At 67.9% G+C, this 56,216-nt stretch carries 46 protein-coding genes and 1 pseudogene (1 of these 47 running past the window's edge); 10 read left to right on the top strand and 37 right to left on the bottom strand.

Annotation, left to right across the window (positions count from 1 at the left end):
* From AC6LJ2_RS18190 to AC6LJ2_RS18210, 5 genes and pseudogenes are all read right to left on the bottom strand, one after another.
* Positions 1-307, bottom strand: a pseudogene (locus AC6LJ2_RS18190) (amino acid ABC transporter permease); the annotation flags it as partial.
* A 13-nt stretch (positions 308-320) separates the two neighbouring features.
* Positions 321-1,508: an amino acid ABC transporter permease gene (locus AC6LJ2_RS18195; protein ID WP_498151863.1), complete on the bottom strand. Its 1,188-nt coding sequence runs from the start codon at positions 1,506-1,508 to the stop codon at positions 321-323.
* A gap of 3 nt (positions 1,509-1,511) precedes the next feature.
* A complete protein-coding gene (locus AC6LJ2_RS18200) occupies positions 1,512-2,720 on the bottom strand; it encodes an aminotransferase class I/II-fold pyridoxal phosphate-dependent enzyme (RefSeq protein ID WP_498151864.1) in 1,209 nt (402 codons plus the stop codon).
* A gap of 144 nt (positions 2,721-2,864) precedes the next feature.
* Entirely contained in the window at positions 2,865-3,881 is a 1,017-nt protein-coding gene (locus AC6LJ2_RS18205; protein WP_263914634.1) for an amino acid ABC transporter substrate-binding protein, read from the bottom strand.
* Positions 3,882-4,326: 445 nt separating this feature from the next.
* Positions 4,327-5,049, bottom strand: a complete 723-nt coding sequence (locus tag AC6LJ2_RS18210) for a FadR/GntR family transcriptional regulator (RefSeq protein WP_263914633.1) — start codon at positions 5,047-5,049, stop codon at positions 4,327-4,329.
* A gap of 142 nt (positions 5,050-5,191) precedes the next feature.
* Between AC6LJ2_RS18210 and AC6LJ2_RS18215 the strand changes: the two genes are divergently transcribed.
* Entirely contained in the window at positions 5,192-5,740 is a 549-nt protein-coding gene (locus AC6LJ2_RS18215; RefSeq protein ID WP_498151865.1) for a MolR family transcriptional regulator, read from the top strand.
* 161 nt (positions 5,741-5,901) lie between these two features.
* Here the strand turns inward: AC6LJ2_RS18215 and kdgD (AC6LJ2_RS18220) are convergent, their stop codons facing one another.
* The 3 genes from kdgD (AC6LJ2_RS18220) to kdgD (AC6LJ2_RS18230) form a co-directional block, all read right to left on the bottom strand.
* Positions 5,902-6,816: a 5-dehydro-4-deoxyglucarate dehydratase gene (kdgD, locus tag AC6LJ2_RS18220; protein ID WP_175195113.1), complete on the bottom strand. Its 915-nt coding sequence runs from the start codon at positions 6,814-6,816 to the stop codon at positions 5,902-5,904.
* 363 nt (positions 6,817-7,179) lie between these two features.
* Positions 7,180-8,760, bottom strand: a complete 1,581-nt coding sequence (locus AC6LJ2_RS18225) for an aldehyde dehydrogenase (NADP(+)) (RefSeq protein ID WP_498151866.1) — start codon at positions 8,758-8,760, stop codon at positions 7,180-7,182.
* 64 nt (positions 8,761-8,824) lie between these two features.
* Entirely contained in the window at positions 8,825-9,739 is a 915-nt protein-coding gene (gene kdgD / locus AC6LJ2_RS18230; protein ID WP_263914628.1) for a 5-dehydro-4-deoxyglucarate dehydratase, read from the bottom strand.
* Positions 9,740-9,985: 246 nt separating this feature from the next.
* Between kdgD (AC6LJ2_RS18230) and garD the strand changes: the two genes are divergently transcribed.
* From garD to AC6LJ2_RS18245, 3 genes are all read left to right on the top strand, one after another.
* Positions 9,986-11,560: a galactarate dehydratase gene (garD, locus tag AC6LJ2_RS18235; RefSeq protein WP_263914627.1), complete on the top strand. Its 1,575-nt coding sequence runs from the start codon at positions 9,986-9,988 to the stop codon at positions 11,558-11,560.
* 151 nt (positions 11,561-11,711) lie between these two features.
* Complete coding sequence (locus AC6LJ2_RS18240) at positions 11,712-12,689, top strand: Bug family tripartite tricarboxylate transporter substrate binding protein (RefSeq protein WP_445659085.1); 978 nt, start codon at positions 11,712-11,714, stop codon at positions 12,687-12,689.
* A 128-nt stretch (positions 12,690-12,817) separates the two neighbouring features.
* Positions 12,818-13,603 carry a hypothetical protein gene (locus AC6LJ2_RS18245; protein WP_498151867.1) on the top strand — a complete coding sequence of 262 codons (786 nt, stop codon included), beginning with the start codon at positions 12,818-12,820 and terminating at the stop codon, positions 13,601-13,603.
* Between the two features lie 126 nt (positions 13,604-13,729).
* Here the strand turns inward: AC6LJ2_RS18245 and AC6LJ2_RS18250 are convergent, their stop codons facing one another.
* Positions 13,730-14,530 (bottom strand): ProQ/FinO family protein, encoded by an 801-nt coding sequence (locus tag AC6LJ2_RS18250; protein WP_498151868.1) that lies wholly within the window; start codon positions 14,528-14,530, stop codon positions 13,730-13,732.
* Between the two features lie 106 nt (positions 14,531-14,636).
* Between AC6LJ2_RS18250 and AC6LJ2_RS18255 the strand changes: the two genes are divergently transcribed.
* The 3 genes from AC6LJ2_RS18255 (at position 14,637) to copD (ending at position 16,563) form a co-directional block, all read left to right on the top strand.
* The gene (locus AC6LJ2_RS18255) at positions 14,637-15,098 is read left to right on the top strand and encodes a DUF2946 family protein (protein ID WP_498151869.1); all 462 of its coding nucleotides are present in this window, start codon (positions 14,637-14,639) and stop codon (positions 15,096-15,098) included.
* Between the two features lie 213 nt (positions 15,099-15,311).
* Complete coding sequence (gene copC / locus AC6LJ2_RS18260) at positions 15,312-15,674, top strand: copper homeostasis periplasmic binding protein CopC (RefSeq protein WP_498151870.1); 363 nt, start codon at positions 15,312-15,314, stop codon at positions 15,672-15,674.
* A 1-nt stretch (position 15,675) separates the two neighbouring features.
* Positions 15,676-16,563, top strand: coding sequence for a copper homeostasis membrane protein CopD (gene copD, locus AC6LJ2_RS18265; protein ID WP_498151871.1), 888 nt, complete (start codon positions 15,676-15,678; stop codon positions 16,561-16,563).
* 68 nt (positions 16,564-16,631) lie between these two features.
* Here the strand turns inward: copD and AC6LJ2_RS18270 are convergent, their stop codons facing one another.
* The 14 genes from AC6LJ2_RS18270 to AC6LJ2_RS18335 form a co-directional block, all read right to left on the bottom strand.
* On the bottom strand, positions 16,632-18,182 hold the full coding sequence (locus AC6LJ2_RS18270; protein WP_498151872.1) for a hypothetical protein: 1,551 nt from the start codon (positions 18,180-18,182) through the stop codon (positions 16,632-16,634).
* A gap of 79 nt (positions 18,183-18,261) precedes the next feature.
* On the bottom strand, positions 18,262-18,981 hold the full coding sequence (locus tag AC6LJ2_RS18275; RefSeq protein ID WP_445659079.1) for a glutamine amidotransferase: 720 nt from the start codon (positions 18,979-18,981) through the stop codon (positions 18,262-18,264).
* Positions 18,982-19,172: 191 nt separating this feature from the next.
* On the bottom strand, positions 19,173-21,833 hold the full coding sequence (locus tag AC6LJ2_RS18280; protein ID WP_498151873.1) for a TonB-dependent receptor: 2,661 nt from the start codon (positions 21,831-21,833) through the stop codon (positions 19,173-19,175).
* 86 nt (positions 21,834-21,919) lie between these two features.
* On the bottom strand, positions 21,920-22,858 hold the full coding sequence (locus tag AC6LJ2_RS18285) for a FecR family protein (protein WP_445659077.1): 939 nt from the start codon (positions 22,856-22,858) through the stop codon (positions 21,920-21,922).
* 1 nt (position 22,859) lies between these two features.
* Entirely contained in the window at positions 22,860-23,354 is a 495-nt protein-coding gene (locus AC6LJ2_RS18290; RefSeq protein WP_445659076.1) for an RNA polymerase sigma factor, read from the bottom strand.
* Positions 23,355-23,564: 210 nt separating this feature from the next.
* Positions 23,565-26,336, bottom strand: a complete 2,772-nt coding sequence (locus tag AC6LJ2_RS18295; protein WP_498151874.1) for an autotransporter family protein — start codon at positions 26,334-26,336, stop codon at positions 23,565-23,567.
* Between the two features lie 211 nt (positions 26,337-26,547).
* Entirely contained in the window at positions 26,548-27,936 is a 1,389-nt protein-coding gene (locus tag AC6LJ2_RS18300; RefSeq protein WP_498151875.1) for an LLM class flavin-dependent oxidoreductase, read from the bottom strand.
* A 159-nt stretch (positions 27,937-28,095) separates the two neighbouring features.
* Positions 28,096-28,962 (bottom strand): ABC transporter ATP-binding protein, encoded by an 867-nt coding sequence (locus AC6LJ2_RS18305; RefSeq protein WP_263914616.1) that lies wholly within the window; start codon positions 28,960-28,962, stop codon positions 28,096-28,098.
* A gap of 19 nt (positions 28,963-28,981) precedes the next feature.
* Complete coding sequence (locus AC6LJ2_RS18310) at positions 28,982-29,812, bottom strand: ABC transporter permease (protein ID WP_498151876.1); 831 nt, start codon at positions 29,810-29,812, stop codon at positions 28,982-28,984.
* Positions 29,809-30,654, bottom strand: a complete 846-nt coding sequence (locus tag AC6LJ2_RS18315; protein ID WP_498151877.1) for an ABC transporter permease — start codon at positions 30,652-30,654, stop codon at positions 29,809-29,811. Before AC6LJ2_RS18315 ends, AC6LJ2_RS18310 begins: the two co-directional genes overlap by 4 nt.
* 14 nt (positions 30,655-30,668) lie before the next feature.
* A complete protein-coding gene (locus AC6LJ2_RS18320; RefSeq protein ID WP_498151878.1) occupies positions 30,669-31,874 on the bottom strand; it encodes an ABC transporter substrate-binding protein in 1,206 nt (401 codons plus the stop codon).
* Between the two features lie 28 nt (positions 31,875-31,902).
* Positions 31,903-33,423, bottom strand: coding sequence for an amidohydrolase family protein (locus tag AC6LJ2_RS18325; RefSeq protein ID WP_498151879.1), 1,521 nt, complete (start codon positions 33,421-33,423; stop codon positions 31,903-31,905).
* Positions 33,424-33,573: 150 nt separating this feature from the next.
* Positions 33,574-34,539, bottom strand: coding sequence for a tripartite tricarboxylate transporter substrate binding protein (locus AC6LJ2_RS18330; protein WP_498151880.1), 966 nt, complete (start codon positions 34,537-34,539; stop codon positions 33,574-33,576).
* A gap of 44 nt (positions 34,540-34,583) precedes the next feature.
* The gene (locus AC6LJ2_RS18335; RefSeq protein WP_498151881.1) at positions 34,584-35,915 is read right to left on the bottom strand and encodes an arylsulfatase; all 1,332 of its coding nucleotides are present in this window, start codon (positions 35,913-35,915) and stop codon (positions 34,584-34,586) included.
* Positions 35,916-36,018: 103 nt separating this feature from the next.
* On the opposite strand from AC6LJ2_RS18335, the gene AC6LJ2_RS18340 reads away from it, so the two are divergent.
* Positions 36,019-36,915, top strand: a complete 897-nt coding sequence (locus tag AC6LJ2_RS18340) for a LysR family transcriptional regulator (protein ID WP_498151882.1) — start codon at positions 36,019-36,021, stop codon at positions 36,913-36,915.
* A 69-nt stretch (positions 36,916-36,984) separates the two neighbouring features.
* On the opposite strand, the gene AC6LJ2_RS18345 is transcribed toward AC6LJ2_RS18340, so the two are convergent.
* The 9 genes from AC6LJ2_RS18345 to AC6LJ2_RS18385 all read right to left on the bottom strand — a co-directional run bounded on the left by AC6LJ2_RS18345 (position 36,985) and on the right by AC6LJ2_RS18385 (position 48,646).
* Positions 36,985-37,416, bottom strand: coding sequence for a tetratricopeptide repeat protein (locus tag AC6LJ2_RS18345; protein ID WP_263914610.1), 432 nt, complete (start codon positions 37,414-37,416; stop codon positions 36,985-36,987).
* Positions 37,417-37,657: 241 nt separating this feature from the next.
* The gene (locus AC6LJ2_RS18350) at positions 37,658-39,823 is read right to left on the bottom strand and encodes a laminin G domain-containing metallophosphoesterase family protein (RefSeq protein WP_498151883.1); all 2,166 of its coding nucleotides are present in this window, start codon (positions 39,821-39,823) and stop codon (positions 37,658-37,660) included.
* Positions 39,824-39,964: 141 nt separating this feature from the next.
* The gene (locus AC6LJ2_RS18355; protein WP_498151884.1) at positions 39,965-41,401 is read right to left on the bottom strand and encodes an amidase; all 1,437 of its coding nucleotides are present in this window, start codon (positions 41,399-41,401) and stop codon (positions 39,965-39,967) included.
* Positions 41,402-41,550: 149 nt separating this feature from the next.
* Positions 41,551-43,101: an ABC transporter substrate-binding protein gene (locus tag AC6LJ2_RS18360; protein ID WP_498151885.1), complete on the bottom strand. Its 1,551-nt coding sequence runs from the start codon at positions 43,099-43,101 to the stop codon at positions 41,551-41,553.
* Between the two features lie 38 nt (positions 43,102-43,139).
* Positions 43,140-43,994 (bottom strand): alpha/beta hydrolase family protein, encoded by an 855-nt coding sequence (locus AC6LJ2_RS18365; protein ID WP_263914606.1) that lies wholly within the window; start codon positions 43,992-43,994, stop codon positions 43,140-43,142.
* Complete coding sequence (locus tag AC6LJ2_RS18370) at positions 43,991-45,721, bottom strand: dipeptide ABC transporter ATP-binding protein (RefSeq protein WP_498151886.1); 1,731 nt, start codon at positions 45,719-45,721, stop codon at positions 43,991-43,993. Before AC6LJ2_RS18370 ends, AC6LJ2_RS18365 begins: the two co-directional genes overlap by 4 nt.
* The gene (locus AC6LJ2_RS18375) at positions 45,718-46,536 is read right to left on the bottom strand and encodes an ABC transporter permease (protein WP_498151887.1); all 819 of its coding nucleotides are present in this window, start codon (positions 46,534-46,536) and stop codon (positions 45,718-45,720) included. The genes AC6LJ2_RS18370 and AC6LJ2_RS18375 overlap by 4 nt, the downstream gene beginning before the upstream one ends.
* Entirely contained in the window at positions 46,533-47,477 is a 945-nt protein-coding gene (locus AC6LJ2_RS18380) for an ABC transporter permease (protein WP_263914603.1), read from the bottom strand. Before AC6LJ2_RS18380 ends, AC6LJ2_RS18375 begins: the two co-directional genes overlap by 4 nt.
* Before the next feature lie 5 nt (positions 47,478-47,482).
* On the bottom strand, positions 47,483-48,646 hold the full coding sequence (locus tag AC6LJ2_RS18385) for a C45 family autoproteolytic acyltransferase/hydrolase (RefSeq protein ID WP_498151888.1): 1,164 nt from the start codon (positions 48,644-48,646) through the stop codon (positions 47,483-47,485).
* A gap of 179 nt (positions 48,647-48,825) precedes the next feature.
* Between AC6LJ2_RS18385 and AC6LJ2_RS18390 the strand changes: the two genes are divergently transcribed.
* Positions 48,826-49,731: a GntR family transcriptional regulator gene (locus AC6LJ2_RS18390; protein ID WP_263914601.1), complete on the top strand. Its 906-nt coding sequence runs from the start codon at positions 48,826-48,828 to the stop codon at positions 49,729-49,731.
* 58 nt (positions 49,732-49,789) lie between these two features.
* On the opposite strand, the gene AC6LJ2_RS18395 is transcribed toward AC6LJ2_RS18390, so the two are convergent.
* Positions 49,790-50,647 carry an IucA/IucC family C-terminal-domain containing protein gene (locus tag AC6LJ2_RS18395; protein ID WP_498151889.1) on the bottom strand — a complete coding sequence of 286 codons (858 nt, stop codon included), beginning with the start codon at positions 50,645-50,647 and terminating at the stop codon, positions 49,790-49,792.
* Positions 50,648-50,800: 153 nt separating this feature from the next.
* On the opposite strand from AC6LJ2_RS18395, the gene AC6LJ2_RS18400 reads away from it, so the two are divergent.
* A complete protein-coding gene (locus tag AC6LJ2_RS18400) occupies positions 50,801-52,126 on the top strand; it encodes an LLM class flavin-dependent oxidoreductase (protein ID WP_263914599.1) in 1,326 nt (441 codons plus the stop codon).
* Positions 52,127-52,149: 23 nt separating this feature from the next.
* Here AC6LJ2_RS18400 and cysW read toward each other — a convergent pair whose 3' ends face one another.
* The 4 genes from cysW to AC6LJ2_RS18420 form a co-directional block, all read right to left on the bottom strand.
* Positions 52,150-52,959 (bottom strand): sulfate ABC transporter permease subunit CysW, encoded by an 810-nt coding sequence (gene cysW / locus AC6LJ2_RS18405; RefSeq protein WP_498151890.1) that lies wholly within the window; start codon positions 52,957-52,959, stop codon positions 52,150-52,152.
* A gap of 3 nt (positions 52,960-52,962) precedes the next feature.
* Complete coding sequence (gene cysT, locus AC6LJ2_RS18410; protein ID WP_498151891.1) at positions 52,963-53,805, bottom strand: sulfate ABC transporter permease subunit CysT; 843 nt, start codon at positions 53,803-53,805, stop codon at positions 52,963-52,965.
* A 74-nt stretch (positions 53,806-53,879) separates the two neighbouring features.
* Complete coding sequence (gene cysP / locus AC6LJ2_RS18415) at positions 53,880-54,896, bottom strand: thiosulfate ABC transporter substrate-binding protein CysP (protein WP_498151892.1); 1,017 nt, start codon at positions 54,894-54,896, stop codon at positions 53,880-53,882.
* Between the two features lie 102 nt (positions 54,897-54,998).
* Positions 54,999-56,216, bottom strand: the 3' portion of a protein-coding gene (locus AC6LJ2_RS18420) for an MFS transporter (protein WP_498151893.1). It continues 147 nt past the right edge of the window; 1,218 of the gene's 1,365 nt are visible here — the last part of the coding sequence; its start codon lies beyond the right edge, outside the window; its stop codon occupies positions 54,999-55,001.

Here is a 56,216-nt window from a genome sequence, read left to right on the forward strand (position 1 = left end):
GACGCCATTGTTCGTCGTACGGATACGTGCCGAACAGGATCAGGCGGTGCTTCTCGATGATGAAGGCCCAGCAGGCGCCGCCGACGGACGCGCGGCATTCCTGCGCGTTGGCGGCGGTGTAGTTGGCTTTAATGAAAGCCCATTCCACCAGCGCCGGCACCGACATCAACAGGAACCAGGCCACCAGCACGGTGATCAGGATGTTCAGCGGCGAGGAAAACAGGCGCTCGCGCACCCAGGCCCACGCACCGACGTGGGTCTTGGGCGGCGGCAGCCCTTCGGTGGGGATAGGCGTGGCGTGGCTCATATGATTGCTCATATCAACGCTCCACCAGCGCGATGCGCTTGTTGTACCAGTTCATGAATATCGAGATCGACAGGCTGACCGTCAGGTAGGCGCCCATGATGATGAGAATGCCCTCGATGGCCTGGCCGGTCTGGTTCAGCGTGGTGTTCACCACCGACACGATGTCCGGATAGCCGATGGCGACCGCCAGGGAACTGTTCTTCAACAGATTCAGGTATTGGCTGGTCATGGGCGGGATGATGACGCGCAGCGCTTGCGGCAACACCACCAGGCGCAGCGCCAGGGGCCGGCGCAGGCCCAGCGCGCCCGCGGCTTCCCATTGGCCGTTGCCGACCGCCTGGATGCCCGAGCGCACCACTTCGGCGATGAAGGCGGCGGTGTAGATCACCAGGCCCAGCAGCAGGGCGGCGAATTCCGGCGTCAGGGTCAGCCCGCCGGTGAAGTTGAAGCCCTTCAGTTCGGGCATGTCCAGCGTCAGCGAGGCGCCGCTGGCCAGCCAGCCCGCGAGCGGCAGGCCTAGCAGCAGGCCGATGGCGAAGCGCCCCAGCGGAAACGGCCGGCCGGTGGCTTCCTGGCGCTGTTTGCCCCAGTGGCCCAGGAACAGGATGGCGACAATCGCCAGGCCCAGTCCGCCCAGCACCCAATCCAGCGAGGCGCCTTCCAGCCCTGGCACCTTCAGGCCGCGGTTGGAAATGAACACGCCCGGCAGCGGGTGGTGCGCTTGGCGCGGGCCGGGCATGTTCTCGGTGATGAGCGCGTACCAGAAGAACAGCTGCAACAGCAGCGGCACGTTGCGCATGACCTCGACGTAGATCGAGGCCAGGCGGGCCACCAGCCAGTTCCTGGACAGGCGGCCCACGCCGATCAGCACGCCCAGCACGGTGGCCGCGACCAGGGCGATCAGGCCGACGCGCAGCGTGTTCAGGATGCCGACGGCGATGGCGCGGCCGTAGGTGTCGGCCGGGCCGTAGGCGATGGGCGATTCGCCGATGGCAAAGCCCGCTTCGCGCGTCAGGAAGCCAAAGCCGGTGGCGATGTTGCGCAGCGCCAGGTTTTGCAGGGTGTTGTGGACCAGGAACCAGATGGCCGACCCCGCCAGGGCCAGCGCCAGGGCCTGGTAGGCCAGGGCGCGGGTGGCGGGGTCGCTCCAGGACCAGCGGCGCGGCGCGCGCCGCGTGGTGGCGGAACTTGCTTTACCCACGGTTCAGCCCGCCATCAGCGCGTTGACCGCGGCGGCCAGGCGGTCCATGCCTTGTTCGATCACCTCGGTGGCGGTGGCGAACGAGAAGCGCACGTAGGGCGACAGGCCGTACGAGCCGCCGTCGATCACGGCCACGCCGGCCTGGCGCAGGAAGAACAGGCTGACGTCCAGGTCGGTCTTCAGTTCGCCGTCGGGGCCGGTGCGGCCGATCAGGCCGCTGACGTTGGCGTAGACGTAGAAGGCGCCGTCGGGCGTGGCGCACGAGATGCCGGGGATGGCGTTCAGGCGGCGCACGATCAGGTCGCGGCGGGCCTTGAAGATGGCGACCATGTCGGTGACGCTGGTCTGGTCGCCTTCCAGGGCGGCCTGGGCGGCGGCTTGCGAAATGGCGCTGGGGCAGCTGGTGCTTTGCGACATCACGGTGCTCATGGCCTTGATCAGGTCGGCCGGGCCGGCGCCGTAGCCCACGCGCCAGCCGGTCATGGCGTACGACTTGGACATGCCGTTGACGATCAGCGTGCGGTCGGCCAGTTGCGGTTCCACCTGCACGGGCGACACGTGCGGCGCATTGCCATAGCAGAAGGGCGCGTAGATCTCGTCGCTGAGAATCCAGACGCGCGGATGGCGCAGCAGCACGTCGGTCAGGGCGCGCATTTCGGCGCGGCTGTAGACGGCGCCGCTGGGGTTGCTGGGTGAATTCAGGATCAGCCAGCGGGTGCGCGGCGTGATGGCGGCTTCCAGGGTGGCGGCGTCCAGCTTGAAGCCTTGCGATTCCGGGCCGGCCGCGACGACGGGCTTGCCTTCGTTGAGCAGCACCATGTCCGGGTACGAGACCCAGTACGGGGCGCACACGATGACTTCGTCGCCGGGTTCCAGGCTGGCGGTGAGCGCCGCGCTGATGATCTGCTTGGCGCCGGCGCCCACGGTGATCTGGTCCAGGCCGTACTTGGCGCCCAGCGTCAGTTCCAGGCTGTTGGCGATGGCGCGGCGCAGGCCCGGGGTGCCATTGGGGCTGGTGTAGCGGATGTCGCCGCCGGCAATGGCGGCCTGCCCGGCGCGCGCGATGTGGGCGGGCGTGGGCATGTCGGGCTCGCCCAGGGTGAAGTCGGCGATCTCGCGGCCGGCGCGGCGCAGTTCGTCGACGACGATCTTGGCGGCCATGCTGGGGGAAGGTTTGATCTGCTTGAGGCGGGCGTTGACGATGCTGTTCATGGTGACTGCTTCTGAAAAAAGGCGGTGGCCGGCACACCCGCCGGCCCCGCGAAAATCAAGGAAAACGTGTGGGGCGGCCAGGCGGGCGGATCCGGCCTGGCCGCGGGGCGGCTCGCCTGCCGGAAGGCAAGGCGAGCCTGGGCATCAACGCACCGGCCAGCCGTACATCAGGCCGCCTTGCGTCCACAGCTTGTTCAGGCCGCGCTCCAGCTTCAGGGGGCTTTCCTTGCCCATGGCGCGGTCGTAGCTTTCGCCGTAGTTGCCGACCTGCTTGATGATGTTGTAGGCCCACTTGTCGTCCAGGCCCAGGTTCTTGCCCATGCCGGGCGTCACGCCCAGGATGCGCTGCACATTGGGGTTGGTGCTCTTGAGCATGTCATCGACGTTCTTGGACGTGATGCCGTATTCCTCGGCTTCCAGCATGGCGTTGAGCGACCAGCGCACCACGTTGAACCACTGTTCGTCGCCCTGGCGCACCATGGGGCCGAGCGGTTCCTTGGACAGGTTTTCCGGCAGGATTTCCCAGTCGTCGGGCTTGGCCAGGCGCGTGCGCATGTTGGCGGCGGTGTTGGACTTGTCGTTGGTGTAGGCGTCGCAGCGGCCCGATTCCAGCAGGCGGAAGTTTTCGTCGTAGTTCTCGACCAGCACCGGCTTGAAGGTGATGCCGCGGGCGCGGAAGTAGTCGGCCAGGTTCAGTTCGGTGGTGGTGCCGGGCTGCACGCAGACGGTGGCGCCGTCCAGTTCCTTGACCGTCTTCACGTTCATGGACTTCTTCACGATCAGGCCCTGGGCGTCATAGAAGTTCACGCCCACGCCGATCAGGCCCAGGGTGGTGTCGCGTGTCAGGGTCTGGGTGGTGTTGCGCGACAGCATGTCGATTTCACCGGACTGCAGGGCGGTGAACTTGGCCTGGGCGGTCAGCACGTTGCCCTTGACCTTGGACGCGTCACCGAACATCGCGGCGGCCACGGCGCGGCACATGTCCACGTCCAGGCCGGTCCATTCGCCCTTGCTGTCCAGCACCGAGAAACCGGGAATGCCGGCAAAGCCGCATTGCAGGAAGCCTTTTTTCTTGACGGCTTCGAAGGTAACGCCGGCTTGGGCGCCGGACGCCACGCACAGCAGGGTCGCCGCGACGGCGGTGGTCAGGAACTTGCGCATGAGAGTGTTCTCCAGGGGAGGGGGTAGGACGAAGCGAAGGGCAAAGACCGGACGCGCGACAACGCGCCCCGCACCTGTCAGGCAGAGGCGGCGGTGTGTGCGGATACGGACGGGGAAGGGAAAGCGAGGGATGCGGCGAGGTCGCGGCAGCGGCTTTCCAGACGGGCGGCTACCGGTGGATACGGGTGGCGTAGCGTTGGAAGGTCGGGCGCAGGGCAGGCAACGTGGTCATCGGCGGCACTTGGACGGCAGGTCTTGCGTAACTGATCCCGCGTGGCGGCTGTCACGGACGGGCTTTACGAACTCATGAGACGTATGATGGCAGCCATCATACAAGTGAGCAAGTAAGGGGATTCCCGTAATGTGGGGAATGCCGGGGGTTATATGGCGCCTGCGGGGCGCCGGACGTATTCAGGGCCGATGCCTGGGGCGTGGCCGCCCGCGATCAGGCGGGCGGGTGCGACAGCAGCTTGCGGTAGCGGGCGATGCTGTCGCCCAGGTGGCGGGCCATGGCAGCGCGGGCGGCGCCGGGGTCGCGGCGCATGATGGCCGTCAGGATGGCCTCGTGTTCCTGCACGTTGCGGGTTTCGTAGGTTTCAAGTTCTTCGGGCGTCTTGCCGCCGTGCTTGATGTTCAGATCGAGCATGACGTCGCGCACCGCGGCCTGCAGCAGCGCGGGAAAGTGCGGATTGTTCGACGCGCGGGCGATGGACAGGTGGAATTCGTAGTCGGCCTTGACGGCGGCTTCCATGTCGCGGGTGGCGCGGTTGAAGGCGTCGAAGGCTTCGACGATGCCGCTCAGGTCGGCGGCGCTGCGGCGCTCTGCCGCCAGCCCACAGGCTTCGACCTCGAGCCCGGCGCGCAATTCCATGATGTGCAGGGCCCAGCGCGGGTCGCCTGCCGGCGCCACGACGAAGTCGATGGGCTTTTCGCGGTCTTCGGTGACGAACACGCCGATGCCGGCCTTGCTGACCAGCCGGCCGCTCAGGCGCATCGAGGCCACGGCTTCGCGGATGACGGTGCGGCTGACGTCGAACTCGGCGCACAGCGCGTGCTCTGACGGCAGCTTGTCGCCGGGGCGGTACTGCCGGGCGTCCAGGCGCTTGGTCAGTTCGTCGATCACGACGTCGGTCAAGCGCGAACGCGGGCGGGGCCGGGGAGTTTCCATTGTCTCTTTTTGGGGTGTGGTGCCGGGGGACGAAGGCCTAATGATAAACGGCTGGGGCCGTATGACAGCATACAGGAGAGGAATTGGGGGACTGGCTTATCATGCCCCTTCCGACACACACACAAAATGGAACCCACGCACGATGCCGAAAAACGATCTGTACCTTGACGATGAAGACGAAGGCCTGGCTCGGGAAACCAGCCACCCCAACTTCGTGGCGCTGGCCGGCGATGACTTCTATTACGACTGCGCCGACGATTTCAGCCCGTTTGGCAGCGATGACGGCAATGATGCGTTGCGCGGCCTGCAGGACTGGTACGGCGAGAACAAGAGCGGCCGCGGCATCGTCAAGTTCATGAATGAGTTTCTGGCCGACTGGGGGTTGGACGTGCCCTGGGACCGCATTCGCCATGACCTGGATGCCAGGACGCAGTGGCTGGATGAAGACGACATGAACGAGCGCTTTTTCCAGGGCGAATGCCGGGCGATCGTGGCGACGGCGTTCGGACAACTGAAGATTGCCGGCCGTATCGATGCCGAATTGCTGGGCCTGGCCAAGGCGGCCATTGCGGATCAGCTATGGCTGAATGCGCGGGCGCGCACCAAGTATCCGAACTGGGAATACGCCGACCAGGAACAGGCGCGCCTGGAACAGATGTTGGCGGTGTTGAACCAGCCGTCGGTGGGGTGATGGCGCGATGCTTGGGGTGATGCGTCAAGCGTCACCCCCGTGATCGCCTCGCAATAGCTAAGGGCCGCATTTTTGCGGCCCTTAGCTATTTCTGTGGCTTGACCCGCTCAATCAGCGCAGCCGGTACATCTGCCGGCTGTGCCTGATTGACGTGTCGGCCCTTACTGCGGACCCAGCTTCTTGATCAGCGCATTGAGCATTTCCAGCTCGTCGGGCTTCAGGTCCGTCAGCGGGGCGCGCACAGGACCCGCATCGTGGCCGACCAGTTTGGCGCCGGCCTTGACGATGCTGACGGCATAGCCGGCGCAGCGGTTGCGGATTTCCAGGTAGGGCAGGAAGAACTCGTCGAGCAGGCGGTTCGTCGTGTCGTGGTCGTGCGCGGCGACGGCGCGGTAGAAGTCCATCGCGGTCTTGGGCACGAAGTTGAAGACGGCGGACGAGTACACCGGCACGCCCAGCGCCTTGTAGGCGGCGGCGTAGACCTCGGCGGTGGGCAGGCCGCCCAGGTACGAAAAGCGGTCGCCCAGCTTGCGGCGGATGCGGACCATGGCTTCGATGTCGCCGATGCCGTCTTTGAAGCCGACCAGGTTGGGGCAGCGGTCGGCCAGCACGGCCAGGCTGTCGGCCGACAGGCGCGACTGGGCGCGGTTGTAGACGATGACGCCGATCTTGACCGATTTGCAGACCTGTTCGACGTGGTCGAGGATGCCTTGTTGCGAGGCTTCGGTCAGGTAGTGGGGCAACAGCAGCACGCCCTTGGCGCCCAGGCGTTCGGCTTCTTGTGCATAGGCGATGGCGACGCGGGTGGGGCCGCCCGCGCCGGCCAGGATCGGCACTTTGCCAGCGCAAGTGTTCACGGCGGTGCGGATGACATCGGAATATTCGGAGGGGGCCAGCGAAAAGAACTCACCCGTGCCGCCGGCCGCGAACAGGGCGGTGGCGCCGTAGGGGGCCAGCCATTCCAGGCGCTGGGCGTAGGTCTTGGCGTTGAAGTCGCCGTTCTGGTCGAAGTCGGTAACGGGGAAGGAGAGCAAGCCTTCCGAGACGATCGCCTTGAGTTCCTGGGGAGTGGTCATACCTGAGTCCGTGATTGCTTGAAGGGAAGCCGCCGATGTCTGAACAGGGCGGCAGGGATGAAAATTCAATAGATGTATGTCATCGTACAACATACAAGATGACTGGGCAACGAGATAGGGACCCGGGCTGATGTTGTCGTACAACATAAAGATGCGCGACAGGAATGAGACACCGAAGGGGCGTGACGGCGAGCGAAATTGAAGCGGGAGACGGGCAGCACCTAAGTCCAGCCGGCGCCAACCAGCGCTGCAGGAAACGGGTCGGGCCTAAGGTGGGATCGGTTCATGCCTCCCTTTGCCCTGACATTCCCCAAAAAAAAAGGGCGGCATATCGCCGCCCGTCCTGGCTGAACGCGAGACGCGTCAGACGGCCATGACGCCGTCCGTCATGCGCGGCAGGCCCAGCGGGTTGGCCCGCTTGATGCCGTCGGGCAGCAGCGCGTCGGGCAGGTCCTGGTAGCAGACCGGGCGCAGGAAGCGGCGGATGGCGGTGGCGCCGACCGAGGTCGAGGCGGGGTTGGACGTGGCCGGGAAGGGGCCGCCGTGCACCATGGCATGGCTGACTTCGACGCCGGTGGGGTAGCCGTTGGCCAGGATGCGGCCGGCCTTGCGTTCCAGCACGGGCAGCAGCGCGCGCGCCGCGTCGGTGTCGGCGTCGTCGATGAACAGCGTGGCGGTCAGCTGGCCTTCCAGGTGTTCGGCCACGGCGCGCATCTCGGCGGCGTCGCGGCAGGCCACGACCAGCGATGCCGGGCCAAAGACTTCGGCTTCGAGTTCGGGCGATGCCAGGAAACGCGCGGCATCGGTGCCGAAGACGGCGGGGCCGGCGGCGTTGGCGGCGGGCTTGGAGGCTTCACCGCGGCTCAGGGTGGCGACGCTGGCGTGGCCGGCCAGGGCCTGTTCGCCTTGCGTGTAGGCCGAGAAGATGCCGGGCGTCAGCATGGTGGCTGCGCCCTTGGCCTCGACGGCTTGGGCGGCGGCCTGGCGGAAGCGTTCCAGCGCCGGGCCTTCGATGCCGATGACCAGGCCCGGGTTGGTGCAGAACTGGCCCACGCCCATCACCAGCGAGTCGACAAAGCCCTTGGCGATGGCCTCGGCGCGTGTTTCCAGGGCCGCCGGCAGCAGGAATACCGGGTTGATGCTGGACATCTCGGCGTACACGGGAATCGGCACGGGGCGGGCGTTGGCGGCGGCGACCAGCGCCAGGCCGCCGCGGCGCGAGCCGGTGAAGCCGACCGCGGTGATGGCCGGGTGGGTGGCCAGCGCGGTGCCAATTTCATTGCCGGCGCCAAAGAGCAGCGAGAACGTGCCTTCGGGCAGGCCGTGCTTGGCAACGGCCTGCTGGATCACGCGGCCGACCATTTCCGAGGTGCCGGGGTGGGCGTTGTGGGCCTTGACGATGACAGGGCAGCCGGCCGCCAGGGCCGAGGCGGTGTCGCCGCCTGCCACCGAGAAGGCCAGCGGGAAGTTGCTGGCGCCGAACACGGCGACCGGGCCCAGCGGCACGTTGGCCAGGCGCAGGTCGGCGCGCGGCAGGGGTTGGCGGTCGGGCTGGGCGGGGTCGATGGTGGCGTCCAGGAAGTAGCCGTCGCGCACCACGCGGGCAAACAGGCGCAGCTGGCCGACGGTGCGGCCGCGTTCGCCTTGCAGGCGAGCCAGCGGCAGGCCGGTTTCGAGATGCGTGCGCTCGATCAGCGCGTCGCCCAGTTGCAGGATGCCGTCGGCAATGCTTTCCAGGAACTGCGCGCGGGTTTCCAGGGGCGCGGCGCGGTAGGTGTCGAAGGCGGCCCGGGCCAGCTCGGCGGCGCGGGCGACGTCTTGCGCGGTGCCGGCGGGAAAGCCGGGTTCCAGGGCCTGGCCGTTGGCGGGGTTGATGGCGTGCTGCGGGGCGCCGGTGCCCGGGATGGCGCTGGCGCCGATCAACATGTTGCCGGTCAAAGTCATGGGTGATTCTCCGAATGAAAACGCCCCCAGGCTGGGGGCGGGCAGGCGTGGCTGCAAGGCGGGGTTATTGGGGGCCGAGCTTCTTGATCAGGGCGTTGAGCGCTTCCAGCTCGTCGGGCTTCAGGTCCGTCAGCGGGGCGCGCACAGGACCCGCATCGTGGCCAACCAGCTTGGCGCCGGCCTTGACGATGCTGACGGCGTAGCCGGCGCAGCGGTTGCGGATTTCCAGGTAGGGCAGGAAGAATTCGTCGAGCAGGCGGTTGGTGGTGTCGTGGTCGTGCGCGGCAATGGCGCGATAGAAGTCCATCGCGGTCTTGGGCACGAAGTTGAAGACGGCCGACGAATACACCGGTACGCCCAGCGCTTTGTAGGCGGCGGCGTAGACCTCGGCGGTGGGCAGGCCGCCCAGGTACGAGAAGCGGTCGCCCATCTTGCGGCGGATGCGCACCATGGCTTCGATGTCGCCGATACCGTCCTTGAAACCCACCAGGTTGGGGCAGCGGTCGGCCAGCACGGCCAGGCTGTCGGCCGACAGGCGCGATTGCGCGCGGTTGTAGACGATGACGCCGATCTTGACGGATTTGCAGACCTGTTCGACGTGGTCCGCAATGCCTTGCTGCGAGGCTTCGGTGAGGTAGTGCGGCAACAGCAGCACGCCCTTGGCGCCCAAGCGTTCGGCTTCTTGCGCATAGGCGATGGCGACGCGGGTGGGGCCGCCGGCGCCGGCCAGGATCGGCACCTTGCCAGCGCAGGTGTTCACGGCGGTGCGGATGACATCGGAGTATTCGGAGGGGGCCAGCGAGAAGAACTCACCCGTGCCGCCGGCCGCGAACAGGGCTGTGGCGCCGTAGGGCGCCAGCCATTCCAGGCGTTGGGCATAGGTCTTGGCGTTGAAATCGCCATTCTGGTCGAAATCGGTGACGGGGAAGGACAGCAAGCCTTCCGAGACGATTTCCTTGAGTTCCTGCGGCGTGGTCATGGGCGGGGTTCCCTGTGAGGCGGGCGACGCGCCGGCGGAAGGTCTGCCGAGTCGGTCGCGATGAATAGGTACGTCATCGTACAACATGATTTTTCAGGGTTCAAGCCGAGTTCCCCTATGAGGCGCCCGATCGCCTTGGGGAAATCCGCAATTCATCGACGCCATCGGCAGCAATTATTCTCTTGGTTGTACGATAACGTATGGCATGCCGCGTTCGACGGCGCCGATCACCCCCAGGAGACCCGAATGCAGCTCGCGGCAGGCCAAGCGCCCGTGCTTATCCAGATCCACCCCCAGGACAACGTCGCCATTGTCGCCAACGACGGCGGCTTGCCGGCGGGCACCGCGCTGCCGGACGGCCTGGTGCTGGCCGAAGCGGTGCCGCAGGGGCACAAGGTGGCGTTGCAGGACCTGGCCGAGGGCGAGGCGGTGCGGCGCTACAACGTGGTGGTGGGCTATGCGGCCAAGGCGCTGCCGCGCGGCAGCTGGGTCAACGAGCGCGTCACGACGATGCCGGCCGCCCGCAGCTTGCAGGACCTGCCGGTGGGCACGCGCCGCACGGCGCCGCTACCGCCGCTGGAGGGCTATACCTTTCAGGGTTACCGCAACGCCGACGGCACGGTGGGCACGCGCAACATCCTGGCCATCAGCACCACGGTGCAATGCGTGCAGGGCGTGGTGGAACACGCGGTGGCGCGCATCCGGCGCGAGCTGCTGCCGCGCTATCCGAATGTGGACGAGGTGGTGGGGCTGGAACACACCTACGGCTGCGGCGTGGCGATCGATGCGCCGGGCGCGGCGATTCCGGTGCGCACGCTGCACAACATTGCGCGCAACCCGAATTTTGGCGGCACCACCATGGTGGTCAGCCTGGGCTGCGAAAAGCTGCAACCCGAACGCCTGTTGGCGCCCGACGCCATTCCGATCCGCGCGGGCCAGGGCATGGCGGGCGAGGGCGGGGTGGATACCATCGTGCTGCAGGACGACGAGCACGTGGGCTTCGAATCCATGATCGACAACATCATGCGCACGGCCGAACGGCACCTGGAAAAACTGAACCAGCGGCGGCGCGAGACCTGCCCGGCGTCGGACCTGGTGGTGGGCGTGCAGTGCGGCGGCAGCGACGCGTTTTCGGGGGTGACGGCCAACCCGGCGGTGGGCTTTGCGGCCGACCTGCTGGTGCGCGCGGGCGCCACGGTGATGTTCTCCGAGAACACGGAAGTGCGCGACGGCATCGATCAACTGACCGCGCGCGCCGCCACGCCGGAGGTGGCCGAGGCCTTGGTGCGCGAGATGGCCTGGTACGACGATTACCTGCAACGCGGCCGCGCCGACCGCAGCGCCAACACCAGCCCGGGCAACAAGAAGGGCGGGCTGTCCAACATCGTCGAAAAGGCGATGGGCTCGATCGTGAAATCCGGCTCGTCGAACATCGACGGCGTGCTGTCGCCGGGCGACCGGCTGACGCGCAAGGGCCTGATCTTCGCGGCCACGCCGGCCAGCGATTTCATCTGCGGCACGCTGCAACTGGCGGCCGGGATGAACCTGCACATCTTCACCACCGGCCGCGGCACGCCTTACGGGCTGGCGCAAGTGCCGGTCATCAAGGTGGCCACCCGCAGCGACCTGGCGCGGCGCTGGCACGACCTGATGGACGTGGACGCGGGCCGCATCGCGACCGGCCAGGCCCGCATCGAAGACGTGGGCTGGGAGCTGTTTCGCCTGATGCTGGACGTGGCCAGCGGCCGCCGCCAGACCTGTGCGGAAAAGCTCAAGCTGCACAACGCGCTGGCGCTGTTCAACCCGGGGCCGGTGACGTGATGCGCTGGCGCTGCGGGCGTTGCGGCATGCGCTCGGGACGCGTGCATGCCTGACCCATTCGGTTTCAACGGGCTTGCCGTGGGGCAGGCCTGACACCACCTGGCACCGGCCCGATGAGGCGCGGGCCGTCCTTTACAACAACGGAGACAACATGGATTCAAACAGAAGGCATCTGCTGGCCGGCGCCGCCGCGCTGGGTCTGGCGCGCATCACCCCGGCGTGGGCCCAGGCCGACGCCTGGCCGACCCGGCCCGTGCGCATCGTGGTGCCGTACCCGCCCGGCGGCTCGTCGGACATCATCGCGCGGATCATCGCGCCGCGGCTGGCCGAGGCGCTCAAGCAAACCGTGGTGGTCGAGAACAAGCCCGGCGCCAACGGCAACCTGGGCGCGGGCATCGTGGTGCAGTCGGCGCAGGAAGGCCACACCGTGCTGCTGTGCGACGTGGGCGCGCTGGCGATCAGCCCGTCGGTCTATACCAAGCTGTCGTTCGATCCGTCCAAGGACCTGCGGTCGGTCGGCATGCTGGCGTATTCGCCGCACGTGCTGGCGGTGCACCCCGACGTGCCGGCCAAGACCGTGCCTGAACTGGTGGCGCTGTCGAAGAAGCAGCGGCTGAACTTTGCGGTCACCGCCATTGGCAGCGCGCCGCACCTGGCGGCGGTGGCCGTGCAGCAGGCCACCGGCGCGCAGTGGGAATACGTGCCGTACAAGGGCGGTTCGCAGGCGGTGACGGACACGATCGGCGGGCAGACGCAGGTGATCATGAACGGCCTGCTGGCGACGCTGCCGCACATCAAGGGCGGCAAGCTGCGCGCGATTGCGATTTCCAAGAAGGAACGCATGCAGCTGGTGGCTGATATTCCGACGATTTCCGAGCAGGGCGTGGCGGGGTTCGAATCCGGCACCTGGCAAGGCGTGATGGCGCCCGTTTCGGCCTCGGACAAGACCGCGAACCTGCTGGCCACACTGATGGGGCAGATCGTCAACCAGCCCGACGTGAAGTCGCAGCTGAACGAGCAGGGGGCCGAGATCGTGGTGCGCAATCCCGCGGAATTGGCGCAGTTCTTCAGCAGCGAGCGGGCGCGTTGGGCCAAGGTGGTGGCTAGCGCGGATATCAGACTGGATTAACCTGCGCCCGCGCGGCCCAGCCGTCGATTTATTAAGTTTTGTTGCATACTGTCGTTGTTTGTATGGACCCTTCGCGCCGCGGCGCGAAGGCATTTCGGCGTTGAGCCGAACAAGCAACGGAGCAATGTGTGCAGCAAAAACTTCCGCTATTCCGGGTGATCCGGCAAATCTTCGACACGCTGGGCGATCACGGCGGGCAGATGCTTGCGCAGGCGCCGCAACTGGTGGCGATCCTGCTTGCCGGCTCGTGCCTGGCGATGTACATGGGTCAGTTGGCTGTGATCCAGCACAGCATCCTGCTGGAGGTGGCCAGCTGGTTGGTATTGGTGGCCGCGCCGGTGCTGGCGGCGGTGGCCTGGCATCGCCTCATCTTGCTCAACGAAGCCCCGCGTGCCGGGCTGGTGGCCGGCAAGCCCGAACGCATGTACTTTCTGCTGGGCGCTGCCGGTTCGCTCGCATTGTTCGTGTTGGCGACGCTGAGGTTGTTTGTCTATGTGTGGACGACCGGCCCTGACGGCACGAATGCGCTGGGCAATCTGTTGACGTCGGTACTTTGGCTGGCGCCGTTGTATTTCACCGGTCACCTGTTTCTGGCGTTGCCGGAAGCCGCACTGACGGGCAAGGTCAACCTGCGCCATATCCACGCCTTGACCCGGGGCAACAAGTTGCGCTTCGTGGCAGTGGCGCTATTGCCGATCCCGATACTGTTGCTCTTGGAGCTGGTCAGGGTGTTCCTCTTGCAGATGCCACGCATGCCCAGCCCTGGCTTTTACGTCTACAACGCGGTTTCCATGTTGGCAGGCAGCCTGGTCACCGTGACCAGCATGTCGGTGTGCTATCGCGTCCTGGTGCTGCAACCGCAAACGCAGGCACGGGAAGCCGCGCTCGCCGCAGCGGTGTCGAACGAGGGGTAGCGCACGGCCTGGGCCACCCGGGGCGGCCTTGGCCGCCGGCCATGAAAAACCGCGGACCGTTCAGTGCCTTGGCAGGCGCTGCGCGGTCCGCGGTTTTTTTTCAAGCCGGCTTTTTTCAAGCAGGAATCAGTCTTTGGCTTGCGTATCGGCCGGTGCTTGATCAGGCGTTTGCTCGGGCGCTTGGGCAACCGAGGCCTCGGTCGCTACTTGCACCGGCGCGGCGGCCGACGTTTTCACGTGGTCGTCGGCGGCCGGAGCGGCAGTGTCAGCCGATGCCGGGGTTGCGGCGACGTCCTGGGCGGCATCCGTTGCGGGTGCGCCATCGGCTTGCGGCTTGGCCTTGTTGGCGTTGCCCTTGCCGCGAGCGGCGGCGCCCTTGGCATGGCGACGCGAGGCCATGCGCTTGGCGTGCTGCGCTTCGTTGGCGGTGACGGCGCCGGCGGGTTCGCCGTTCAGGTCGACGCGCGGGGCGGCTTCGACCATGCTGTCCCAGTAGCGACGGCCGTCGCACCAGGTCTTGACGGCCACCTTGATTTCTTCGGCGGTGAGCTGCAAGGCCTTGGCATGCTGTTGCAGGTCTTCCAGCACGCCCAGCTTGAGCGGGACCTTGGCGGCCGGCTTCTTGGGGAATGCCTTGGGAAACTGGCGTTGCAGTCGCGAAATGGCGATCAGGACGGGGTCGACGTCGGTCTCGCGCTTTTCGCGCGGCGCCTGGCGTTGACCTGCCTGCTGTTGGCCGGCCTGTTGGGGGGCGCGCTGTCCTTCACGCTTGCCGTTCCGGTTGCCGCCGCGCTTGTCGTCGCGCTTTTCACCACGCGTGCCGTCGCCTTTGGCGGCGGCGGGTCGCGCGGGTTTGGTGGAAGCCGTTTCTTCGGGAGCCTGCTTGAAAAGCAGTCCTCGGATGGCGGCGAGCTGTTCTAGACCCATAGTGTGTGCTGCACGTTCTGATGTTGAAAGCAGGGAGCATAACAGTTGTGACGCTTCAGATTGAAGTTGCGGGGCCCCGGGCGGGCGTCGTAAGCTCCCTGGCACCATGAGCCAGCACCCGTCTGTTACGTTTTTGCGCCTGTCCGCCGCCGCCCGGCGCGGGGTGGCGTGGCTGGCGGTGGCGCTGCTGGTTTTCCAGTCTTTGGTGGCGTCCGCGGCGTTTGGCGCCCCGGCGCCGGTGGCGCGCGGGCAGGGCGCTAGCGTCATTCTCTGCACGGCCAGCGGGCCGCGGGTGGTGGCGCTGGATGCGGCGCCGCCCGGCCCGCAGGCCGACATTTCTGCTCATGCGCATGGCGGGTGGGACGGCGGCGGCACGCTGCCGCATTGCTGCGCGTCGACCTGCGCGATGCTGGGCGGGGCTTGCCCGCCAGCACTGGCTGGCGTGGCCTGGCGTTTGCCGGACCTGGGGCCGACGGCGCCGCTGGCGTCCGAGGATGGCGCACCGCGTTGGCGCAATGCGCCGGCCTGGCGGCCGCAGCAGTCCCGCGCCCCTCCGCGGGTGGGCTGATTGCCTGGCGGGAATACGGGCTGAAATTCGTCGGCCTGGTTCCGTGAGTCGAATTTCCCGCCTGAATCTCTGGCCGGGTTCACCATTTTTCCTGCTTGCAGTGTGCGCCCTTGCAGCCTGGCCATGGCCGGCCGGTTGCCGTATTGCGCTCAATCTTCGTTATGCCATGACCCTTTGGCGGCGATGCGCCGCCGATTCATCAGGAGCACCACCATGATCAAACCGACCCTTATCGCTGCCGCCGTGCTGGCCATCGCCCCGCAATGGGCCTGGGCCCACGCGCACTTGAAAACCGCCACGCCCGCCGACAAGGCCGTGGTGGCCGCCGCGCCGGCTACCGTGACGGCCAGCTTTTCCGAAGGCCTGGAGCCCGCATTCTCGTCGCTGACGCTGCTGGACGCCGCCGGCAAGCCGGCCGCCAGCGCCAAGGCCGCGCCCGCCCCGGGCGACGACAAGACGCTGGTGCTGCCCGTGCCCAAGGACCTGCCGACCGGCGCCTATACGGTGAAGTGGCAGGCGCTGTCCAAGGACGGCCACAAGACCGACGGCGCCTGGACCTTTACGGTCAAGCCTTGAGATGAGCCTGCTGTTTGCCGCGTTTGCGCTGTGCCGGGCCGTGAGCGTGGCGGCCGCGGCGTTGCTGTTCGGGGCCGCCGCGATGCTGGCCCTGGGCGGCGCGCCGCGCCTGGGACGGGACGCCGAAGTCGCGTTGCGGCGCACGCTGCGCGCGGCGGCGGCGATCGGGCTGCTGGCCGCGCTGTGCCTGCTGCCGTTGCAGGCCGCCAGCATCGCGGGCGACTGGGGCGCGCTACGGGATCCGGACATGCTGGCCACGGTGGCGCTGCAAACCCGCTATGGTCAAGCCTGGATGCCGCGCGTGTTCGGCGCCGTGCTGGCGCTGGCCGTGGCGTTGTGGGTGCGGCCCGGGCGGCCCTGGGTGCTGGCCTGGGTGGCGGCACTGGGGTTGGGGCCGCTGAGCCTGAGCGGCCATGCGGCGATGCACGAAGGTTGGCTGGGCGCGGCGCATGCGGTCAATGACGCGCTGCATGGCCTGTCCGCCGCGTTCTGGCTGGGGTCGCTGCCGGTATTCCTGTCGTGGCTGGCGGCCTGGCAGCGTCCGGGCCATCGGGCCGAGGCAACGCGCGCCTTGCTGCGGTTTTCAACTTGCGGGCACGTCGCCGTGGCGGTGCTGCTGCTTAGCGGCATCGGCAATGCGGTCTTGATCCTGGGGGCTGGTGGGGTGGACCCAGCGTCGGATTATCAACGCTTGTTGTGGGTGAAAATCGTGCTGGCGCTGGTGATGACGGGGCTGGCGCTGGTCAATCGCTACCGCTGGATTGCGCGCATTCGCACGCAACGGGCGATGGCGCTGTACGCGATTCGTCGCAATACGATCGTGGAGCTGGCGCTGGGCGCGGTGGTGCTGGTTGCGGTGGGCTTTCTAGGGCTGATGTCGCCGCTGTAGGTGTGCGGCGAGGGATTCCCGCTAGCACGTCGCCGCCCGCTGCCACCGGCCGGTGCGGTGTCGGCCGGTTATCCCGCCAACACCAGCAGCAAGGCCAACGCCAGCAAGATCGCAAACGCCGCCACGGCAAACGGCAGCAGCTGCGCATAGACTGCGCGTTCCTGGCCACGACCTTGCGCGAGACCCGCGGCGATAGACATGCGCACCGGCGAAAAGAACCCCATCGACGTGCCGGACACGTGCAACAGCGCAGCCGCCGCCGGCACGCTCAGGCCGGCGTGCAGCGCCAGCGACAGTTGCGACGGCATGAACAGGCTGTTGGGCGCATTGCCGCTGTTGGCCAGGATGCCGAAGGCGCCGGCCAGAAGCGGCGTCATCAGCAGGGTCCAGTCCTGCATGGTGCGGAACAGGCCATCGGCAAAGGCCTGCGAGATGCCAGCGCCGGCCAGCACTTCGGCCATCATGGCGAACAGGAAGACCGACAGCACCGCATGCTTGCCGGTGGTCCAGGCGTGGCGGGCGTTGGTGGACAGCAGGCCGGGTTGGCGGCGAATCGCGGCCATCAGCAGGGCGCCGGCGATCAGCCAGCTGCCCGCGTGCAGGAAAGGCGTCCAGCTGGGCAGGTCGGCGTAGGGGCTGAAGCGGGCCAGGCCGGCCAGACCCTGGTTCAGGGCGGGCGCCAGGCGCGTGGCGACCAGGCAGGCGATCAATACGATGTACGGCAGGGCGCCCAGCGCGGCGTCTTGCAACTGGGCCCGGCCGGGCCGGCGGTCCAGCGCGAAGCGCAGCACGATCAGCGGGCCGTAGGCGGCCAGCAGCGCGGTTTCGGGACCGAGCAGGGCGGTGGCGGCGGTCAGCAACCCCAGGCTGGCCAGCATCCACACGGCTTCGCGAGCCTGTTCCATTCGGGTGGTGGACAGGCCGGCGCGGCGCGCGGTGAGCCAGAACAGCGCCATCCAGACGATCATCAGCAAGGCGACCGGCACCATGGCGTACAGGGCCAATTGCGATGCCGACACGCGGGCATAGGCGGACGCCAGCAGCGTGCCGCTGCCCATGGCGCCCCACGGGATCAGCGTCTGGCTGAGCAGGGCAAACACCATCAGTTCGCGCGGCTTGAAGCCCAGCGGGCGCAACAGCAGCACCGTGCCCAGCATGCCCACGCCAAAGCCGGTGGCCGCTTCGGCGAAGGGGCCGACCAGGAAGCAGGCAAAGAACAGCAGGCGGCGACGGGCCAGCAGGTCGGTAGGGGAAATGGCGTCTGCGATGGGCGCGAGCTCAGCCGTTGGCGTGACGTGAGGACCGGAGGGCGCGGCCGTTGGCGTCGACGGTGAACCTGCCGACGTGGCGGCGGGCCTGCGCCCACGGTCGGCGCGCGAGGCCATCTGCCAGAACAGCAGGCCGCCCAGGATGTAGGGCGTGATGATGGCGCCGATCCATAGCCCGCGAGCCAGGGCATGGCCCAGCGGTCCACCCCCGAAAGCGCCGGGCGCCGCGAACAGCGCGACCGGGATGGCGGTGAGCAGGCCGAGCACGGCGGCCAGGGTGGTGTTGAGCCGGCCGCTGGCGATGGCGCCGATGACGACCAGGGCAGGCAGGGACCACAGCAGGTACGTCATGGCGTGATTCGACGTTCACGCGTCGACCGCAAGCAGGAAGCCGGGCAGGGGCGATGGGAAGTGCCGCGCGTGGGTATCGTCATCCCGCACAGGCCACGGCAAAGCCGCGCAGGATCTGCAACGCATGGGGCGTGGGCGCCAGGGCCGCCCGCAAGGCTGCGACGTCATGGCCTTGCGTGGCCAGGAAATCTTGCCGCCGCGCCAGGCAGGCGTCCATGACGGCGGGCGTGAATTCCGGATGGAACTGCACCGACAGGGCCTGCGGACCGTAGCGCAGGACCTGGTGCGGGTCGTGGTCGGTGCCGGCCAGCACGGCGGCCGAGGCAGGCGGTTGCAACACGCTTTGCTCGTGCGTCAGGTGGGCGGCGAAGTGGTCGGGCAGGCCGGCCAGCAGCGGGTCGTCGTGTGACGCCGGCAGGCGCCGCACCGTGTGCAGGCCGATTTCGCGGCCGCGGGGGTGGTAGTCGACCACGCCGCCGAAGGCGTGGGCCATCAACTGGTGGCCGTAGCAGATGCCCAGCAGCGGCAGTTGCGCGTCCAGCGCCTCGCGCAGCCACTGCGCGGTGCGTTCGCTCCAGGGTTCGCGGTCGGTAACCATGGACCAGGACCCGGTGAGCACGGCGCCGCGCAGGCGGGCCGGATCGGGCAGGGCGTGGCCGTCGGCCGGGTATTCGATCGTCAGCGGGAGGTCCAGGCCGGAGAGGGCCGCGGAGACCCAGTCGCCCTGTTCGCCGTGGGAGGCGCGCAGGTCTTCGGGCGGGCGGCCCATTTGCAGGATGGCCAGGGGTTTTTGTGTCATGGCGAGGGGCTAGGCGAAAGCGTCGGCCCGTCTGGGCCGGCCCAGGCGGGTCGCCCGCCATGATGAACCCGCCGCGTCCATTCATCAATATCAAAAACTGCCTATCAGGTATGAGCGGCGTTGATATCGTCAGCCGGCCACGCCGCCTCGGGCCATACCCCGCAGCGCAGGCGCCAAGGCGTGCGTTGGCCTTAGTACTTGACGGTATAAGCCAGCCCGAACGTGCGTCCGCGGCCGTTGAACTGCAACGATTCCGGCGTCATCAGCCCGGTGTACAGCGCCTGCGCACGCTGGCTCCAGGTGGTCTGGTAGCTGCGGTCGAACAGGTTCTGCACGCCGAAACTCAGGGTGCCGTAGTGCTTCAAGTCATAGCTGCCCAACAGGTCGAACGTCAGGTAGCCTTCCATGCGGTTGCCCTGGCCATCGGTCAGGTCGAAGTTGCGGTTGGCCTGCAGGCGCAGCGCGGTGGGGCCCGAGCGCCAGGCGCCGAACACCGACGCCTTGGACGGGCTGGCCAGCGTGATGGTCTGCCTGGCCCAGCCGCCGTCGGCCTGCTGCTGTTCCGAGCGGATCGCCAGCCAGTTCACGCCCGCGCTCCAGTGCGGGTTGAAGTCATAGGCCAGTTGGCCTTCGATGCCGTAGTTGCGCACCTTGCGCTCTTCCAGCCCGATGGACAGCGAGATGGGCTGGATCGCCAGCGCCTTGTCGGACCAGGCATAGAACGCCGCGGTCTGCAGGCGCCAGTTGCCGTAGTCGCCGCGCCAGCCCAGTTCGATCTGGCGGGTCTTGATGTTGGCCAGTTCCGAGCCGTTGATGGTGACGGCGTTCAGCAGGTTCCAGTTGCCGCCTTGCAGGCGGTAGGTGCCGTTGCCGTAGTACTTGGCCACGTCGACCAGGTCGAAGCCTTCGGAGTAGTTCAGCCAGGTCTGCTGGCTGTCATCGACCTTCCAGAGCACGCCGGCATTGAACAGGGTGGTGTTGTAGGCGTTGGTGCCGCCCGGGATCTTGTCGGCGCTGCGGCCCACGCCGCTATTGACCAGGATCTGCTGCGGCACGGGCACGAAGTCGCCCAGTTCGACCTTGTTGCGCTGCTGGCGCACGCCGCCGCTCAGGGTGACGCTGCGCGTGACGCGCCAATCGCCTTGCAGGAACGCGGCCCAGGTCTGCGCCTGGTAGTCGGGGTAGCGCTGCATGTCGTACAGCTTGTCGAACTTCAGGCCGCCCGAGGCCACGGCCTTGTTCCAGTCGAAATAGGCCGAGCCGCCGTTGAATTTCTCGTGGGCGTATTCCACGCCGTAGGTCAGCTTCAGGGCTTCCCAGTCCTTGGTCAGGACGGCTTTCAGGCCCCAGGCGTCGGTATTCTGCTGCGAGGCGCCGTAGTAGTAGCCGCGCTTGCATGCGGCGGCCGTGGCGCAGGTACCGTCGTTGTAGGTGAACTGGTTGGGGAAGGGATAGAAATCCAGTTTTTCGCGGCGCCAGTAGGCCTGGGTGTACAGGTCTTGCCCGCCCAGGATGTTGTTGGCGGAATAGTCGGCCGCCAGCATGCTGCGCTCGGTGGCGGGCTTGACGTCGGAGTCGAAGCCGTTGCGGATGTCCAGCTGGCTGGGATCGGCCGGCCCGGTCAGCGCCAGGCCACCGCGCAGGCCGTTGCCCAGGTACAGCGCCTTGCCGGGGTTGAATTCCGAGTTGTAGAACTGGCCCAGCAGCTTGAGCTTCTGGTTCTCGGCCAGTTGCACGTCCAGCGTGCCGGACAGGTCCAGCGACCGGTTGTATTGCAGGTCGGTCTGGGTGGTGTCGGGGGTGACCTGCTTGCCGTTGGCATCGTAGGCGGCGCCGTTCTGCGAATACGCGACGGCTAGCCGGCCGAAGACTTTTTCCGAGCCGCCGCTGACCGATTGGGCAACGCGCCAGTCGTGGTCGTCGCTGCCGTCAAAGCCGCTGCGGGCGGCGACTTCGCTGGTGAACGAGGCGGGCCCGGGCGCGCCGCGCTTGGTCACGATGTTGATGATGCCGCCGGTGGCACCGCCGCCATAGACCGAGCTGGCGCCGGACAGCACTTCGATGCGTTCGATGTTGAACGGCGAGATCGAATCGAACTGGCGGCTGATGTTGCGCATGGAATTGAGCGACACGCCGTCGATCATGATCTGGGCGTTGCGCCCGCGCATGTTCTGCGAATAGTTGGTGCGGCTTTGCGAACCGAGGTCCAGGCTGGGCACCAGGCTACCCAGGATTTCCGACAGCGAGGCGCCGCCGTGGGCCTGCTCTTCGATCTGCTGGCTGTCCAGGTACCAGACGGTGCGCGGCAGTTCGCTGATGCTGGTGGGGGTGTAGCCGCCCACGACCACGACGGTGTCCATCGTGCTGGTCACGGCGGGTGCGGCGGCGGGGGCCGGGGCGGGCTCGATCAGCACCGTGTCGGCGCCGGTGTAGCGCCAGGCCAGCCCCGTGCCGGCCAGCACCTGTTCCAGGGCGTCGGCGGGCGCCAGCGTGCCGTTCAGGGCCGCGGCCGTCTTGCCCTGGGTCAGCGCGGCCGGAAAGCTGATCTGCAGGCCAAGCTGGCGGCCCAGGTCCAGCAGCGCGGCGTCCAGCGGCTGGCTGCGCACGGAGACGGCGCGGGCGCTGGCGCCTTGGCTCGCCGCTGGCACCGTCTGGGCCTGGGCGGATGCCGCGAACGCCAGCGTCAAGGCCAATGCCAGGGGCGCGTGGTAGCTGAACCGCCGCAGGCCATGGGGCCGGGCAGGGGAGTGGGACGACGCGCCAGGGCGCGGCAGGTGGGGATGGTGGATCGATGCCGGGGCAGAACTGGAGCGGGACAGCAGGTGACGGGACAGCGGCGTGCGTGCGGACATGGAGGTCGGGTCTCGGTGCTTGGTAATGGGGATTTCCTGGTAAGACGCCCCCAACGGCCCGCGACCCTACCCCTATCTTCAAAAATTCATTGGCCGTCGCCGATCCAGGCCCACGCCCCCCAGCGCCGCACCGACACGCCGGCCGCCGCCGCCAGGGCGGCCAGGGCGTCGGGGTTGTCCACGGCCACCACGGAAGAAATGCGCCGCTTGCCGGCGGCGGCTTCGACCCAGGTAGTCATGCCGGTGTAGCGGTTCAGCTGCGCCACCGCGTCGGCCAGCGGCACATCGCGCAGCAGCAGCTTGCGCTCGGCCCAGGCCGCGGCCGCGTCGGCATCCACCGGGGTAACGGTGATGCCGCTGGCCTTGACGCCGGCGTGCTGGTCGGGCGACAGCACCTGGGCGACGGTGCCGGGCGCGCAGACGGCGCAATCGACCCGCACCTGGCTTTCCAGCACCGATACATCGGTGGTGTCGGGCTGCAGGCGGCTGACCTCGTAGCGCGTACCCAGCGCCGTCGCGCGGGCTTCGGGCGTGACCACCACGAAGGGCCGCTGCGGGTCGCGGGCCACGGTGAACAGCGCCCGGCCGCGCAGCAGGGTCACGCGGCGTTCGGTGCCCGACAGGTCGCTGCGGATCGCAGATTGGGCGTCCAGCAGCACCCGGCTGCCGTCGGCCAGCACCACTTCGCGGATTTCGCCCGCGGCGGTGACGGCGTCGGCCTGCCAGCGCCACCAGGCGCCGCTTTGCCATAGGAAGAGGCCGCAGAACGCCAGGCTACAGGTCACGGCGGCGGCGATCTTGCCGCGGCGCTTGCGGCGTTGCAGGTCGCGGGCCAGGTCCTGGCGCAGGGCGTCGCCGTTCACCTGGTTCATCTGGCGCCACAGCGCGGCCACGCTGTCGTAGCAGCGGGCGTGCGCTTCGCTGGCGCCATACCACCGGGCGAAGCGGGTATCGGGCAGGGCGTCGGGCGCGGCGCCGTTGCGGCGGACCACCCAGCGGGCGGCGTCTTGTTCCACGGCGTCCATGTCAGCCGTCCGCCATGGCCAGGCGGCAGGCCAGCAGCACCCGGGTCATGTGCTTTTCGACGGTCTTGACGCTGACGGCCAGCGCCTGGGCGATGTCGCCGTAGCTGTCGCCGTCGATCTTGTGCATCAGGAAAATCTGCCGGGTTCGCACCGGCTGGCGCAGGATGGCGGCTTCGAGGCGGGCAATGGTCTGGCGCATGGCGGCCACGTCCAGCGTGTCCGGGGCGGCTTGGCCGGCGACCTGGGACTGCGCGTAGACCGCCTGCTTGCGCTGTTCGGCCGTGTCGCGCCGTTGCAAGTCGATGGCCAGGTTGGCCGCCACCTGGAAGACGTACGCGCGCAGGTTGTCGACCGGGGCCTTGAGCGTGCGCGCCCGGGCCAGCTTGATCCAGGTTTCCTGGGCGCAATCTTGCGCGGCATCCCGCGAGCCGGTGCGGCGCGACAGGAAGTCGACCAGTTCGCGGTAGTGGGCGACGACGGTCTCGGCAAGCATCATGGCGGTCATGCGGGGCAAGAGAGGGCAATGAAAAACAGTCGCACATTATAATGAGAAACGTTCTTATTGCACTTATCGTGAACCCTGACCGAGGTTGTGAGGATCGTTCTGGCCGTGCCTTCTGCCAAGTCAGGCCGGTTCGGTCCGCCAAAAAAATGGGAGGCCGCCCGCGCAGGGCGCGCCTCCCTTGTGACATAGGCGGGCTGGCGGCTACCAGCGATAGCCCAGGTTCACCATGCCACCGTAGCCGCGCTGGTTGCTGTTGCCGGCCTGGCCGAAGACATGGCCCGCCACCTGCACCGCGCGGCTGACCTGGCCTTCGGCGCCCAGCTTCAGTTCCAGGCTGTTTCGCGACAGGGCGGCGTCCAGGGTGTTGGGGCCCATGTTGACCGACGGGTCGCCAAAGCTGTGCAGCCAGTTGGCTTCCAGGAAGGGGCGCACCGCGGGCGCGTTGGGGGCGACTTGCGGATACAGGCGCACGCCGATGCGCGAGTTCCAGGCGTTGTCGCTGCCGCTGCGCAGGCGGGTGCCTTGCAGGGTGGCGTCCTGGGCGTCGTAGCGGCTGTAGATCAGCTGGGCGTGCGGTTCGACGACGACCGGGCCCAGGGTCGAGCCGTCGGCGAAGGGCTTGACGGCGTAGCCGGCCTCGACCGCGGCGCTCCAGACGGTGGAGTGGTAGCGTGCGGACCCGAGTTCGCTGTTGATCTGGTTGGCATAGCGGCCGAATTGCAGCCAAGTGTCGGCGTAGGCGCCCATGCGGGTGGCGTCGTTCTGATACACGGTGCCATACAGGCCGACCGAATAGCCGGACACCTTGCCGCGGGCGCGCACCTGCGCCGTGGCGCCATCGGGCCGCCGCAAGGTCGAGTTGGACGTGGTGCGGGCGTCACCGTAACCACCCATCAGGCCGGCATAGACTGCGCCGCCCTGGGAAAGCGGAGCCTTGATCAGGTCGCCGCCCATTTGCAGGATGGTGCTGTCGGTGTCCATGTTGACGCGGCCTTGGGCCATGCGCAGCCCGCTGTCTTGTCGCCCTTCGACACGGGTCCACAGACCGCGCCCGGCGTTGTCGAGGGCGCGGGTGTCTGCGGAGGCGTCGCCACCGTCGCCGCCGGTGCCGGTCGCTGCATAGGCGGCAGCCCCGCCATAACCCGGCGCGGCCACGCGATCGCGCAGGCTGTGGGAGAAGAACCGTGCGCTGGCCAGGCGATTGCCGAGATAGGCGCCGCTTTCAGGCGAGACGTTGCGCGCGGCGGGCCGCTGCGGCCACAGCGCTTGCCCGGCCGTGGCCGGGGCGTCTGTCAGGTCAGGGGCCAATGCCGTGGACGACGTGAGGTACCAATCGGTCGCGACGCCACCATGGCCGCCGCGCACCAGGCTGTATTCATAGCCGTTGACCGCCAGCGTGCCGGCGCTGGCGCGAAAGCCGGACGAGGCCGCATCCAGGTGGAAGGCGTCCGCGGCCGTGGTGCCGCCGTTGAGTGTTTCGACCAGGCGAATGCCGGTGACGGTTTGCCCGCCCGCGCCGTCGGCGTTGATGACGCGCAGGGCCGTGTTGCCCGTGGCCGAACCGCCATCGATGACCAGCTTGTCGGTGGCCGAGGTGTCATCGCCCAGGCGGGTGTTGAGCACCAGGGTGCCGCCGCCCTGGTAGTTCTGGACGGTCAGGGTCTTGAAGTCGGTGCTGCTTGCCGGGGGCACGAAGGCGACGGTGCCGGCGTTGACGAGCGTGCCCAGGGACGAATCCCCGCGCACGTTCCAGGTGCTGTCGGCGTCCAGGGTCAGGGCATTGATGTGGCCCGTGGCGCGTTGCTTCAGGGCGCCCGTCAGCACGGTGCCTTGCTTGAGCGAGACGTCGACGGTGCCGTCGGCGGCGACGACATCGCCGGTCAGCACCGAGCGGGTCGCGTCCAGCGTGATCTGCTGGCTGTTGGTAATGGTGCTGACGCCGCCCACGGTGCTGGTCACGAAATCCGTGTGCAGCAATTCACCGATGGCGAGATCGCCTTCAATGCGGGAGGTGAGGGTGGAGTCCGACACCAGGAAGGTATGGCTGCCGCCGCTGGCGTTGAAGCCGTAGCCGTCCTGGGTATTGATCCGGCTGCCGTTGCTGATCGTGACGGTGGTGTGTTGCGTGGGATCGAGGTGGTAGCTCCAGATGCTGGAGGATCGTGCACCCGTGGTATCGAGTCGGACGCGATCCAGGGTGACGCTGGCGCCATTGGAGACCAGCACGCCGTAGGCGTAGACACCCGCGGTATCGATGGTTGTGTTGGTGGCAGAGAATGTGGTGCCCGGGTCGTAGGCCCTGACGGCGGAGCCGCCGCGGCCCGTCGTGCGAAGGGCGCCGTTCACCATGGTGACGCTGGCTTGCGTAGCGACACTTATCGCCTCGCCATGCAGGGACAGGACGCTGGTGTCGTGCAGGACAATGGAGGAGTTCGCGTCCGAGGCCCGGACGGCGATGCTCCCGACCCCATTGGCAACGATCGTGCTGTTGACGGCGGTGATCCGGCCGCCATCGTGGGCATAGGCGGCATGGGCCTCGTAGGCGCCATCGCCCCAGGTCGTGAACTGGCTGTTGGCTCCGGTCGATTCAATCAGGCTGTTCGCTCCGCCGGCCTCCAGCGCATGCCCCTGCGTATTGAATACCCCTTGGGAGAACGATGCGACGCCGCCCGCGGTAGCGCGGATGCCCTGCGTGTAGTCGGTGGGGCTGGTGGCTTGAACCGTGAAGCTGGGGACCGATTCAAAGCGATTGCCGGCGCCAGAGACCTCGATGGCGGCGCCGGGGCCGTCGTAGCGGACTTCGCTTGAGGCGCCCATGTGGAAACGGCCTTGACCCGCGGGGTCATTGATGACGATTTGGCCGTGCACGGTGTTGTCAGGGGCGATGACGTCCGCGGCCCAGACGGGGGAGGACAGGGCGGGCAAGGAAACGGCGAGCCATTTGGCAGCGACGGGAGGCAACGCGAAGCGCATGGAAACGTCCTTGGCCCAAGACCAGGAAGCGTCCCCCACCCTGCTTGACGTTTGCCGGAACCAGCGGCTGGCGCAACAAGCGGGTGGGGCGTATCCGGCCCGGGCGGTTAGGTTGGAAGGTGTTCCATCGTCAGCTTCGGCAAGACCGTCGAAAATTAGATAATTCTTAAAATTCCGGCGCTGGCCGGGGGCGAGGCAAATGTAGGACGAATCACGCTAGCGCGGCTTGGGGGGCAGGCGTCTGGCCGGCCGCGCTCGCGGGCGGCCCGGATGTCGCCCGATGGGCCGGCCGCGCCAGTCCCAGGTGCTGGCGCAACGTGCTGCCTTCGTATTCCGTCCGAAACAGCCCGCGCCGCCGCAACTCGGGCAGGGCCAGCTCGATGAAATCATCCAGCCCGCCCGGCAGCCAGGGCGACATGATGTTGAAGCCGTCGGCGCCTTCCTCTTCGAACCACTGCTGCAACTGGTCGGCCACGCTGGTGGGCGTGCCCACGACCTGCTGGTGGCCGCGCGCGCCGGCAATGCGCAGGTACAACTGGCGGATCGTCAGGCCGTCGCGGCGGGCCAGGTCGACGAGCAGTTGCTGGCGGCTCTTGCCGCCGTTGGTTTCGGGGATCTCGGGCAGCGGGCCGTCCACCGGGTAGCGCGACAGGTCGAAGCCGCCAATCATGTTGGACAGCAGTTGCACGCCTACCACGGGGTGAATCAGGTCTTGCAGGCAGGCGAATTTCTCTTCGGCTTCGGCCTGGGTACGGCCGATGACCGGGAAGATGCCCGGCATGATCTTGATGTCATCGGGGTCGCGGCCGTAGGCGGCGGCGCGGCCCTTGATGTCGCGGTAGAAGGCCTGGGCCTCGTCGAAGGTCTGGTGGGCCACGAAGATCACTTCGGCGGTGCGGGCGGCCAGGTCGCGGCCGGCGGGGGATGCGCCGGCCTGCACCACCACCGGGCGCCCCTGCGGCGAGCGCGAGACGTTCAGCGGCCCGCGCACCGAGAAATGCTCGCCGCGGTGGTTCAGCGGATGCAGCTTGGCGGGGTCGAAATACCGGCCGCTGGCCTTGTCGCGCAGAAAGGCGTCGTCTTCCCAGCTGTCCCACAGGCCCAGCACCACGTCGTGGAACTCGGCGGCGCGGGCGTAGCGGCGCGCGTGTTCCACGTGTTCGGCCAGGTTGAAGTTCTGCGCTTCGCCCTGGCCGCTGGAGGTGACCAGGTTCCAGCCCGAGCGGCCACCGCTGATGTGGTCCAGCGAGGCGAACTTGCGCGCCACGTGGTAAGGCTCGTTGTAGGTGGTGGACACGGTGGCAATCAGGCCGATTCTCTCGGTGACGGCGGCCAGGGCCGACAGCAGCGTCAGCGGCTCGAAGTGGTCGCTGCGGGCGGTGCGCGACAGCGACGGCAGGTCGGTATTGCGCACGCCCACCGAGTCCGCCAGGAATACGGCGTCGAACTTGGCGGCCTCGGCGCGGCGGGCCAGGTCGGCGTAATGGCGAAAGTTGATGGGCGCATCGGCCTGGGCGTCGGGGTGGCGCCAGGCGGCGATGTGGTGGCCGGTCTGCATCAGGAAGGCGCCTAGCTTGATCTGGCGAGGAGAGCGGGACATGGGGCGAACTCCAAAAATGGGAATGCGGAAGGGAATGAAAGCGGCATGGCGATCCGTGGACGCCGTGTCCAGGGATCGCGCGGTCGATATCGCGATGGCAACGCCGGCAAGGGCTGGCAGTCGGTACGCCATTGACAGGCGTCTTGCGTGCTGCCTGCGCTACCAGGCCATGCGCAGCGACGCCAGGGACGGCAGCGCCGGCACCCCGGCATTGGCGTCCACGCCCAGCGGCGGGCTGTCGTCGGCGGGTGCGCCATCGGGTTCCAGGAAGTCGGACAGCACGTCGTCGCGCAGCCGGATGAAGCGCGGGTCGCTACGGTTGCGGGCATGCGCCAGCGGCACGTCGACGATGCGGCGGATGCGGCCCGGGCGCGGTTGCATGATCACCACCCGGTCGCCCAGGTAGACGGCTTCTTCCACGTCGTGGGTCACCAGGATCATGGTGATGCGTTCTTTCTGCCAGATGCGTTGCAGTTCGGTCTGCAGGCGGGCGCGGGTCAGGGCGTCCAGCGCGCCGAACGGTTCGTCCAGCAGCAGCACGCGCGGCCGGTTGACCAGGCCGCGGGCGATCGCCACGCGCTGCGCCATGCCGCCCGAGATCTGGTGCGGATACGATTGTTCGAAGCCTTCCAGCCCCACCAGGGCGATGTGCTCGGCCACCCGGTCGCGCTTTTCCGAAGCCGGCAGGTTGGCGTTGCGCAGGCCCACGCCGATGTTCTGCGCCACGTTCAACCACGGGAACAGGCGGTGGTCCTGGAACACGATGCCGCGTTCGGGGCTGGTGCCGCGTACCGGCTGACCGCCCAGGGTGATGGCGCCTTCATAGCTGTCGTCCAGCCCCAGGATCAGGCGCAGCAGGGTGGATTTGCCGCAGCCGCTGGCGCCGACGATGGATACGAATTGCCCGGCCGGGATGGCCAGGTCCACGCCTGTCAGCACTTGCAGCACGCCGCCTTCGGCCTGGGCGCTGGGGTAGCGCTTGCCGACGGATTGCAGTTCCAGGTCCAGCGAATTGTCTTGAGCCATGCTTGAGGTTTCCCGCGGGTTATTGGTCCTGGCCGCGCAAGCGCGCAAGCCGGCGTTCGGCCAGGCGGGCCAGGGCGTTCATCAGCCAGCCCACCAGGCCGACGACGAACATGCCGAAGATCACCAGGTCCATCTGGAAGTGTTCGCTGCCTTCGATCAGCAGGTTGCCGATGCCCACGCCCGCCACCAGCAGGTATTCGGCGCCGATGGTGGCCAGCCAGGAATAGATCAGCGCCAGGTAGACGCCGGTGAAGATGGCGGGCGCGGCCGCCGGCAGCACGACCTGGGTGAAGGTCTGCCAGCGGCTGTACTGGTAGACGCGCGCCACTTCCAGCAGCTTGGCCGGCGCGTTGCGCACGCCGTCGCACGTGTTGACCACCACGGGCACCAGGGCGGCCAGCGACAGGAACACCACCTTGGCGGTGTCGCCCAGGCCGAACCACACCGAGATCAGCGGGATCCAGGCAAACAGCGAGATCTGCTTGAAGGTGTTGAAGCTGGGGCCGACCAGCCGGTTGAACGCCGGGGACAGCCCCAACAGCACGCCCAGCACCAGGCCGGAGACGGTGCCGATGGCAAAGCCGGTGAGTTCGCGGCCCAGGCTGGCGCCCAGCGCCCGCCACAACTTGCCGCCCAGGATCTGGTCGACGGCGGTGGCCAGCACTTTCTCGGGCGACACGAGCAGCGCGGAATTGACCAGGTCGGCGCGCGCCGCCAGCCACCACAGCACGATGGCGGCCACCGGCAGCACCAGCCCGCGCCAGCGGCCGGCGCCGCGCACGGCCAGGGGTTGGGACGCGGCCAGTTCGGCGGCGTCGCGGGACCGCGCGGGGGACAGGGATGCGCTCATGGACGGGCCTCCGTGGGGACAAGGCGCGCCGCGCGGCGGCCGTGGATCAGGCGCGTCTCGGCCCAGTCCAGGAGGCGGTCGATGGCGTAGCCGATGGCGCCGACCACGATCACCGCGGCCATCACCAGGTCCAGCTGGAACAGCTGGCGGCCGTAGACGATCAGATAGCCCAGGCCTTCGCTGGACGCCACCAGTTCCACCACCACCAACGAGAGCCAGGCCTTGGTGAAGCCCAGGCGCAGGCCGGTGAACAGGGTCGGCAGGGCCAGCGGCAGCACGATTTCCAGCACTTCCTGGCGGCGGCTGTAGCCGTAGACGCTGCCCACTTCGCGCAGCGCCGGGCTGGCCTGGCGAAAGCCTTGCAACGTGTTCAGCGTGACGGGTACCAGCGCGGCCTTGGCGATCAGGATGTATTTCAGGGGTTCGCCGATGCCGACGATCAGCAGCACGAAGGGCAGCCAGGCCAGCACGGGAATCTGCACCAGCGCATTGAAGGTGGGCAGCACGTAGGCTTCCAGCCGGCGCGACAGGCCCATGGCCGTGCCCAGCAGCAAGCCAAGCAGGCTGCCCAGGGCAAAGCCCACCAGCACGCGTTGCAGGCTGGCCCGGGTGTTCAGCCACAGGTCGCCGCTGGTGGCCAGGTCGCGCAGGGTGTCCCAGACGTAGGCGGGCGGGGGCAGCACCTGCGGCGAGATCCAGCCCTGGCTGGCGCCGGTCTGCCACAACACGATCAGGGTCAGGGGCAGCAGCCAGGGCGCGGCGGTCCAGGCGGCCTGGCGAGCCCAGGCCGGCCAGGTGACGGCGCCCGGCGGCGTGGCGCCGGAGAGGGTGGAGGAGGACATGGCGGCGGCCTGGTTCAGCGTGCGGCGGCCTGGCCGGCGCCTGCGACCGTGGCGGCGGCAACGGGTTTGGCGTCGCCGGGCGTTGCCGCGGCCGCATTGCCCGCCGCAGGCTTGCCGCTGGCATCGAACGCCGTCCAGTACTTCTCCAGCCCCTGCGCCTTCAACGCGTTCTGCAAGTATCGCGGATCGAACCAGCCATCCAGCGAGACCTCGCGGCGGATCAGCTTGAGCTTCACCGCATCCGCCACCACCGCCTTGTAGCGCGCGATGATGAAGTCATCGATCAACGGCGAATTCCGGGACGCCAGGTCCTGCTTGTCGAACTCGGCCGCCCAGGACGCATAGGGCACGCCGCTCTTTTCCCAGATCTTGAAGAGCGCGTCGCGGTTCTTTTCATCCGACGACCACCGGGCCGCGCGCACGAACACGTCGACCAGCTTCTGCACCTGCGCCGGGTTCTCGCGTTCGAAGTCCTCGCGCACCAGCAACGACGCCTGGCGGGTATAGGCCGGGTCCTGCCCCTGGGTGCTGTAGATGACCTTGGCCAGCCCCTGGTCGCGCACCTTGAACCATTCGTAGCCGCCAAAGGCCGCGTCCACGCCGTTGGACACCAGTGCGGCCTGGGCGCTGCCGGCGTCCAGGTTCACGCCTTTGATGTCGCGTTCGGCCAGGCCGTGGGCCGCCAGCACGTTGATCGCCACCAGGTGGCCGTTGGTGCCGCGAAAGATCGAGACCTTACGGTCCTTCAGGTCTTCGATGGACTTGAGCGGCGAGTTGGGCGGCGCCACCAGGTACAGGTTGTTGCGCGCGCCGCTGACCAGCAGCAGCTTGGTCTTCAGGCCATTGGCGCGGCCCACCACCTGGGGCAGGTCGCCCTGGTAGGCAAAGTCGATCTGCTTGTTGGACAAGGCTTCGTTGACGGCGGGGCCGGCGCCCTTGAAGAACAGCCATTCGACCTTGACGCCGTCGGCGGCAAAGGCCTGTTCCAGCCATTGGTTCACGCGCACCACGCCGCCGGGCGAACCGCCCCAGGTGATAGGATCGCCGCCGCCCGCGGTGGCCACGCCCACGCGGATGACATCGGCGGCGTGCGCGCTGCCGCCGAACAAGGCGCTGACAGCCAGGCCCAGCGCCGCCAGGCTCGGGGGCAGGGCCCGGGGCAGATCCTGGGTCAGACCCTGAACCAGGCGGAACAATTTCAAGCGAATCAATGACTTCATGGGTAGAGGCTCTTGTCGGGAAGATGGGTCAGGCGGCGCGGGCGACGGGGCTGGCCAGCTTGCGTTCGATGGCGGTGCCGCGGAAGAATTCGGGGTTGGCCTGGGTGTAGAAGCGGTAGGGGTTGCCGAACACCAGCGCCTTGAAGTCCTGCGCGCTGATGACGCCTTGCTCGACCAGGTCCCAGCTTTCGGCCAGGGGTTCGGTCAGGTCGGGCACGTCCCAGTGGCCGATGTCGGACGACCAGATGGCGCTGATCTTCACGCCCAGCGGGTTGACCTTGTCGTTGAAGGCGGCGGCCACCGTGCGGTCATCGGCTTCCGAGCCGAAATAGAAGCTGTCGACCCAGCGGGTGCGGATGTCTTCGGCCGACTCGATGCCGGCGGCGGCAAAGTCGTCCAGTTCGTCGGGGTGCGGGTCGCGGCTGTGGGGCAGGGCGGAAATGCCCAGGCTGTCGCGCAGCAATTGCTGCGGGTCGATGTCGCGCCCCTTGATGAAATCGGCGCCGTAGCGCTGGAACAGCTCGTGCAGCAGCGCCACGTCGGCGTTGGCCGGGTTGTAGTTCTGCACCGCGTGGCGGTTGCGCTTTTCCCAGCGGTCCACCAGGTGGGTGTAGACGTGCGAGCCCCAGTCCGCGCCGCCTTCCAGCAGCGCCACCCGCAGGTTCGGAAAACGCCGCGTCACCCCGCCAAAGAACAGCGCCTTGGCAAAGGCCTGCGAGCCATCGGCAAAGTGGCCGATGTGGTTGAACATGTAGTTGCTGATCGAATGGCGCCCGGTCCAGCCCTGGCTGCCGTAGTGCGTCGTGACGGGCACACCCAGCTCGACCACCTTGGCCCAGAACGGGTCATAGTCGTATTCGCTGTCGATGCCGTAGAAGTCGATGTAGCTGGCGTGTTTGGCGACGTCAGGGTGGTCGGCGGTCGGGTACTTGTCGGCCACCGCCTTGATCGGGCGCTTCACGCCGCCGGCAATGTTGATGACCTTCAGCCCCAGCGTCTTGACCGCGAATTCCAGTTCTTCGATGCCTTCCTGCGGGGTGTTCAGGGGGATGCCCGCCACCGGCGTCAGGCGGTCGCTGTACTTGCGGTACTGGTCGGCGTGGAAATGGTTGATGGCGCGGTGCAGCGGCTGGCGGAACTCGTTGCCTGCGGCGAGCGGCGCCAGCACGTCATTGGGAAACAGCACCGAATAGTCGGCGCCTTGCTCGGCCAGCCGTTCGTTCAGCAGCTCGGGCAGCGTGTAGGTGGCCAGGTCCAGCGTGTTGCGCGTGACCCGTGCCCACCAGGGCGAACGCAGCGTGCGGTTGTGCTGGCGTTCGGCCGGGGTCTGCTGGTACCAGTCCTTGCCGCCGCTCTTGGTGGCAAAGCGCGAACCCAGCGCCTTGCGCAGCGCGTCGACCAGCTTGCCGCCGCCGTAGTGCTGTACATAGTCTTCCAGCACCGGCGCATAGTCGTTGACGTGCACGTCGGTGTCGATCACCGGGTAATCCAGGGTCGCCTTGACGGCGGCGGACCGTGACGCTTGGCTGGGCTTCAAAGGCTGGTTCATGCTGGCGCGCTCCGTAGGGTGGGTGCAGGGCGCCAGAGGAAATCCCCTGGCTGTCGGCACACCTTACGGGAGGCGCGGGCAACGCCAAACGATGCTTTTGTTCTTTATTTGTGCGGCATTTTCAAATAACCGGTTCCAGTGGCCCGGGCCTTAATTCGCCAGCTTCACGGCCCCGCTATCGATCAATGCCTTCCATTTGGCATCGTCGGCCTCGATGAACGTCAGCAGGTCGTCGCGCGAGCCGCCGCCGGCCACCATCCCGGCGTTGTCCAGGGCCGCCTTGAACGCGGGTGTCGCCACGGCCGCGCGCAGCGCCGCGTTGATCTGGTCCAGCGATTCGGCCCCGATCGCCTTGCTGGCCGCGACCGAAAACCACTGGCTGGCCGCAAAGCCCTTGAAGCCGGATTCCGCCACCGTCGGCACGTCCGGCAAGCTGTCCAGGCGATAGGGCGTCGTCACCGCATAGGCCTTCAGCACGCCCGCCTTGACCTGCGGCATCACCGGGGCCGAGCCCAGGATCGCCAGCGGGATCTGCCCGCCCGTCACGTCTGCCACCGCCTGGCCGCCGCCCTTGTAGGGCACGTGCACGATGCGGGTGCCGGCGTACTGGTTCAGCAGTTCTCCGGCCAGGTTCTGCGACGTGCCGTTGCCGGAACTGCCGTAGCTCCAGGCCTCGGGCCGTTGCCGGGCGTCGGCCAGCACGCTTTGCAGGGTCGGCCGCGCCGTCGCGGCGGGGCCGACGATAACCATGGGCCCTTGGGCCATCAGCATGACCGGGGCCAGCTCGCGGCCGATTCGGGGCTGGGGCGTCGGGTAGACCAAGGGGCCCGGCACGGTCAGCAGGTAGCCGTCGCCGGCCTTGCTGCGCGCTACCAGTTGCAGGGCGATGGCGCCCGACGCGCCGGGACGGTTTTCCACGACGACGTTCAGGCCGGTTCGCCGGGCCAGTTCCTGCGCCGCGATGCGGGTCAACACGTCCGCGGTGCCGCCCGGCACGAAACCGATCACCCAGGTGATCTGCCTGGCGGGCCAATCCTGCTTGGCGTCCGCCGCGCCGGCAGCGAAGGGCAGGGCGGCGCTGAGCAGCAGCGCACCGCATCGGATCGTGACTCTCATGTTCTTCCCCTTGTTTTTATGTGGTCTGTCGTACGGGAGCAGCGTCAGCGGGCATCCGGCCTGCCGGGCGGCGTATTCGGATGCGCCACGCATGACTGGTTGAACGCCTGCACCATTTTCAGGACGGGCCCGAGCACCCAGGTGTTGTAGACGAGGATGTCGCTTTCTTCCTTGGGATCCTGCTTCAGGTTGAACAGATACGGGGATTCCAGCTTGCCCTTGCCCTCGTTGACCTCGGGCTCCCAGTAGAAATGCAGCTTCCAGTCGCGCCATTTGACCGCGCGCAGCTCGTTCTTGATATAGAACAGAAAGCCCTCGCGCAGCGAAGCCGGGCTGGCACCCGTGAAGAAATCCGTCTGGTCGATCCCGTCGATCGGCCGATCCTGCGGAACCGTCGCGCCGCCGATGTGCGACAGCGTGGTGTACAGATCGGTCACGTGGACGATCTCGTTGGACACCCGCCCCGGCTGCACCTTGCCGGGCCAGCGCAGGATGAACGGCACGCGCAGGCTGCCTTCCATGGCGGTGTGGTACGTGCCCGTCCAGGGCCCGGCCGTGCCGCGATAGGGCTTGCGGAATTCCGGGCCGTTGTCGCTGCAGAAGATGAAGACGGTGTTTTCGCGCAGGTTCAGGTCGTCCACCGCTTGCACGATCTGCCCCACGCGGTGGTCCATTTCCACCATCGAATCGGCAAAGTCGCCGGCGCCGGTGCGCCCGGCGAAGTCGGGGTGCGGCAGCGTGGGAAAGTGCAGGTGCACCAGGGGCAGGTACAGGAAAAACGGCCGTTTGGCCTGCGCGTGCCGGTTCATGAACTGGATGGACCGGTCCACCAGTTCGGCGTCGATGCCGCGGCGGCTATCCAGGTCGTAGACCTTGACGTTTTCCGATGGCGCGCCCGCCTGGCCCTGCATGATGTGGGGAATGTCGGCCACCGTGGGGTCAAAGCCGATCGACGAGGTGAACTGGCTTTCGTCGGTGGTGCGCGGAATGCCATACCACTCGTCAAATCCGCGGTCGGACGGATAGCGGCCGGGGATATCGCCCAGATGCCATTTGCCATAGTGCGCCGTGGCGTAGTCCTGGCCCGACAACTGCTGCGCCAGCGTGATCTCGTCGCGTGTCAGCCCCTGGGGCAGGCCCGGTGGCACGGATTGCAGACAGCCGGTGCGGATCGGGTGGCGGCCGCTCATCAGCGCCGAACGCGTGGGCACGCAGTCGCTTTCCACATTGAAGTTCTGCAGCAGCAGCCCTTCGGCGGCCAGGCGGTCGATGTTGGGGGTGGGCGCACCGCGCAACGCGCCGCCGCCGTAACAGCCCAGTTCTCCCCATCCCAGGTTGTCGGCCACGATCAAAACGATATTGGGCTTGCTATTCATGCGTCGCGCCTCATTGTCGGTCTTTCAGGGTTATGCCGGGGATTCTAGGAGCGTGTGGGCGGCGTAATATTCCTGAAGCTATGTCTTGATATGAAAAATATTCATGAATCTTTCCCTGCGCGACATCGAGTACTTCCTGGCCGCCGTCGAGCACGGCAACCTGGCTCGCGCCGCGGCGGCCTGCGATGTCAGCCAGCCGGCGCTGTCGAAGTCCTTGCAGCGGCTGGAAGCGGACACGGGGCTGGCGCTGCTGGACCGCAGCGGACGCGGCCTGCGCCTGACGTCGGCGGGGCTGGTGTTTCTGGAACATGCGAAAAAGCTCTGGGTGCAGTACCAGGACGCGGTCAGGCATGCGATGGAACTGCGCGTCGGGGAAGCGGGCTTGCTGCGCGTGGGAGCAACGGGGGCCACCGTGGACAGCATCGTGATGCCCGCGCTGGCACGGCTGCTGCCGCGCCGGCCGGCCCTGCGCATCCAGTTGACGCAAGGCCTGTCAGACGACCTGAACGAGCAGGTCGCCAGCGGCAAGCTGGACCTGGCGGTCACGCCGATTTATGCGGACGTACCCGCGACGCTGCATCAGGAGCCCATTCTGGACGACCGGCTGTGCGTGGTCGCCAGCCGCAAGCACCCGCTGGCCGCACGCCGCAAATTGGCGCTGCACGACTTGCAAGGGCAGCGCTGGATCCTGCCCAAACCCACCGCCATCGCCCGCCAGGCGCTGGACGCGCACTATGCCGAGGCCGGCGTGCCCTTGCCGGCAGCCGCGCTGGAGGTCGAGCATTTTTCCAAGGGCACGTTGGCGCTGCTGGCGCAGTCAAGCTTGCTGGCCATCGTGCCGCAGAGTGCGCTGGCGGATCAGCGCGGCATCGTGGTGCTGCCGGTGGCGCTGGGCAAGCCGCTGCAACGGCGTATTGCGCTGATTACCCGCCATGCGACGACGTGGTCGCCGTTGATGACGGAGTTTCGGAACGCGATCGTGGATAGCGCCGGGGCGTGAGACTGGGAGGGAGAGGTCGACACTTGGCTGGCGCAGCCCGCAAGACGCGCGCAACCAAACCTGCCCCGTTCAGTCAACCAGCCTGCCGTCCCGCAAGCGCTGCAACCACGTCATGCCGTCATCTTCCATCGTGAAGATGTCTTCGCCATCGAGCATGTACGCTTTCAGCAGTTCTTCCATCGCTTTGGCCCTTTCGCCCAGTTTCAGCTGGCACTGCCCGAGACGGTAGTGGATAAAGGGGTTGTCGATCCCGCCGGGCGCGTTGAGCGCATCCAGGAAATGGTGTCGCGCCAGGCCGTATCGCTTGCGCCGATAGTGCGCATCGCCCAGGGACGTAGACAGCCAGATGAAGGCTTCCCAATCGGCTTTGGGTTCGGGCAGCAGCGTCAGCGCCTGCGTCCATTTGGCGATGGCCCCTTCAATATCTTCTTCGTCCAATCGGTCGTTGCCTTCCGACACAAGAAAGTCGATCTGATCGTCTAAATATTTGGGCTGGTTCATAGAGGTTGGGCTGTTTACAGTTCAGAGCAAGATGGATCGCGGTCAGAGTTGAGGGGGGCAGTGCAGGCGCAAGGCAGCCGCGGCCTGAGCGGCAGCGGCTGCAGCGTGTTCTGGAATGGGGGATTGGCGGATGGGCGGGCAAGAAGGCATGCGGCATTTTCTGCCCCTGCCTTGCCGCCGAGAATTGGAAGATTCTGAAAATCAGCGCCGGCCTTGTGCCTGCAAGGCCGGCGCGCTCGTTTTAGCTGCGTCGCGCCGTCAACCACTGCGACGGCTGCAACGCCTGGTTCACGATCCGGACCTCGCCGATGCTGCCAAAGAAGCCGTCCGCGCGGCTGCCGTCCCACGAGCCCGCGCCCACCACCCACGGCATGTTGGCCGCCAGGGTCGCCAGGCCCGGGGCGTCGGACGCGTTGCGCAGCACCGGGGCGCCTTCGACGTACAGGATGGTTTCGTGGGTGGTGTTGTCGTTGACGACGGCAATGTGCAGCCACTTGTCGGCGATGATTTCACCGGACCAGTTGGTCTTGGCGTCGCGGGTGCCGGTGCGGTCGGGCACGACTTCCCACTGGATTTCGCGCAGGCTGGACACGGCGAACAGCAGCGGCGGGGATTCGCCGTCGCCGCCGCTGTAGCCGGGCAGGTCGCCGCGCTTGCCGTCGCGGGTCATGATGTTCATCCACGCGTTCTTGCCCGAGGTCCAGTCGCGGTCGATCTTGATGAAGGCTTCGACGGTGTAGCCGTTGGGCACGGTTTCGGCATTGATGGCCGCGGCCGTATCGGTGGTGAAGTAGCTCATGCGGGCGGTGTTCTTGTCGGTGTTCAAGAAGCGCACCGAGCCCGGGGCGGCGGACGGGTAGTGGTGGTCGTTGGACCAGACCAGGTCGCCCAGCTGAGCGCCGGCCACGCCGTCGATGTTCAGGGCGGCGCGGCGCACGGGGTTCAGGCCGGTGCGGTCGGCGACGACGGTGCCCACGGGCACGGGCTGGCCGTCGGTGCCGCCGAAGAAGCGCCAGTGGGCCAGCGTGCCGGGCACCTGCGGGTAGTCGTCGCTGTCGGCGGCGGGCTTTTGCAGGGTGGCGGGCGGCTCGGTGTAGTTGGCCAGGATCAGCGCGCGGGCCTGGTCGATCAGGGCGGTGTGGCTGGGCGTGCCGGCCTTGAAGTCCTTGTTGAAGCCGGCAAAGCGCTTGGCGAAATCCATCTTGATGGTGAATGCCTCGTTGGCGCCGGTCAGCACCGCCTGGTCGAAGGCGTTGAGGGTGTTCTTGGGTTTCTGCTGCACCCAGGGCGAGAACGACAGCACGCGGATTTCGTTGTTGGTCAGGTCGAATTCGTACAGGCGCATCAGGCCGTTGCCGCCCTGGTAGGCCATCTGGTAGTCGACGACCATTTCATGGACGGGATTGCCGAAGGCGTTGGTCTTGGTCAGCAGCGCCGCGCCGTGATAATGGCCGTTCAGCGTCATGAAGATCTGGTCGTTGTCGCGGATGAGCTTGTCCCACAGCATCAGGCCGTAGGGCACTTCCAGGGGGCTGGTGCCGTCTTTGTCGATGTTCAGCAGCTGGTGGTTGACCAGGATGACCGGCAGCGTCGGGTTGGCGCGGATGACCTGGTTGGCCCAGTCCCGGGCGGCATTGGAGATGCGCCACGACAGGGACAGCACCATGAATTTCTGGCCCTCGGCTTCGAAGACGTGCCATTCGTGAAAGCCGCTGGGGTCGCGCCCGCCGAAGGTGGCCTGCTTCCTGGCGCGGTCAGTGCCGAAGGTCTGCAGATAGGGCTCGTTGGCCAGGGTGCGCTGGGCGTCGGTGGCGCTGGTCTGGCTGCTTTCGTCGACGTAGTCGCGGTCCAGGATCACGTCGTGGTTGCCGGCCAGGATGGAATACGGCACCTTGGCGTCTTCCAGGATCTTCATGGCCGCATCGGCCACTTTCCACTGGTCGGGCTTGCTTTGCTGATCGACCACGTCGCCCAGGTGGATCAGGAAGGGAATGCCGAGCGCCTTGGCGTTGTTGGCCACCCATTGGGTCTGCGCCTTGTAGGGCTCGCTGCCGTACTTGCGCATGAACTGCTGGTTTTCGGCGTCGGTGGCGTAGCGCGAATAGAACTGCGTGTCGGGCAGCACGGCGACGGCGAAGCTGGAGATGTTCTGGGGCTGCGGTTGCGGCTGGGGCGCCGGTGCGGGGGCACCGGGCGCGGGGGTGTCTTCGTCGTCGTTGTCGCTGCCGCAGGCCGACAGCAGCAGCGAGCCGCCGACCGGCATGAGCGTGGCGCCCAGGCCGGCCTTGAGCAGGCTGCGGCGGCGCGGGTCCGTCGCCGCCGGCAGGATGCGGCTGGTCTCGGCAATGTCATGATCGCCGTGCTGCGTGGTCAAGGAATGCTGCGAGTCTTGCTTGTCGTGCGCCATCTGTGCCGCCCAAGTGAAAAAGGGGGAAGCTTAGAAACGCGCAATGACGGAATTGTTAAGCGTGCGTGAACATTGTGTGTGGCATGGGGGCTGCGGGCCTGGGTGCGAACCCGGTCATGCCGGGATCCAGGTAGAAGGTTGTCACGCATGCACCGGCGGCAGCCGGCCGGCCCAGGGTCGGGCGCGTTCCAGTTGCCCGGCCAGTTCGATCAGCGTGGTGTCGTCGCCATACGGCGCCATGAACTGGATGCCGATGGGCAGGCCGCTGGCGTCGCGGCACAGGGGCACGCTCATGGCGGGCACGCCGGCCGCGTTGGCGGGGCGGGTGAAGACGGTGCCACGCATGAATTCGTCGGCAAAGCCGCGCCAGTCCGCGCCGCGCACGTCCAGTGCGGTCACGGGCGGCGGCAAGGTGGGCAGGACCGGCGTGAGCAGCACGTCGTAGTCGGCCATCAGCCGGCCCAGGCTGCGGGCGATGCCGTTGGCGGTGTTGCGGGCGGCCAGCAGGGCGGGCGCGGACAGGCTGCGGCCGTATTCGGCCAGGCCCAGGTTGGCGGGCTCGAAGCCGCTGGCATCGGCCGGGCGGCCGGTGTCGGCGGCGATGGCGTCGACTTCCAGCGCGGTGTAGGCGGCCACGATGCGCAGGTAGGCGTCGGCCAGCGCGGCCTGGTCGAAGTCGAAGGCGGCGGGTTCGACTCGGTGGCCCAACTGACGGCATAGCGTGGCGGCGTCGTCCAGTGCAGCGGCGACGGCGGGGTCCAGCGTCATGTCCAGGCCCGGCTGGGTGATGAGGCCAATGCGCAGCGCGCGCGGATCGCGGCCGGCGGCGTCGGCATACGCACCCGATTTGGCCGGGGCGGCATACAGCGCGCCCGGTTCGGGCGCATCGGTCAGGTCGAGCAGCAGGGCGGAATCGCGCACCGAGCGGGTCAGGACGTGATGGCTGACCAGCCCGCCCCAGTTTTCGCTGGACACGGGGCCGCAAGGCACGCGGCCGCGCGACGGACGCAGGCCGAACAGGCCGGTGCAGGCGGCCGGGATGCGGATGGACCCGGCGCCATCGTTGCCGTAGGCCAGCGGCACCATGCGCGCGGCGACCGCGGCAGCGGCGCCGCCGGACGAGCCGCCGGGGCTGCGGCGGGCGTCCCAGGGGTTGAGCGTCGCGCCGTGCAGGGTGGGCGCGGTGTGGATGTTGGCCGAGAATTCCGGCAGGTTGGTCTTGCCGACGATGACCAGGCCGGCGGCCTTGTAGCGCCGCACCAGCTCATGATCCTGCGAGGGGCTGTAGCCCACGGCGGCGCGGCAGCCGAACGACATCGGCGTGCCGGCGTAGGTGGGGCAGTCGTCCTTGAGCAGCGCGGGCACGCCGCGCAGCGGGGCGTCGGCGGGCAGCTCGCGCAATTGCGCCTCGGCCTCGTCGCGCATGGTGAGGATGACGGCGTTCAGTTGCGGGTTGACGCGGTCGATGGCGGCAAAGGCCTGCGCCACGGCTTCGGCCGGGGTCAGGCGGCCGGCGCGGATGGCGGCGGCCAGGGCGGTGGCGTCGGCCTGGAGATACTCGGAATCAGGAATGGGCATGGCTGCGGGAAAGCGGGTCAGTATGAATGGAAACCGGTCAATGGCGGGGCGGCGACAGCGTTGCGGCCGAATTCAACGCCAAATCCAAAGCCAGAATCCAGGCGAAATCAAAGTCGGAATCAAGCCTATGGCCGCGGCGCGAGCAGGCATCACGGCTGCGTCTTGCTCACGCCCCAGAACCGGTGCGTGCCGCCCGGCCAGCCCTGGTAGCCCTGCACCGAGGGCCGCAGCGCGGTGACGACGGGCAGGTTGAACAGGCCGATGATGGGGATGTCTTGCGCCATCAGTTCGTGCAACTGGTTGAAGAGGTCGCGGCGTTTGTTCGGGTCGGGCTCCATCGCCACCTGCTTGAGCAGGGCCGAGGCCTTGGGGTCGTCCCATTGGCGGGTCGGTTCGACCTTCTTGTCGCCGATCAGCGATTCATACATCAGCAACGGGTCCAGCCGGGCGGAATAGCCGAAGATGGCCAGTTCATACTGGCCACGGCCGTACAGGTCCAGCTGCGAGGCCCAGTCGCGCACCTTCAGTTCGACGTTGATGCCGGATGCGGCCAGCATGGCCTGCACGATGGTGGCGGCCTGGACGCGTTCCTGGCGGTTGGCGACCAGCAAGGTGATGGGCTTGCCCTGGTAGCCGGCCTGCGCCATCAACGTGCGAGCGGCGGCCGGGTCGTAGGCCGGCCAGGTCTTGCTGCGGGCGTCGTAGTACGGACTTTGCGGCACCAGCACCGACGGGTTGGCGCTGTACAGGCCTTCGCCCGAGGCCTCGGCCAGGTCGGGCAGGCTGAGCGCGTGGGCAATCGCCTGGCGCATGCGCACGTCCTGCAGCGCGGGCGCATTGCTTTGCACCTGCATGACCAGCCAGCTGGGGGTCTGCTGCACCTGTACCGTCAGGCCCTGGCCGCGCAGCGTCTGCATGGTGGCGGGCTCGATGCCGTCCACGACGTCCAGGTCGCCGGACAACAGGCCGTTGCTGCGGGTGCTGGCGTCGGGCACCGTCATGAAACGCAGCAGGGGAATGCTGGCGGTCTTGTTGCCGGCGTAGCCATCGCGAGCGCCGGGCAGGGCGTCGTAGGCCTCAAAGCGCTTCAAGTCCAGCTGGCGACCGGTCATCATGCCGGCGAAGGCGTAGGGGCCGGTGCCGATGGGGGCCTTGAAGCTGCCGTCGGCATTGACTGAATCCGGGTGCAGGATCCATGGCGTGCACTGGATGGTGGCCAGCGTCATCAGGAAGTTGGGCGCGGGCGAGGCGAACGTGAACCGCACGGTCTGCGCATCGACGGCGTCGACCTGCTGCAAGGCGGGGCCGATCTTGCCGTTGTAGCGGTTGACGCATTGGAAGTTGGTCTTCGGGTCCAGATAGCGCTTGAAGTTCCAGGCCACGTCGGCCGCCGTCAGCACGGCACCGTTGTGGAAATGCACCTTGGGGCGCAGGGTGAATTCATAGACCTTGCCATCGTCCTTGACCTGCCAGCTTTCGGCCAGCACGGGCTTGATCTTCAGGTCTTCACCATAGGCCACCAGGCCTTCGACCACGTGGGCCAGCACCATGTCGGCGTTGGCGTCGCGGTTCACGCCGGGGTTGATGCTGGCGATGTCGGCGTGCAGCGCCACGCGCAGCGTACCGACGTCGCCGGTGGCGTGGGCCGGGCCGGCCAGCAGGCCGCACAGCAGCAGGGCCAGGGCGGGTTTGCGTGTCATGGGGTTCCCCTTGTGTTTTTGGGTCTTGGCGGCGGGTCTTAGCGGCGGGACTTCAGAAAGTCCTCGAAGAACGCCTGGACCGGTTCGATGACCTTGAACGGCTCATGCGCCACGCCCGGCACGGTGTCGCGCCGGACCTTGATGCCGTGGCGTTCGAAGCTTTGCGCCAGCGCCTCGATCCGCTCGATGCGGTTGTCGCCTTGCAGGTCCGCGCCGGGCATCCAGAGCTTGCTGTCGCGCGGGATGGTGATTTCCCAGGTCTGGGTGTCGTCGGTGCCGACCACGGTCTGCACGGCCACCTGGCGCATGGCGTCGATGTCGATGGCCTTGCCGAAGCGCGCGGGCACGTCGCGCACGCCCACCCACCAGTCGTAGTCGGCATGCAGCAGCGTCACCACGCCGGGCGCGCCGATGGAGACGGCTTGCAGGCGTTCGGGGTGCAGCATGAAAAAGCGCTGGCAGAACTGGCCGCCGCCCGAATAGCCGTACAGCAGGAAGCGGCTGCCGTTCACGCGGTACTTGGCGATGACTTCGTCCACCATGGCCAGCAGCACGTGGTCGTAGCGGATGTCGTGGAACTGGATGCGCTTGTAGTTGGCCAGGTCGCCGGGTTCGATGATGCCCACCGGGAACAGCGGCGCCAGGACGATGCAGTCGTGGCGCTGGGCGAAATCGGCGAACAGGTCGCGGTATTGCGTGGCGGTGCGGCCGGTGCCGTGAACGATGACGGCCAGGTCGTAGGCCTTGGCGGCGGTCTCGTCGTAGTCGGCCGGCACGTACAGGCAGTAGCTGAAGCGCTGGTCGTATTGGCAGGCAAAGAACGGCGTGGCGCCGAAGTCGTAGAAGCTGAGCTTGATGCCGTGGCCCTGGCGGCGGGCGGGTAGCGTGGTCATGGATGGGCCTCCTGGGGCCGGTCGGTGCTGAAAGCGGGGGCCGCCGGCAGTTGCCCGGCGGGATGGCCCGGGCCGTCATCGCGAGGCTGGCCACCGCCGCGATCGTGACGCCACTTCAGGCGCACGCCGCCCGTGGCGGTGGGTTCGAGCAGCGGAATGGCGCCGAGCAGCTGGCGGGTGTAGGGTTCGCGCGGGCTGTCGAAGATGGCGTCGCGGGTGCCTTGTTCGACGATGCGGCCGGTCTGCATGACGATGACCCGGTCGGCAATCTGTTCCACCACGCCCAGGTCGTGGCTGATGAACAGGCACGAAAAGCCGTAGCGCTGCTGCAGGTCGGCCAGCAGGTCCAGTACCTGGGCGCGCACGGTCACGTCCAGCGCGGATACCGCTTCGTCGGCGATCAGCAGCGCCGGGCGGCGCACCAGCGCGCGGGCGATTGCCACGCGCTGGCGCTGGCCCCCGGACAGCTCGTGCGGGTAGCGTTCGCCGAAGTCGCCGCCCAGGCCGACGTCCTGCAGGGTCTCGGCCACGCGGTCGGCCTTGTCCGTGGCATTCAGGCCCGGCGCCAGCCGCAGCGCCTCGGCCACCAGGGCCGACACCGTCATGCGCGGGTCGAGCGACGAATACGGGTCCTGGAACACCATCTGGCAGTGGTAGCGGTAGTCGTCAAAGCCCGCGCCGCGCGCGGCCAGCGGCTGGCCCTTGTAGCGCAGCGTGCCGCCGGTGGGCGCCACCAGGCCGGTCAGTACCGAGCCCAGCGTGGTCTTGCCCGAGCCGGATTCGCCCACCACGGCCACGACCTCGCCCGGGTGGATGTCCAGGCTGATGCCGTGCAGCACGCGCACGCCGGCCTGGCGGCTGAACCAGGTGCTGCGGGCGCCGTATTCCACGGTGAGGTCGCGCGCGGACAGCAGCGGCGCCGCGGTGGCCAGCGGGCGCGGGGCGCGGCGCTGGGGCAGGGTGGCCAGCAGTTGGCGGGTGTAGTCGTGGGCCGGCGCGGCCAAGAGCTGCGCGGTGGCGCCGGTTTCGACGATGTCGCCGCGGCGCATCACCACCATGCGGCTGGCGTAGCGCGCCACCATCGGCAAGTCATGGCTGATCAGCAGCACGGCGGTGCCGTTTTCCTGGGTCAGCTCGACCAGCATTTCCATCACTTCGCGCTGGATCACGGCGTCCAGCGCGGTGGTGGGTTCGTCGGCGATGAGCAGCGCGGGACGCAGCAGCATGGCCGACGCGATCATGATGCGTTGGCGCATGCCGCCCGAGAATTCATGCGGATAGGCCCGCAGCACGCGGTCGATGTCGCGCAGGCCGACGCGGCGCAGCATGGCTTCGATGCGGGCGCGGTGGCTGGCGCGTTCGCGCGGGGCGTGCTGCAGCAGGCCTTCGACCAGTTGCTCGCCCACGGTCAGCGACGGCGTGAGCGAGGTCATGGGTTCCTGGAAGACCATGGCCACCTTGGGGCCGCGCAGGGCGCGCAACTGCGCCGGGCGCAGGCCATAGACAGACGTGCCGTCCAGCTTGATGTCGCCGCCGGTGCGCACGATGGCGTCGGGCGTCAGGCGCATGATGGCGCGGCCCAGCAGGGTCTTGCCCGAGCCGGATTCGCCCACCACGCCGACGATCTCGCCGCGCGCCACGTGCAGGCTGGCGTCGGCCACTACGTTGTGATGGGGGCCGGCGGCCAGCGTCAGGCGGTCGATGTCGAGCAGCACGGGGGATGTCATGCGCGCCTCCGCATGCGGGGATCGAGCCGGTCGCGCAGCGCGTCGCCCAAGAGGTTGATGCCCAGCAGCGACAGCGAGATCGCCAGGCCGGGAAAGATCGCCAGCCAGGCGGCCTGGCCGATGTAGCTGCGGCTGCCGGCCAGCATGTTGCCCCAGGTGGGCGCAGGCGGCGCCACGCCCAGGCCCAGGAAGCTGAGCGAGCTTTCGGCCAGGATGATCCAGCCGCACATGGATGTGGCCATGACGATGACCGGCGCCAGGCAGTTGGGCAGCAGGTGCCGCATCAGGGTGTAGAACTCGGAATTGCCCATGATGCGCGACGCCCGCACGAATTCGCGTTCGCGCAGGCTGAGCACGGTGCCGCGCACCACCCGCACCACCGACGACATGTAGGCCAGGGCCAGCGCCAGGATGATGCCGATTTCGCTGGCGCCGAACACGGCCAGCAGGCCCAGCGCCAGCAACAGGCCGGGAAAGGCCAGCAGGGTGTCGTTGATGGCCATCAGCACGCGGTCGGTCCAGCCGCGCAGAAAGCCGCTGGTGGCGCCGATGAGCACGCCGGCGCCGGTGGCCAGCAGCACCGTCATGACGCTGACGCGCAGGCTGGCGGTGGCGCCCTGCATCAGGCGGCTGAAGACATCGCGGCCCAGCTCGTCGGTGCCCATCAGGTGCGCCAGGCTGGGCGCGGCCAGGCGGGCCTTGAAGTTGAGCTTGAGCGGGTCGTAGGGCGTCCAGAACAGCGCCACCAGGGCGGTGACGACCACCACCGCCACCAGGGTGCCGCCCACCACGGCGGTCAGGGAACGACGTTTCATTGCGCGGCCACCCTCGGGTCGAACAGCGGATAGAGCAGGTCCACCGCCAGATTGACCAGCACGTACACGCTGGCGATGAACAGCAGACAGCCCTGGATCACCGGGTAGTCGCGGGCGAAGATGGCGTCGACCAGCAGGCGGCCCAGGCCGGGAATGGTGAACACCGTTTCGATCACGGCCACGCCGGCCAGCAGGTTGCCCAGGATCAGGCCCAGCAGCGTCCAGGTGGGGCCGAACGAACTCTTGAAGGCGTGGCGGCGCAGCACCTTGAATTCGGACAGGCCCTTGGCGCGGGCGTGGGTGATGTAGTCCAGGTTGAGCACTTCCAGCGTGGACGCGCGCGTCATGCGCAGGATCACGCCGATTTCGTGCAGCAGCAGCGTGGCCACCGGCAGCACCAGGTACATCAAGGCGCGTCCCGGGTTTTCGGCGAAGGTGACAAAGCCCACCATCGGAAACCAGCCCAGCTTGAGCGAGAACAGCAGCAAGAGCAGCAGGCCCATCCAGAAGGCGGGCAGCGACAGCAGCAGGGTGGCGCCGCCCACCAGCGCCAGGTCGGCCAGGCGGCCCTGGCGCCACGCTGCCAGCATGCCGGCCGGCACCGCCAGCAACGTGGCCAGCAGCACGGCGGGCAGCACCACCTGCGCACTGACGACGAAGCGTTCCAGGATCAGCGACAGCACCGGCTCGCGGTTGGCGATGGATCGTCCCAGGTCGCCTTGCAGCACGTGGCCGCCCCACAGCAGGAACTGGGTCGGCCAGCTGGCGTTCAGCCCCAATTGTTCGCGCAGCGCGGCCAGGCTGGCGGCATCGGCCGAATCGCCCAGCATCAAGGCGGCCGGGTCGCCCGGAATCAGCCGCACCAGGATGAACACCGCCAGCGCAACCATCAGCAGCGTGGGCAACGCCATGCCGATGCGCGACACGATGAAGCGCAGCATGGCGCTCAGGCTCCGGCCAGTTCGGATTCGCGGGTATCGACGGCTTCCCGCGGTTCGTCGCCGTCCAGCCGGTAGGTCGTGAAGCGGCGGTTGCTGGCCGGCATGGGCGCGATTTCCATCAGGCCCAGCGCTGGCTCCATCACGATCATGGCGACCGTGGCGGTGAGGTTGCCGCCGTCGCCGTGGCGTTCGGGCCGGCAGACGGAGTAGGGCGCCAGGAAGTCGTCGAACAGCGCGGCCTTGACGCCTTCGCGGTCCAGGAGGCGGCCCTGGGCTTGCAGCAGCCGGCGCACGCGCCAGTCGCGGTAGAAGCTTTCGGGCACATGGGGAATGCCGGTGTCGCGCAGCTTGGCCAGGGCAATGGGGCCGACCCAATGGTTGGCGTGAACGATCAGGCCGTCGTCGGGGTAGAGCGGAAAGGCCTCGTCCGGCGCGCATTCGAAGTCGATGCCGAACCCGGCGGCCGACGCGATCATGATGTTGTTCGAGCAGGACTTGGGCGTGGTGGCCACGACCTTGGCGGCCAGGGCGAAGTGTTCCTGTTCCAGCACCTTGCGGCGGATCAGGCCCAGGGGCACGCCCAGGATCTGGTAGTCGCGCTCGCATTCCAGGTAGTTGGCGGTGATGGATACGCCCGCGGCGTTCAGGCCGCTGCGGGCCAGGCCACCGGCCTCGACAAAGGTCAGGTAGTCGGGCCCGTGTTCCTGGCGTACCCGCAGCACGACGCCGGTGGCCGCGCATTCGGCGCGCCAGTCCCAGTTCTGTGCGTGGATCAGGTTGCCCGAGGCGCTGCGCTCGGGCAACAGGATGGCGCCGGTGCAGCCGTCGTCGGCCTCGTCGTCGGGATTGGCCGTGCTGCTTTGGGCCCGCGCCAGCGCCATGACTTCGGTGCGGGCGTTGATCATGACGATGTCTTCGAAGGGCACGTCGGCACCCTGGGCGATGCCGTGCATTTCTTCGACGTAGCGTTCGTCGAAGTCGGCGATGCGGCGCGCGTAGTCGGCGATCAAGGCCGTCTTTTGCGCGGCGCCCATGCCGAATGCGTCCAGCGCCCCGCCGTACAGGGCCGCGCTTTGGCGGATGCGGGGTTGCAGTGCCTGCCCGTACTGGCGGCCGCGGCTTTCAGGGCCGCCGGTCAACGTCACGCAGGGAAAGGGAGCGATTGCCATCTGTCCTTCCTTTTGTATTTTATTGCTTCGTAATACACTAATTACCGCTATCACCCCCTGTCAACCGGTTTTATGGGGCGACATATGAAATCTAGGGAAAACGTGTATGACCGCAAGGAACACCGCAGGGCAGCCTGCGGCGCCCGGGGCAAGCACGCGCTTGCGCCAGCGGATCGGGCATGGATAATGCATCGGCACAGGAGCCCAATGCCATGCAGGAGCTGAGTCCTCTACAGATCGAAGTCGCCCGCAAGCTGACCGCCCTGATCCAGAGCGGCCGCTGGCAGGTGGGCGAGCGCTTGTCGGATCTGCGCCTGGCGCAGGAACTGAAGGTGTCGCGCTCGCCGATTCGCCAGGCGCTGAACCTGCTGACGCGCCAGGGCCTGTTGGCCTACACGGCGGGCAAGGGCTACCGGCTGGAACGCGAGCCCGCCAGCGACGAAAGCCTGGACGCGCTGGTGCCGCATTCCGAATCCGAAAGCCTTTACGGCGAATTGATGAGCGCCCGCGCCGACGGCCGGCTGGGCGCCGAGGTGTCCGAAGCGCAACTGGTCGAACAGTTCCAGGTCACGCGGGGCGCGCTGCGGCGCGCGCTGATGCGCCTGGCCACCGAAGGGCTGGCCGAACGCCTGCCGGGCCACGGCTGGCACTTCGCCGAAACGCTGGACAACGAACAGGCGGTCAACGAAAGCTATGAATTCCGGCTGATCGTCGAGTGCAGCGCGCTGACGGCGCCGGGCTATCACGCGCCGCCGGACCAGCTGGCCGCGTTGCAGCGCGAGCAGGGGGAGATATTGCAGATGCCGGTGGCGCAGTTGCAGCGCGACGCCTGGTTCAACGCCAACGCCAATTTCCACGAAACGCTGGCGTCGTGGTCGAACAACCGCTTTCTGACCGAGGCCGTGCGGCGCCAGAATTCGCTGCGCCGCATGACGGAATACGCCAATTTCGGCTATCTCGCCGAGGTGCACATCCGGCAGGCCTGTACCGACCATCTGGGGATTCTGGCGGCGCTGGCCGAGGGCGACCGGGAGTATGCGGCAGCGCTGCTGAAGCGGCACATCACGCGGGCCGCGGATATCTGAGGGATGGGCGAGCGCAGGGGCGGCTAGCGACGCGGCCGTCAACGCGAGCTTCGACCGTTTATGTCGTGGCTTGAGGCTGCGATTGGCGCGGCGGCGCCCGGCGCGGCGGCGCCCGGCGCGGCGGCGCCCGGTGCTGCGGCGCCAACGGGCAGGCCGCGCAGTACTGCGCCGTGGGCAGCAGGTGGTACAGGCAGCATTCCCGATGCAGCGTCATGACCGGGCCGTCGCCGCGCGATACCCGGGGCGGCAGGCACAAGGGGTTGTCGCGTTCCTGGCAGGCCGGGCCCCAGGCAGGTTCGTGCAGCAACTGTTGGCGGTCGTGCGCGGCGTGCGGCGCGGCGCCGTGGGTTTCCATGGCTTTCAGCACGGCTTCCAGATAACGCACCGCGCCGCCCCAGACCGTCTTGCGCGGCAGGCGGCTGGCCAGGAACAGCGCGTCGGCCAGCAGGCGCAGGTGGTCCCAGACCAGCGGGCCGTAGCGGTGCCAGACGTCGGAGGGTGGGTGGACGGGCGCATCGGCGCTGTGTGTACCGATGCTGCCAGCGGTACTGGCAGGATCCCCATCCTTGGCATCGCCCAGGTCGGCAACCAAAAAGCGCACCGGCGCGCCCGTGTCATCCAGTTCCAGCCGCATGGCGTCGGCGGCCATCGGCAAGGGCCGGCACGCACCGCTGGCGGCGGCCACCACCGGCGGCAGCAGCGCCCACAGATAACGCATGGCCCAGGCCGAGGCCACCGCGCGCGGATCGGCATCCGACCAGTGGCGGCGGTGGCGCGCCAAGGCATCGCCCAGCCTGTCCGGATCTTGCAGCAGCGCGCCCGCCGACCGTTCACCGGCGCGGCTGGGCGCAAGCTGCACGGACTCGGCGTAGACACGCCATTCTTCGCGGAAATAGGGCTGCAGGAACGCGATCATGCGGGGGCCGGGATCGAAGCGGGCAAAGCAGGCAAGCGTAAAGACAAAGCGGCGGCGGTGCAAATCGGCGGCATAGCGATATAACGTTTGGTTCGTTCGCGGCGGGGCGGGCCGGCGCTATCTTTTTCGTTTCCGCTACACAGGCCGGCACCCATGGCTGCGCAACGTCAATTGAAGCTGGGCGCGTTCATGCGCCCGGTCAGTATCCACACCGGCGCCTGGCGCTACCCCGGCGCCCATCGCGACGCCAATTTCAATTTCGAACATCTCAAGCGTTACGCCCAGACGCTGGAAAAGGCCAAGTTCGACGCCTTCTTCATGGCCGACCACCTGGCGTTGCTGAACATGCCCATCGAGGCGCTCAAGCGCAGCCATACCGCGACGTCGTTCGAGCCGTTCACGCTGCTGTCCGCATTGAGCCAGGCCACCGAGCGGCTGGGGCTGGTGGCCACGGCGTCCACCACGTTCGACGAGCCGTTCCACGTGGCCCGGCGCTTCGCGTCGCTGGACCACCTGAGCGGCGGCCGGGCGGGCTGGAACATCGTCACCACGTCCAACCCCGACGCCGCGCTGAATTTCGGCCGCACCGAGCAGCCGGACCACGCCCACCGTTACGCCCGTGCCCGCGAGTTCTACGACGTGGTGACGGGCCTGTGGGACAGCTGGGCCGACGACGCCTTCATCCGCGATGCGGACAGCGGCATCTATTTCGACCCGTCGCGGCTGCGCGCCGTGAATCACCAGGGCGAACACCTGTCGGTGCGCGGGCCGCTGCACATTGCGCGGCCGGTGCAGGGCTGGCCGGTGATCGTGCAGGCCGGCGCGTCCGAACCGGGCCGCCAGCTGGCCGCCGAAACCGCCGAGGTCGTCTTCGCCGCGGCGGGCACGTTGCAGGACGGCCAGCGCTTCTACGCGGACGTGAAAGGGCGCATGGACAAGCTGGGCCGCCACCGCGACCACTTGAAGATCCTGCCCGGCGTGCTGGTGGTGGTGGGCGACACCGACGCCGAGGCTCGCGCCATCCGCGCCAAGCTGGACAGCCTGGTGCACTACGAAAGCGCTATCGCGTCGCTGTCCATCGCCCTGGGCTGTGACGCGTCGCGCTTCGACCCCGACGCGCCGCTGCCGCCGCTGCCCGAGACCAACGCCAGTAAAAGCAGCCAGGAACGCGTGCTGCGCCTGGCCGAGCGCGAATCGCTGACGGTGCGGCAACTGGCCCAGCGCCTCGGCGGCTACGGCGGGCTGGCCATGGTGGGCACGGCCGCGCACATTGCGGACCAGATGCAGGAATGGCTGGAAACCGAAGGGTCCGACGGTTTCAACGTCATGTTCCCGTGGCTGCCGGGCGGGCTGGACGCCTTTGCCGGGCAGGTCGTGCCGGAACTGCAGCGGCGGGGGATCTTCCGGCGCGAGTATGAAGGCCGCACGCTGCGCGAGAATCTGGGGCTGCCGCGGCCGGTTAACCGGCATTTTGCGTAGGTCTTTTCGCTGCCTGGCGGGTGTCACAATCCCGGCCGCTGCCTTTCCATAATCGTCTTCACCCCCAGCGTCAGCAACGCCATGCACGCCAACAGCGCGGCGGCGGTGAAGGCGGCCACCGTCTTGTAGTCGTCGTTGAGCTGTTCGATCAGCAGCGGCAGCGTCAGCGTCTTGCCGCGGATGGCGCCGGCCACGACCGACACGGCGCCGAACTCGCCGACCGCGCGGGCGTTGGTGATGACGGCGCCGTACAGCAGGCCCCATTTGATGTTGGGCAGCGTGACGCGGCGGAAGATCTGCCAGCCGCCGGCGCCCAGCGTCAGCGCGGCCTGTTCCTCTTCGGGCCCTTGCGCCTGCATCAGCGGAATCAGGATGCGGGCGACGAAGGGCGAGGTCACGAAGATGGTCACCATGACGATGCCGGGCCACGCGAACATCAGCTGCACGCCATGCCCGTTCAGCCAGCGCCCGAACATGCCTTCCAGCCCGTAGACCACCAGGTAGCACAGCCCGGCGACCACCGGCGAGGTGGCGTAGGGAATATCCACCAGCGCGATCAGCACGCGCCGGCCGCGAAAGTCGTAGCGCGTGACGCACCAGGCCAGCAGCACGCCGAACACCAGGTTCACCGGCACGCTGATGACGGCCGCCAGCAAGGTCAGGCCGATGGCCGCGCGCATGTCGCTGCTGCCCAGGTTCTGCACCAGGGCCGTCCAGCCGCCGACGATGACCCGGGTGAAGATCAGGCTGAGCGGCAGCCCCAGCAGCAACAGGGCGGCGAGAAGGCCCGCGGCGATCAGCAGGCGGCGCGGCCAGGGGGAATCCGGGCGCATGCGTCAGACCCCCGCCACGCGCTGCCACGGCAACAGGCGGCCCTGCAACACCTGCAAGGCAAACAACAGCAGCAGCGACGCGGCCAGCACGACGGTGGCGATGGCGGCCGCGGCCGGGTAGTTGTATTCGGCCAGGCGGCTGAAGATCATCAGGGACGTCACTTCGGTCTTGTAGGGGATGTTGCCGGCGATCATCACGACCGCGCCGAACTCGCCCAGGCTGCGGATGAAGGCCTGCGAGCCGCCGGTGAACAGCGCCGGCACCAGCGCGGGCAGCAGCACGCGCCGGGCCACCTGGCGGCCGCTGGCGCCCAGGGTGCGCGCGGCCTCTTCGTATTCGGTGCCGATGTCGGCCAGCACCGGCTGCACCGAGCGCACCACGAACGGCAGGCTGGTGAAGATCATGGCGATGACCAGGCCGGGAAAGGCGTAGGAAATCTTGATGCCCAGCGGCGCGAAGAACTGGCCGACCCAGCCGCCCGGCGCCAGCAGCACCGACAGCGTCAGCCCGGCCACGGCCGTGGGCAGGGCAAAGGGCAGGTCCACGGCCGCGTCCAGCAGCGCGCGGCCGGGAAAGCGATAGCGCACCAGGATCCACGCCAGCAGCAAGCCCACCGCCAGCACCACGGCGGTGGAATAGGCGGCCGACAGCAGCGTGACGCGGTAGCTGGCCAGCACCCGCGGGTCGGTCACCGCCTGCCAGTACTGGCCCCACGTCATCTGGCTGCTGTAGAGCGGCAACGCGGACAAGGGCAGCAGGATGACCAGCGTGATGAACAGGCTGCTGACCCCGAAGCTCAGCCCGAAACCGGGCAGGGTGGGGTGCTGGCGAAAGAACTTAGGCATGCGAACCCGAATGAAAATGCGCCGGCCGCCCCGCGGGGCAGCCGGCTGTCATGGCGAATCGCAAGGGCGGGGTGTCAGCGCCCGGCGCCCAGCAACTGGTCCAGCACGCCGTTGGCGGCGAAGTGGGTCTTGGTGATCTGGTCCCACGAACCCAGCACTTCCTGCGGGTTGATCAGGCGGATCGCCGGAAAGCGGCTGGCGCTGGCCTTGACCGCCTCGGCGTCGTGGACGCGGTAGTTGAAGTCGGTCAACAGCTTCTGGATGGCGGGCGAGTACTGGAACTGCAGATAGGCCTCGGCCACCTTGCGCGTGCCTTTCTCGTCGGCCACCTTGTCCACCACGGCCACGGGGAATTCGGCCAGCACGCTGACCGGCGGCACCACCACTTCAAAGCCCTGGGCCTTGAATTCGTCGCCCTGGGCAATGTTGTTGACCTCGGATTCGAAGGTCAGGAGCGCGTCGCCCTGGTTGTTCTGGGCGAACGCCACGGTGGCGCCGCGCCCGCCGGTGGGAAAGCTTTCGACGTTCTTGAGCAGCTTGCCGACGAAGGCGCGGGTCTGGGCGTCGTCGCCCTTGAACTTCTCGTGGGCGTAGAGCCAGGCGCCCAGGTAGGAGTAGCGCGCATTGCCGGACGTCTTGGGGTTGGGGAACACCAGCTTGACGTCGTCGCGCACCAGGTCGTCCCAGGTCTTGATGTGCTTGGGGTTGCCGCGGCGCACCAGGAAGGCGATGGTGCTGTAGTAGGGCGAGCTGTTGTTGGCGAACTTCTTCTGCCAGTCGGCGGCCAGCAGCTTGTTCTGCGCCAGGATGTCCACGTCGGGCACCTGGTTGAAGGTCACCACGTCGGCCTTCAGCCCCTGGATGATGGACTGCGCCTGGCGCGAGGTGCCGGCGAACGACTGTTCGATGCTGACGTCCTGCCCGGTCCTGGCCTTCCAGTCTGCCTGGAACTTGGGGTTGATGGTGGCGAACAATTCGCGCGCGATGTCGTAGGACGTATTGAGCAGGGCCTGGGGCGCTTGCTGGGCGTGGGCCGGGGCGGCGGCCAGGGCCGTCAGCGTCAGGGCCGAGGCGAGCAGTCGTTGGAACAAAGGGCTTCTCCGGAGATAGGGCGTGAAAGACAGGCGGCGCGGCCGCGTCCCGACCCTGCATGATGCGCAAGCCGGCCGTCATCCGGAAATATTCAATTACTTTTAACTAATAGCCGGGCGTTGTTTCCGACCGCTTCGCACCAGGATGGCCCACGCCAGCGCGGCCCCCAGCGCCAGGACGGCAGCGATCAGCAGCGCGGCGCGCGCCCCGGTCGCAAAGGGGGGCAGGGCGGCCAGCAGGCTGCCGAACACCGCGACGCCCAGGGCCGCGCCGGCCTGGCGCGCGGTGTTCAGGGCCGCCGCGGCCACGCCGGCCCGCTGCGGCGCCACGGTCTCCAGGGCGGGCGCGGTAGCCGCCGGCGAGATGAAGCCGGACGCCAGGCCGATGGCCAACAACGCCGGCACGCTGTGGCCATAGGACGACGAACCCGCCGCCAGCAGCCCCAGCGCGCCCGCCGCGTACAGGCCGAACGCCATGCCCATGGACAGGACGGGTCCGCAGGCCCGCGCGATGCGATGCGACGCCATGCTGGCCAGTGCCACCGACACGGTCATGGGCAGGAACGCCAGCCCCGCCTGCAGCGGGCCCCAATGGCGCTGGTCCTGGAAACCCAGGCTGGCGACAAAGAACAGGCCATAGAACACGAAGGCCGACACCATCGACACCGCCGTCGATGCGGTGAACAGCGGGTTCGAGAACAGCGTCAGCGGCAGCATCGCGTGCGCCGAACGGGCCTGGATTCGCAGGAAGGCGATGCCCGCGGCCAAGGCCACGGCGGCGCCGGCCAGGATGGGGGCCGACGTCCAGCCCAGCGCCTGGCCTTCGATCAACACGCCGATCAACCCGGCCAAGGCGAGGATGGCGGTGGCCTGGCCCGGCAGGTCGAACCGTACGGCGGCGCGCGTGCCGGGCGTGGCCGGAATGCGCCAGGCCATGGCCGCACCGTACAGGCCCAGCGGCAGGTTCAACAGGAAAATGCTGCGCCAGCCCAGCCATTCGGTCAGCGCGCCGCCGGCCAAGGGGCCCGCCGCCATCGCCACGCCGCCGATGCCCACCCACAGGCCGATGGCGCGGGCGCGCTGCGCGGGGTCGGTGCAGGCCTGCTGGATCAGCTTGAGCGCGGCGGGCACCAGCAGCGCCGCACCCAGCCCCTGGGCGGCGCGTGCGGCGATCAGCAGGGTGGCGTTGGGCGCCAGTCCGCACACCAGCGACGCCAGCGTGAACGCCAGCAACCCCGCCAGGTAGACGCGGCGCGCGCCCCAGCGGTCGCCCAGCGCGCCACCGGTCAGCAGCAGGCTGGCAAAGGCCAGCGTGTAGGC

It is taken from the genome of Achromobacter sp. 1014246743, from assembly GCF_059760725.1.

What these genes read in the sequence shown, in the direction of transcription:
- AC6LJ2_RS18200 (WP_498151864.1), bottom strand. Translation starts at nt 2,720, where the DNA reads ATGAACAGCATCGTCAACGCCCGCCTCAAGCAGATCAAACCTTCCCCC.
- AC6LJ2_RS18205 (WP_263914634.1), bottom strand. Translation starts at nt 3,881, where the DNA reads ATGCGCAAGTTCCTGACCACCGCCGTCGCGGCGACCCTGCTGTGCGTG.
- AC6LJ2_RS18210 (WP_263914633.1), bottom strand. Translation starts at nt 5,049, where the DNA reads ATGGAAACTCCCCGGCCCCGCCCGCGTTCGCGCTTGACCGACGTCGTG.
- AC6LJ2_RS18215 (WP_498151865.1), top strand. Translation starts at nt 5,192, where the DNA reads ATGCCGAAAAACGATCTGTACCTTGACGATGAAGACGAAGGCCTGGCT.
- kdgD (WP_175195113.1), bottom strand. Translation starts at nt 6,816, where the DNA reads ATGACCACTCCCCAGGAACTCAAGGCGATCGTCTCGGAAGGCTTGCTC.
- AC6LJ2_RS18225 (WP_498151866.1), bottom strand. Translation starts at nt 8,760, where the DNA reads ATGACTTTGACCGGCAACATGTTGATCGGCGCCAGCGCCATCCCGGGC.
- kdgD (WP_263914628.1), bottom strand. Translation starts at nt 9,739, where the DNA reads ATGACCACGCCGCAGGAACTCAAGGAAATCGTCTCGGAAGGCTTGCTG.
- garD (WP_263914627.1), top strand. Translation starts at nt 9,986, where the DNA reads ATGCAGCTCGCGGCAGGCCAAGCGCCCGTGCTTATCCAGATCCACCCC.
- AC6LJ2_RS18240 (WP_445659085.1), top strand. Translation starts at nt 11,712, where the DNA reads ATGGATTCAAACAGAAGGCATCTGCTGGCCGGCGCCGCCGCGCTGGGT.
- AC6LJ2_RS18250 (WP_498151868.1), bottom strand. Translation starts at nt 14,530, where the DNA reads ATGGGTCTAGAACAGCTCGCCGCCATCCGAGGACTGCTTTTCAAGCAG.
- AC6LJ2_RS18255 (WP_498151869.1), top strand. Translation starts at nt 14,637, where the DNA reads ATGAGCCAGCACCCGTCTGTTACGTTTTTGCGCCTGTCCGCCGCCGCC.
- copC (WP_498151870.1), top strand. Translation starts at nt 15,312, where the DNA reads ATGATCAAACCGACCCTTATCGCTGCCGCCGTGCTGGCCATCGCCCCG.
- copD (WP_498151871.1), top strand. Translation starts at nt 15,676, where the DNA reads ATGAGCCTGCTGTTTGCCGCGTTTGCGCTGTGCCGGGCCGTGAGCGTG.
- AC6LJ2_RS18270 (WP_498151872.1), bottom strand. Translation starts at nt 18,182, where the DNA reads ATGACGTACCTGCTGTGGTCCCTGCCTGCCCTGGTCGTCATCGGCGCC.
- AC6LJ2_RS18275 (WP_445659079.1), bottom strand. Translation starts at nt 18,981, where the DNA reads ATGACACAAAAACCCCTGGCCATCCTGCAAATGGGCCGCCCGCCCGAA.
- AC6LJ2_RS18280 (WP_498151873.1), bottom strand. Translation starts at nt 21,833, where the DNA reads ATGTCCGCACGCACGCCGCTGTCCCGTCACCTGCTGTCCCGCTCCAGT.
- AC6LJ2_RS18285 (WP_445659077.1), bottom strand. Translation starts at nt 22,858, where the DNA reads ATGGACGCCGTGGAACAAGACGCCGCCCGCTGGGTGGTCCGCCGCAAC.
- AC6LJ2_RS18290 (WP_445659076.1), bottom strand. Translation starts at nt 23,354, where the DNA reads ATGATGCTTGCCGAGACCGTCGTCGCCCACTACCGCGAACTGGTCGAC.
- AC6LJ2_RS18295 (WP_498151874.1), bottom strand. Translation starts at nt 26,336, where the DNA reads ATGCGCTTCGCGTTGCCTCCCGTCGCTGCCAAATGGCTCGCCGTTTCC.
- AC6LJ2_RS18300 (WP_498151875.1), bottom strand. Translation starts at nt 27,936, where the DNA reads ATGTCCCGCTCTCCTCGCCAGATCAAGCTAGGCGCCTTCCTGATGCAG.
- AC6LJ2_RS18305 (WP_263914616.1), bottom strand. Translation starts at nt 28,962, where the DNA reads ATGGCTCAAGACAATTCGCTGGACCTGGAACTGCAATCCGTCGGCAAG.
- AC6LJ2_RS18310 (WP_498151876.1), bottom strand. Translation starts at nt 29,812, where the DNA reads ATGAGCGCATCCCTGTCCCCCGCGCGGTCCCGCGACGCCGCCGAACTG.
- AC6LJ2_RS18315 (WP_498151877.1), bottom strand. Translation starts at nt 30,654, where the DNA reads ATGTCCTCCTCCACCCTCTCCGGCGCCACGCCGCCGGGCGCCGTCACC.
- AC6LJ2_RS18320 (WP_498151878.1), bottom strand. Translation starts at nt 31,874, where the DNA reads ATGAAGTCATTGATTCGCTTGAAATTGTTCCGCCTGGTTCAGGGTCTG.
- AC6LJ2_RS18325 (WP_498151879.1), bottom strand. Translation starts at nt 33,423, where the DNA reads ATGAACCAGCCTTTGAAGCCCAGCCAAGCGTCACGGTCCGCCGCCGTC.
- AC6LJ2_RS18330 (WP_498151880.1), bottom strand. Translation starts at nt 34,539, where the DNA reads ATGAGAGTCACGATCCGATGCGGTGCGCTGCTGCTCAGCGCCGCCCTG.
- AC6LJ2_RS18335 (WP_498151881.1), bottom strand. Translation starts at nt 35,915, where the DNA reads ATGAATAGCAAGCCCAATATCGTTTTGATCGTGGCCGACAACCTGGGA.
- AC6LJ2_RS18340 (WP_498151882.1), top strand. Translation starts at nt 36,019, where the DNA reads ATGAATCTTTCCCTGCGCGACATCGAGTACTTCCTGGCCGCCGTCGAG.
- AC6LJ2_RS18345 (WP_263914610.1), bottom strand. Translation starts at nt 37,416, where the DNA reads ATGAACCAGCCCAAATATTTAGACGATCAGATCGACTTTCTTGTGTCG.
- AC6LJ2_RS18350 (WP_498151883.1), bottom strand. Translation starts at nt 39,823, where the DNA reads ATGGCGCACGACAAGCAAGACTCGCAGCATTCCTTGACCACGCAGCAC.
- AC6LJ2_RS18355 (WP_498151884.1), bottom strand. Translation starts at nt 41,401, where the DNA reads ATGCCCATTCCTGATTCCGAGTATCTCCAGGCCGACGCCACCGCCCTG.
- AC6LJ2_RS18360 (WP_498151885.1), bottom strand. Translation starts at nt 43,101, where the DNA reads ATGACACGCAAACCCGCCCTGGCCCTGCTGCTGTGCGGCCTGCTGGCC.
- AC6LJ2_RS18365 (WP_263914606.1), bottom strand. Translation starts at nt 43,994, where the DNA reads ATGACCACGCTACCCGCCCGCCGCCAGGGCCACGGCATCAAGCTCAGC.
- AC6LJ2_RS18370 (WP_498151886.1), bottom strand. Translation starts at nt 45,721, where the DNA reads ATGACATCCCCCGTGCTGCTCGACATCGACCGCCTGACGCTGGCCGCC.
- AC6LJ2_RS18375 (WP_498151887.1), bottom strand. Translation starts at nt 46,536, where the DNA reads ATGAAACGTCGTTCCCTGACCGCCGTGGTGGGCGGCACCCTGGTGGCG.
- AC6LJ2_RS18380 (WP_263914603.1), bottom strand. Translation starts at nt 47,477, where the DNA reads ATGCTGCGCTTCATCGTGTCGCGCATCGGCATGGCGTTGCCCACGCTG.
- AC6LJ2_RS18385 (WP_498151888.1), bottom strand. Translation starts at nt 48,646, where the DNA reads ATGGCAATCGCTCCCTTTCCCTGCGTGACGTTGACCGGCGGCCCTGAA.
- AC6LJ2_RS18390 (WP_263914601.1), top strand. Translation starts at nt 48,826, where the DNA reads ATGGATAATGCATCGGCACAGGAGCCCAATGCCATGCAGGAGCTGAGT.
- AC6LJ2_RS18395 (WP_498151889.1), bottom strand. Translation starts at nt 50,647, where the DNA reads ATGATCGCGTTCCTGCAGCCCTATTTCCGCGAAGAATGGCGTGTCTAC.
- AC6LJ2_RS18400 (WP_263914599.1), top strand. Translation starts at nt 50,801, where the DNA reads ATGGCTGCGCAACGTCAATTGAAGCTGGGCGCGTTCATGCGCCCGGTC.
- cysW (WP_498151890.1), bottom strand. Translation starts at nt 52,959, where the DNA reads ATGCGCCCGGATTCCCCCTGGCCGCGCCGCCTGCTGATCGCCGCGGGC.
- cysT (WP_498151891.1), bottom strand. Translation starts at nt 53,805, where the DNA reads ATGCCTAAGTTCTTTCGCCAGCACCCCACCCTGCCCGGTTTCGGGCTG.